49 protein-coding genes and 1 riboswitch (1 of these 50 running past the window's edge) are annotated in these 57,671 nt (G+C 30.2%); of the genes, 17 read left to right on the top strand and 32 right to left on the bottom strand.

Annotated elements, in window-relative coordinates:
* The 12 genes from aroA to AACZ53_RS00640 form a co-directional block, all read right to left on the bottom strand.
* Nucleotides 1-1,091, bottom strand: partial view of a 3-phosphoshikimate 1-carboxyvinyltransferase gene (gene aroA, locus AACZ53_RS00695; RefSeq protein WP_339833528.1) — the 5' portion only. Its footprint begins 157 nt before the window's first position; 1,091 of the gene's 1,248 nt are visible here — the first part of the coding sequence; it begins with the start codon at nucleotides 1,089-1,091; its stop codon lies beyond the left edge, outside the window.
* On the bottom strand, nucleotides 1,092-1,418 hold the full coding sequence (locus AACZ53_RS00690) for a multidrug efflux SMR transporter (protein WP_339833525.1): 327 nt from the start codon (nucleotides 1,416-1,418) through the stop codon (nucleotides 1,092-1,094). It abuts the gene before it with no gap.
* A 1-nt stretch (nucleotide 1,419) separates the two neighbouring features.
* Nucleotides 1,420-1,746, bottom strand: coding sequence for a nucleotide pyrophosphohydrolase (locus AACZ53_RS00685; protein ID WP_339833523.1), 327 nt, complete (start codon nucleotides 1,744-1,746; stop codon nucleotides 1,420-1,422).
* A gap of 3 nt (nucleotides 1,747-1,749) precedes the next feature.
* Entirely contained in the window at nucleotides 1,750-3,690 is a 1,941-nt protein-coding gene (locus tag AACZ53_RS00680) for a DUF3857 domain-containing protein (RefSeq protein WP_339833521.1), read from the bottom strand.
* Between the two features lie 16 nt (nucleotides 3,691-3,706).
* Nucleotides 3,707-5,605, bottom strand: a complete 1,899-nt coding sequence (locus tag AACZ53_RS00675; protein ID WP_339833519.1) for a DUF3857 domain-containing protein — start codon at nucleotides 5,603-5,605, stop codon at nucleotides 3,707-3,709.
* Between the two features lie 47 nt (nucleotides 5,606-5,652).
* Nucleotides 5,653-6,105: a D-aminoacyl-tRNA deacylase gene (gene dtd / locus AACZ53_RS00670; protein WP_339833517.1), complete on the bottom strand. Its 453-nt coding sequence runs from the start codon at nucleotides 6,103-6,105 to the stop codon at nucleotides 5,653-5,655.
* Nucleotides 6,106-6,203: 98 nt separating this feature from the next.
* Nucleotides 6,204-7,187, bottom strand: coding sequence for a ribosome small subunit-dependent GTPase A (rsgA, locus tag AACZ53_RS00665; RefSeq protein WP_339833515.1), 984 nt, complete (start codon nucleotides 7,185-7,187; stop codon nucleotides 6,204-6,206).
* 146 nt (nucleotides 7,188-7,333) lie between these two features.
* Nucleotides 7,334-8,986 (bottom strand): hypothetical protein, encoded by a 1,653-nt coding sequence (locus AACZ53_RS00660; protein ID WP_339833513.1) that lies wholly within the window; start codon nucleotides 8,984-8,986, stop codon nucleotides 7,334-7,336.
* Between the two features lie 42 nt (nucleotides 8,987-9,028).
* Entirely contained in the window at nucleotides 9,029-10,111 is a 1,083-nt protein-coding gene (locus AACZ53_RS00655; RefSeq protein ID WP_339833511.1) for a bifunctional 3-deoxy-7-phosphoheptulonate synthase/chorismate mutase type II, read from the bottom strand.
* Between the two features lie 9 nt (nucleotides 10,112-10,120).
* The gene (locus AACZ53_RS00650; RefSeq protein ID WP_339833509.1) at nucleotides 10,121-10,960 is read right to left on the bottom strand and encodes a prephenate dehydrogenase; all 840 of its coding nucleotides are present in this window, start codon (nucleotides 10,958-10,960) and stop codon (nucleotides 10,121-10,123) included.
* A gap of 41 nt (nucleotides 10,961-11,001) precedes the next feature.
* Nucleotides 11,002-12,147, bottom strand: coding sequence for an aminotransferase class I/II-fold pyridoxal phosphate-dependent enzyme (locus tag AACZ53_RS00645; RefSeq protein WP_339833507.1), 1,146 nt, complete (start codon nucleotides 12,145-12,147; stop codon nucleotides 11,002-11,004).
* Complete coding sequence (locus AACZ53_RS00640; RefSeq protein ID WP_339833504.1) at nucleotides 12,144-12,956, bottom strand: prephenate dehydratase; 813 nt, start codon at nucleotides 12,954-12,956, stop codon at nucleotides 12,144-12,146. The genes AACZ53_RS00645 and AACZ53_RS00640 overlap by 4 nt, the downstream gene beginning before the upstream one ends.
* Nucleotides 12,957-13,346: 390 nt before the next feature.
* Between AACZ53_RS00640 and gldA the strand changes: the two genes are divergently transcribed.
* Nucleotides 13,347-14,246 (top strand): gliding motility-associated ABC transporter ATP-binding subunit GldA, encoded by a 900-nt coding sequence (gene gldA / locus AACZ53_RS00635; protein WP_339833502.1) that lies wholly within the window; start codon nucleotides 13,347-13,349, stop codon nucleotides 14,244-14,246.
* 76 nt (nucleotides 14,247-14,322) lie between these two features.
* On the opposite strand, the gene AACZ53_RS00630 is transcribed toward gldA, so the two are convergent.
* From AACZ53_RS00630 to AACZ53_RS00580, 11 genes are all read right to left on the bottom strand, one after another.
* A complete protein-coding gene (locus AACZ53_RS00630) occupies nucleotides 14,323-15,051 on the bottom strand; it encodes a head GIN domain-containing protein (RefSeq protein ID WP_339833499.1) in 729 nt (242 codons plus the stop codon).
* Complete coding sequence (locus tag AACZ53_RS00625; protein ID WP_339833497.1) at nucleotides 15,048-16,118, bottom strand: acyloxyacyl hydrolase; 1,071 nt, start codon at nucleotides 16,116-16,118, stop codon at nucleotides 15,048-15,050. Before AACZ53_RS00625 ends, AACZ53_RS00630 begins: the two co-directional genes overlap by 4 nt.
* Before the next feature lie 28 nt (nucleotides 16,119-16,146).
* The gene (gene metF, locus AACZ53_RS00620; RefSeq protein WP_339833495.1) at nucleotides 16,147-17,103 is read right to left on the bottom strand and encodes a methylenetetrahydrofolate reductase [NAD(P)H]; all 957 of its coding nucleotides are present in this window, start codon (nucleotides 17,101-17,103) and stop codon (nucleotides 16,147-16,149) included.
* Between the two features lie 79 nt (nucleotides 17,104-17,182).
* Nucleotides 17,183-19,858, bottom strand: a complete 2,676-nt coding sequence (metH, locus tag AACZ53_RS00615) for a methionine synthase (RefSeq protein WP_339833492.1) — start codon at nucleotides 19,856-19,858, stop codon at nucleotides 17,183-17,185.
* Nucleotides 19,859-19,978: 120 nt separating this feature from the next.
* Nucleotides 19,979-20,968 carry a homocysteine S-methyltransferase family protein gene (locus tag AACZ53_RS00610; protein ID WP_339833489.1) on the bottom strand — a complete coding sequence of 330 codons (990 nt, stop codon included), beginning with the start codon at nucleotides 20,966-20,968 and terminating at the stop codon, nucleotides 19,979-19,981.
* A 63-nt stretch (nucleotides 20,969-21,031) separates the two neighbouring features.
* Nucleotides 21,032-21,160: riboswitch (SAM riboswitch) on the bottom strand.
* A 158-nt stretch (nucleotides 21,161-21,318) separates the two neighbouring features.
* A complete protein-coding gene (locus AACZ53_RS00605) occupies nucleotides 21,319-22,419 on the bottom strand; it encodes an aspartate kinase (protein WP_339833487.1) in 1,101 nt (366 codons plus the stop codon).
* The gene (locus AACZ53_RS00600; protein WP_339833485.1) at nucleotides 22,406-23,401 is read right to left on the bottom strand and encodes an alpha/beta fold hydrolase; all 996 of its coding nucleotides are present in this window, start codon (nucleotides 23,399-23,401) and stop codon (nucleotides 22,406-22,408) included. Before AACZ53_RS00600 ends, AACZ53_RS00605 begins: the two co-directional genes overlap by 14 nt.
* An 86-nt stretch (nucleotides 23,402-23,487) precedes the next feature.
* Nucleotides 23,488-24,780 carry a PLP-dependent transferase gene (locus AACZ53_RS00595; protein WP_339833482.1) on the bottom strand — a complete coding sequence of 431 codons (1,293 nt, stop codon included), beginning with the start codon at nucleotides 24,778-24,780 and terminating at the stop codon, nucleotides 23,488-23,490.
* Between the two features lie 569 nt (nucleotides 24,781-25,349).
* Entirely contained in the window at nucleotides 25,350-26,261 is a 912-nt protein-coding gene (gene cysK, locus AACZ53_RS00590) for a cysteine synthase A (protein ID WP_339833479.1), read from the bottom strand.
* Nucleotides 26,262-26,282: 21 nt separating this feature from the next.
* A complete protein-coding gene (gene epsC, locus AACZ53_RS00585; protein ID WP_339833476.1) occupies nucleotides 26,283-27,110 on the bottom strand; it encodes a serine O-acetyltransferase EpsC in 828 nt (275 codons plus the stop codon).
* A gap of 355 nt (nucleotides 27,111-27,465) precedes the next feature.
* The gene (locus AACZ53_RS00580) at nucleotides 27,466-28,365 is read right to left on the bottom strand and encodes a choice-of-anchor J domain-containing protein (protein ID WP_339833473.1); all 900 of its coding nucleotides are present in this window, start codon (nucleotides 28,363-28,365) and stop codon (nucleotides 27,466-27,468) included.
* A gap of 255 nt (nucleotides 28,366-28,620) precedes the next feature.
* On the opposite strand from AACZ53_RS00580, the gene metK reads away from it, so the two are divergent.
* Nucleotides 28,621-29,907: a methionine adenosyltransferase gene (gene metK, locus AACZ53_RS00575; RefSeq protein WP_339833471.1), complete on the top strand. Its 1,287-nt coding sequence runs from the start codon at nucleotides 28,621-28,623 to the stop codon at nucleotides 29,905-29,907.
* Between the two features lie 114 nt (nucleotides 29,908-30,021).
* Here metK and AACZ53_RS00570 read toward each other — a convergent pair whose 3' ends face one another.
* From AACZ53_RS00570 to AACZ53_RS00560, 3 genes are read right to left on the bottom strand one after another with little or no spacing between them, the layout of a single operon-like run.
* Nucleotides 30,022-32,736 carry a carboxypeptidase regulatory-like domain-containing protein gene (locus AACZ53_RS00570; RefSeq protein WP_339833468.1) on the bottom strand — a complete coding sequence of 905 codons (2,715 nt, stop codon included), beginning with the start codon at nucleotides 32,734-32,736 and terminating at the stop codon, nucleotides 30,022-30,024.
* A gap of 32 nt (nucleotides 32,737-32,768) precedes the next feature.
* A complete protein-coding gene (locus AACZ53_RS00565; protein WP_339833465.1) occupies nucleotides 32,769-33,596 on the bottom strand; it encodes a GLPGLI family protein in 828 nt (275 codons plus the stop codon).
* Nucleotides 33,597-33,621: 25 nt separating this feature from the next.
* A complete protein-coding gene (locus AACZ53_RS00560) occupies nucleotides 33,622-34,521 on the bottom strand; it encodes a GLPGLI family protein (RefSeq protein WP_339833462.1) in 900 nt (299 codons plus the stop codon).
* A gap of 180 nt (nucleotides 34,522-34,701) precedes the next feature.
* Here AACZ53_RS00560 and AACZ53_RS00555 point away from each other — a divergent pair, with 180 nt between their 5' ends.
* Genes AACZ53_RS00555 through AACZ53_RS00545 form a run of 3 tightly spaced genes read left to right on the top strand, consistent with a single transcriptional unit; the run spans nucleotide 34,702 to nucleotide 36,761 of the window.
* The gene (locus tag AACZ53_RS00555; RefSeq protein ID WP_339833459.1) at nucleotides 34,702-35,499 is read left to right on the top strand and encodes a hypothetical protein; all 798 of its coding nucleotides are present in this window, start codon (nucleotides 34,702-34,704) and stop codon (nucleotides 35,497-35,499) included.
* Nucleotides 35,499-36,113 carry a deoxynucleoside kinase gene (locus tag AACZ53_RS00550; RefSeq protein WP_339833456.1) on the top strand — a complete coding sequence of 205 codons (615 nt, stop codon included), beginning with the start codon at nucleotides 35,499-35,501 and terminating at the stop codon, nucleotides 36,111-36,113. The genes AACZ53_RS00555 and AACZ53_RS00550 overlap by 1 nt, the downstream gene beginning before the upstream one ends.
* 57 nt (nucleotides 36,114-36,170) lie before the next feature.
* Nucleotides 36,171-36,761 carry a carboxymuconolactone decarboxylase family protein gene (locus AACZ53_RS00545; protein WP_339833453.1) on the top strand — a complete coding sequence of 197 codons (591 nt, stop codon included), beginning with the start codon at nucleotides 36,171-36,173 and terminating at the stop codon, nucleotides 36,759-36,761.
* Between the two features lie 87 nt (nucleotides 36,762-36,848).
* Here AACZ53_RS00545 and AACZ53_RS00540 read toward each other — a convergent pair whose 3' ends face one another.
* The 5 genes from AACZ53_RS00540 to AACZ53_RS00520 form a co-directional block, all read right to left on the bottom strand.
* Nucleotides 36,849-39,323: a sodium-translocating pyrophosphatase gene (locus tag AACZ53_RS00540; RefSeq protein ID WP_339833451.1), complete on the bottom strand. Its 2,475-nt coding sequence runs from the start codon at nucleotides 39,321-39,323 to the stop codon at nucleotides 36,849-36,851.
* Nucleotides 39,324-39,433: 110 nt separating this feature from the next.
* On the bottom strand, nucleotides 39,434-39,964 hold the full coding sequence (locus AACZ53_RS00535; RefSeq protein ID WP_026717341.1) for an inorganic diphosphatase: 531 nt from the start codon (nucleotides 39,962-39,964) through the stop codon (nucleotides 39,434-39,436).
* Nucleotides 39,965-40,073: 109 nt separating this feature from the next.
* Complete coding sequence (locus tag AACZ53_RS00530) at nucleotides 40,074-40,715, bottom strand: DNA-3-methyladenine glycosylase 2 family protein (protein ID WP_339833448.1); 642 nt, start codon at nucleotides 40,713-40,715, stop codon at nucleotides 40,074-40,076.
* A 134-nt stretch (nucleotides 40,716-40,849) separates the two neighbouring features.
* Nucleotides 40,850-43,327, bottom strand: a complete 2,478-nt coding sequence (locus AACZ53_RS00525; RefSeq protein WP_339833446.1) for a DUF5686 family protein — start codon at nucleotides 43,325-43,327, stop codon at nucleotides 40,850-40,852.
* Between the two features lie 70 nt (nucleotides 43,328-43,397).
* Nucleotides 43,398-44,375: a pyruvate dehydrogenase complex E1 component subunit beta gene (locus AACZ53_RS00520; RefSeq protein WP_339833443.1), complete on the bottom strand. Its 978-nt coding sequence runs from the start codon at nucleotides 44,373-44,375 to the stop codon at nucleotides 43,398-43,400.
* A 202-nt stretch (nucleotides 44,376-44,577) separates the two neighbouring features.
* On the opposite strand from AACZ53_RS00520, the gene AACZ53_RS00515 reads away from it, so the two are divergent.
* From AACZ53_RS00515 to AACZ53_RS00470, 10 genes are all read left to right on the top strand, one after another.
* Nucleotides 44,578-45,324, top strand: coding sequence for an electron transfer flavoprotein subunit beta/FixA family protein (locus tag AACZ53_RS00515; RefSeq protein ID WP_339833440.1), 747 nt, complete (start codon nucleotides 44,578-44,580; stop codon nucleotides 45,322-45,324).
* 56 nt (nucleotides 45,325-45,380) lie between these two features.
* Nucleotides 45,381-46,349: an electron transfer flavoprotein subunit alpha/FixB family protein gene (locus AACZ53_RS00510; protein ID WP_339833437.1), complete on the top strand. Its 969-nt coding sequence runs from the start codon at nucleotides 45,381-45,383 to the stop codon at nucleotides 46,347-46,349.
* 233 nt (nucleotides 46,350-46,582) lie between these two features.
* The gene (locus AACZ53_RS00505; protein WP_339833435.1) at nucleotides 46,583-47,209 is read left to right on the top strand and encodes a bifunctional nuclease family protein; all 627 of its coding nucleotides are present in this window, start codon (nucleotides 46,583-46,585) and stop codon (nucleotides 47,207-47,209) included.
* A gap of 18 nt (nucleotides 47,210-47,227) precedes the next feature.
* Entirely contained in the window at nucleotides 47,228-48,886 is a 1,659-nt protein-coding gene (locus AACZ53_RS00500) for a nucleoside transporter C-terminal domain-containing protein (RefSeq protein WP_339833433.1), read from the top strand.
* A 38-nt stretch (nucleotides 48,887-48,924) separates the two neighbouring features.
* Nucleotides 48,925-49,749, top strand: coding sequence for a thymidylate synthase (locus AACZ53_RS00495; protein ID WP_339833431.1), 825 nt, complete (start codon nucleotides 48,925-48,927; stop codon nucleotides 49,747-49,749).
* Between the two features lie 9 nt (nucleotides 49,750-49,758).
* Nucleotides 49,759-50,556, top strand: a complete 798-nt coding sequence (locus AACZ53_RS00490; protein ID WP_339833428.1) for an energy transducer TonB — start codon at nucleotides 49,759-49,761, stop codon at nucleotides 50,554-50,556.
* Between the two features lie 6 nt (nucleotides 50,557-50,562).
* On the top strand, nucleotides 50,563-51,354 hold the full coding sequence (locus AACZ53_RS00485) for an energy transducer TonB (RefSeq protein ID WP_339833425.1): 792 nt from the start codon (nucleotides 50,563-50,565) through the stop codon (nucleotides 51,352-51,354).
* A gap of 18 nt (nucleotides 51,355-51,372) precedes the next feature.
* Nucleotides 51,373-51,858 (top strand): dihydrofolate reductase, encoded by a 486-nt coding sequence (locus tag AACZ53_RS00480; RefSeq protein WP_339833422.1) that lies wholly within the window; start codon nucleotides 51,373-51,375, stop codon nucleotides 51,856-51,858.
* 256 nt (nucleotides 51,859-52,114) lie between these two features.
* Nucleotides 52,115-52,846: a bifunctional demethylmenaquinone methyltransferase/2-methoxy-6-polyprenyl-1,4-benzoquinol methylase UbiE gene (gene ubiE, locus AACZ53_RS00475; protein WP_339833419.1), complete on the top strand. Its 732-nt coding sequence runs from the start codon at nucleotides 52,115-52,117 to the stop codon at nucleotides 52,844-52,846.
* A gap of 9 nt (nucleotides 52,847-52,855) precedes the next feature.
* Nucleotides 52,856-53,545, top strand: a complete 690-nt coding sequence (locus tag AACZ53_RS00470; protein ID WP_339833416.1) for a porin family protein — start codon at nucleotides 52,856-52,858, stop codon at nucleotides 53,543-53,545.
* On the opposite strand, the gene AACZ53_RS00465 is transcribed toward AACZ53_RS00470, so the two are convergent.
* Nucleotides 53,542-54,273, bottom strand: coding sequence for an RNA methyltransferase (locus tag AACZ53_RS00465; RefSeq protein ID WP_339833412.1), 732 nt, complete (start codon nucleotides 54,271-54,273; stop codon nucleotides 53,542-53,544). The genes AACZ53_RS00470 and AACZ53_RS00465 overlap by 4 nt on opposite strands.
* Nucleotides 54,274-54,309: 36 nt before the next feature.
* Between AACZ53_RS00465 and AACZ53_RS00460 the strand changes: the two genes are divergently transcribed.
* Nucleotides 54,310-56,850: a BamA/TamA family outer membrane protein gene (locus AACZ53_RS00460; protein WP_339833409.1), complete on the top strand. Its 2,541-nt coding sequence runs from the start codon at nucleotides 54,310-54,312 to the stop codon at nucleotides 56,848-56,850.
* A gap of 46 nt (nucleotides 56,851-56,896) precedes the next feature.
* On the top strand, nucleotides 56,897-57,671 hold a 775-nt coding region (fbaA, locus tag AACZ53_RS00455), incomplete at its 3' end, for a class II fructose-bisphosphate aldolase (RefSeq protein ID WP_339833405.1).

The raw sequence follows: 57,671 nt of genomic DNA, 5'->3' as shown, positions 1-57,671 counted from the left end.
CTTGATTCGATTATTTGATTGTTCGATTGTACAATTGTAAGAGAATCGTTTGTAACTGAAATAGTAGCTCCAAGTTTTGATAATTCGGTTTTCAGCGCTTCTAATCGGTCGGTTTCTTTGATTTTTAAAGTATGTAACCCTGTTAAATGACATCCAATTCCTAATCCGAAACAGGTTACTGCAATGGTTTGAGCAATGTCTGGTGAGTTGTTTAATTGACAATTGATAATTGATAATTGACAATTAGTTGCTTTGCGTAAAAAGATTGAATTTTCTTGAAAAACTGTTTCTACTCCAAAGTCTTTGTATATTTCTGCTAATGCTGAATCTCCTTGTAAGCTATTTTGTTTGTAGCTTGAAAGAGTGATTTGTGTTCCAATTTCTGAAAGGGCAACAATTGAATAGAAATACGAAGCCGAAGACCAATCTGATTCAATGGTGAATTGTGAATTGTGAATTGTGAATTGTGGGTTTACTTTGATGACATTATTTTTAAAATTGGTTTCAACACCTATTTCATTTAGTAATGCTAATGTCATTTTTATGTATGGAATAGATGTAATTTCTCCTTCGAGTGTTAATTCTAAACCATTTTCTAATTTTGGTGCGATTAATAATAAAGCTGAAATATATTGACTACTAACATCTGCTTTTAAGGACACTTTGTTTTTTGTGATTTTTTGACCTTTGATTCTTATTGGTGGAAAACCTTCATTTTCTTCATACGTAATTTCTGCTCCAAGTTGTTTTAAAGCTTCTACTAGAATCTTTATTGGACGTTCTTTCATTCTTGAAGAACCTGTGAGAACAATTTCTCTATCTTCTTTAATAGCAAAAAAAGCGGTTAGAAATCGCATAGCTGTTCCAGCATGATGAACGTCAATTAATTTTGAATTGTGAGTTGTGAATTGTGAGTTGCATAATGCTTCTACCATCACGTTTGAATCATCTGATTGAGAAATGTTTTTTAATTCAATATTTGGATATAAAGCTTGCAATAATAATAAACGATTGGTTTCTGACTTAGAACCCGTAACATTAATTGAAGATTGAGTTTTATTTATACTTGATTGTTGAAGTACTATATTCATTTAATTAGAAACAAATTTTAATCCTACTAATGATAGAATTAATGTGGTTAAAAAAAATACACGCCAAAAAGTTGCTGGTTCTTTGAAAATAAATATTCCAACTAAAACACTACCAAAAGCTCCAATTCCTGTCCAAACGGCATAAGCTGTTCCGATTGGTAATTCTTTTGTTGCTTTTACCAATAACACCATGCTTATGGTTAGGCAAATTAAAAAACCTGTATACCAATAATAAGATATATTTCCTGAAGTTTCTTTTGCTTTTCCTAAGCAAGTTGCAAAACCTACTTCAAAAAGGCCAGCTATTATTAATAAAATCCAGTTCAATTTATTTTAATTTTTCGTTGTTTTGATGTCTATCGTGGTCGCGTTTGGTTTTCAAATCTAACTTTTTATCAAAAGCGGCTTGAAGGTCAATTCCGGTTTGATTGGCAAGACACAAAACTACAAAAACCACGTCAGCTAATTCTTCGCCAAGGTCTTTATTTTTGTCGCTTTCTTTTTCGGATTGTTCTCCGTAACGTCGGGCTATAATTCGGGCTACTTCTCCTACTTCTTCAGTAAGTTGTGCCATGTTTGTTAATTCGTTAAAATAACGAACACCATGTTCTTTTATCCAAGTATCTACTTCTTGTTGGGAATTTTTTAGGTTCATTTTTTATATTTTTTTTAAAATAATTTTTTCTGCTTGATTATCAATCATCATTTTATAAATCATTTTTAAAGTTGCATAATTATTTGTAGGTATTATTGTTTTATTAATTTCAAAATTTGAATTAATTTGAATATTCCCATTAGCAGAAACTGCATTAAGAGAAAAAGTAACTAAACCATCTTCCATTCCAAATGAAACAGGCTTAGGAAGATACTCAACTTCATATCCTTCAGGTACTTTTAAAATAATATTATAAGAATCTTTGAAAGGATAAGGGTAATTTACAGGATATTTTCTTTTTTCTGATTTAAAAGGGTTTTCTTCTAATTGGTAAAAGAGTAATGGTGATATATACATTTTATTACCAATAAGATCAACTGCATTATTGTGCTTAAATGCATAACTTTCAATTATCTCTTTTTCTAAATCTTTTTTATTTTTTATAGAATACTCAGAGACTTCAATGCCATTTATTTTCTTTTCAAGACTTTCTAAATATGATTCTTCACTTAATTTTCCATTTTTTTCTCTAAAAACAAAAGCATTATAATCATTATATATTGTTCGAATTTTTCCAGACAAATGACCTTGATCATTAATTTCCGCCATTAATGTTGTTACTTCATTAGATATTACTTTTTTGCTTAAATCAATTTGTACAGAAAGATCTGCTCCTTCTTTTCTTATAAGTCTTCCAAACCAATTTATAGTTTTTAAAGGCAAAATATCTATTGTAGCATTCTTATTTGTGGCGTCTAAAAGCATAAAGTTTTTATTTTCTTCAACAGCTGCAATTACATAATTAAAGGCTGTTCTATTAGGAAAAATTGCTATTCCATTTGATTGTGTACTCAGCAAAACAGGATTGGCTTCAAAACCAGCATGCCTCAACATTGCAATTAACATAAGATTTATGTCTGCTACATTACCAATATTTTCTTTATAGGCTCTTTTTACACCCTTTTCTGTGTAAATTCCATGTTTTTCATTCCAATTCATTTTTTTCTGTACATGACTAAAAATCTTATTTATTTTTTCTTTATCAGTCTTACAGTCTTTAATTATCGCGTTAACGTCCTCTTCATAATAAGACTTTAACTTAAGCTCTCTTCCAAATCTATCATCATCGAAAATTGATTTTGTTACTCCTTCCCAATTTAAAGCAACATTCCTAATTTCTTCTCTTGGATAACTTATAGAAGCAAGTTCATATTTTAAAATTGAAGTATAGTCTTTAATATTATTTACATATCGTTCTTCCTTTATGGCAGGCATATTCTGTTTACTGTATATGTATTTTGAACTATAAAAATTATCCACTAATGTAATTTCTTCAATATTTACAACTTCATAACCAGTTATCATTGTACTATACCTAAATGGTATTGGCATAAAAACTGTATATTCTACATTGTCAGTAGGAATATTATATTGAAAATAAAAATCATTTATATTATTAATAAAGGGTGAAACTATCTTATAAGAAAACTCAATAATAGAACCTTCTTTAACCGCAGGAAGTGTTATTTTTTTTATTTTCCAGTTGTTATTTACTTCTTCATCAAACTTACCTTCAGAACTTAACTTTGTTTTTACAATTTCATTACCCTCTAAATTAAACGTATTCGTATCATAAAAAGAAACACTTTCATTGGTTGTTCCACCAACAAAATAAGCTACTTCTTGATTTGCAAGTTCTAAACCTTCTTTTTTGTATATTTTAATTTTCATTTCAACTAAAGTACTCACCGACCATTCACCCATTCTATCTACTTGAAAGGTTGTCTCTCCTCTTTTAAAAAGAATAGATGCAGATGCAGATGAATCAATTGGGTGATATTTTTGCATAAGCTCCTCTTTAGTAACATTTCCTAGTTTTAATTTTTGAGCATAATTATATTGAAATACTAAAAAAAACACTGCTCCTAATATTATTCTTTTCATAAATTATCTATTTTTCTTAATTTGTTTTTAAAACCACTTTAATGTTTTCGTTTTTTGCTACTTGTTCCCTAAAAAGTCTATAACTTTCGTATTTGTCCTTTGAATAGTAACCTTCTTTTATTACGATACTTCTTTTATATGAAATTTCATTTTTATTGTTTGAAAGAAATTCACAATCATATAGTCCAAATTCAGAATTGATATTTATATTTGATGGTAACTCTCCTAAACTATAGTTTTCTGGAAATTTAATCGTAATAATATCTTCATAGGAATATCCTCTTTCTATTTCAAATGGAGTATTCCTATTTCTATATTTTTGAGGGATAAAACTAACCTGATTCATTAAATTTATAGGCAAAATAATAATATTTCCACTCTTCTTTATAAAATCTTTAGCTTCAAAAGAAATGCTTTCGCTAAATTCTATATTTTCTTTGTTGTTGACTATTGTAATATTTGAAAATATTTTATCATTAAAACTACTAAAATAATCTTTATACACTTTTAATAAATCCTCTTTAGATTTTGATTCTATACTAAATTTAGCATCATATAAAATACCCTTAGAAATCATTTTAGTAGAACACTTAACATCATTATTTGTCAATATTTCTATTTCTGTGTTTGAATTCTGAGTATTTGAATTTTGATTAAATTTTTTAGTTTTAACTATTTCAGATTTTTCATTTGATACAATTAATACTTTTCTATCATCAGTAAAATCTCCTTGGAAACCAAATGGTTGGATTTGACTAGTACATTCTAACCATATAATTTCATTTTTATTTGGAATTCCTAATATAACATGATTTCCTTGCATTGAAACAAAATCTTCTTCTAAGCTTCTTTTTTCATCACCACTGTACACAATAGCGTAATAAGAAGGAACATCAAATGCTTTTAAAAGTGACCTTGTATAATTTGTTAATGCTTTGCAATCTCCATATCCTAATCTATCAACGTCTTTTGCTAACATAGGTTTCCAACCACCAATTCCAAGTTGAATACTTACATATCTTGTTCTGTTCTGAACATAACTGTATATGATTTTTGCTTTTTTAATTGGATCCGTTTCTGTTCCAATAAGTTTTTGAATTTTAGAAATAGATTCAACTGGAATTTCTTCAGTGTCTTTTAATAAATTTGTATACATCCATTTGCCAAATGAATTCCAATCTGTACTATTTCCTTTAACACCTTCTAATTTAAATTCTTCTAAACCTATCAAAACATAAGGCAAAAATTTCTGAAAAGATGGTGATAATTGTTCTTTTCTAATCGCTTTTACATTATTGATTGAATATTTTATTTTATTACCTTCAACTGACTTGACAATGTTCTTATCAAAATTAATTTCTTTATATTTTAATTTTACATCGTTTGCAAATTCGATATTAAGTGTAGCATTTTGGATGCTCAAAAAATAATCTTCTATTGGAAACCATGTTGGAATAAAAGCTGTGTTTGAAGTTGAAATTTCACTCTCATAAACCAAAGTAAAAGGATATTGAGTTGGCGTATAATCAAGGTAAACCACTCTATTGTCCGTTATAACAGAACCTTCACTAATAGAATTTTCTTTAAAATCTTTCCTTCTAATCTTTCTTATTTCTTGACCAAATGCATTATAAACTTCGGCTTCCATGTTTTTTATTGTAGATGAGTTATCGTAATATTCATTTGTATCTAAATGTTTTAAACCATATTCATTTAAGATTGTTATTACTCTTCTCTTTTTGATAATCATTCTATCATAGGAAGGAATTGAAATATCAATTATATTCTCTTTAATTATTGCATTTGCGTTTTCTTTTAAACTATCTGGATAAACCGCTAAATACGATTCTCTCTGAGAAAAAGATTTATTAAAAAAAAACAGTATAAGAATAATAAATAATTGAATTTTCTTCATTTGAATAGATTGAATTCAAATATAAAAAAAAACTTATAAAAAAAAACCTATTCTTTATTTTTTGTATCAATAATTATAGTAACTGGTCCATCATTTATTAAAGCTACTTTCATGTCTGCACCAAATTGACCTGTGTGTATTTTCTTGTCTACTTCATTTTCCATTTGAGAAACAAAATTTTCATATAAAGGAATGGCAATTTCTGGTTTTGCAGCTTTTAGGTAAGAAGGACGATTACCTTTTTTTGTTGCTGCATGAAGGGTGAATTGACTAACCACAATAATATCACCATTTATATCTTTTACAGATAAATTCATTACTTCATTTTCATCTGCAAAAATGCGAAGATTAGCAATTTTTGATGTCAACCAATTGATGTCTTCTTGATTATCTGCTTCTTCAATTCCGATTAAAATTAATAATCCCTGATTTATTTGGGCTACAATTTTATTATCGATGGTTACAGATGCTGAAGATACTCTTTGAATTACTGCCTTCATAATTTTTTATTTAGTAATTGCGAGGCACAAAGCAATCTTTTCAACTTTACGTAAAACTTCATGAGATTACTTCGTTACTCGCAATGACTGCCAATTAGTTACTCGCTTTTTCTAGTTTTATCACTTTCTGCTCTGTCTTCTCCATAGATGTCATTTCTATAATTGTCTTCGTCTCCTTCTAACAATTGCAAATAGGATTTGTATCTTGACCATGCAATTTCATCTTTATCTAAAGCGTCTTTAACAGCACATTTTGGTTCGTCTTTATGCAAACAATTGTTGAATTTACACTCCTCTTTTAAAGCAAAAAATTCGGGATAATAATCACCAATTTCTTGTTTATCCATATCTACAATTCCGAAACCACGAATTCCGGGTGTGTCTATTATTTGAGCTCCGAAAGCTAAATCAAACATTTCTGCAAAGGTTGTAGTATGCTTTCCTTGTGAATAGGATGCCGAAATTTGATTGGTTTTTAAATTTAATGAAGGTTCTAAAGTATTCACCAAAGTTGATTTCCCAACACCTGAATGACCTGAAAACATAGAAACTCTATCTTTCATTAAAGCTTTAAGTTCTTCAACTCCAGTTCCGTCTTTTGCTGAAACTCGCAAACACTTATATCCTATATTAGTGTAAATGTGTTGCATGTATAATTGTTCATCTAAAGTAGGCTCATCAAAAGTATCGATTTTATTAAAAACTATGACTGCTTCAATACCATAAGCTTCTGCTGTAACTAAAAACCGATCGATAAAACTAGTTGTAGTTGGTGGATTATTAATCGTTACCAATAAAATAACTATATCAATATTTGATGCAATAATATGCATTTGATGGGATAAGTTAACCGATTTTCTTACAATATAGTTTTTTCGATCATGAATAGTGTGAATCGTTCCAATATTTGCTTCATCCTCGTTATCCACATCAAAGTCTACTACATCTCCAACTGCAATTGGGTTAGTACTCTTAATTCCTTTCATTCGGAATTTACCTTTAATACGACATTCGAAAAACTTATTTTCTTTAGTTTTTACGGTGTACCAACTTCCTGTAGATTTATAAACGATTCCTGTCATTATTAATTTAGAAATTTGAAGTTAGAATTTAGAAATATTCTAACTTTCAACTTATGAGTTACAAAGATAGCATTTCTTGTTTTATTAAATAGAAAAAGGCCATCTAATAGACAGCCTTTTAAAAATTTTCATGTAGTAGAATCTTATTATTGAATAATCATTCTACCTAATTTATCTGCTTTCTTTCTTGAAGCATAAATTAAAAATTCGTTATCGCTTTTTCTGTAATAAACACCAGGTCTAATTACTAATTCGTTTTTAATAACTTCTTCCGGATCAAATCTTGTGATATTTCCTTTAGCATCAAATCTAAATAAAGTTGGAACTGCATTATTATAATTACCTAAACTTTTTATTTCCTCAATATCTGTAATTCCTTTATTTTTTTTGTTATCATTAAAAATAATATTTAATTGACCATCTTTATAAATAGGAATAGCACTTAAATATTCAGGACCTTTACCCATTACTGCTAATGGAATTGAAACGCTCATTCCTACTGAAAAACTTCCACTACTTGAACCTCCAGAAAAACCAACAGATAATACTGAAACTGCTGCTGCTTGATCTTTTGCTACTACATTGCTCCATTCTAAAGAACCGTCAGGCTTTAAACAAGTTACTATTATTTCATTTCTAATAAAAGTGATAGGTTGAATTGCTAAGGGACCTATTCCAGATTTTTGACCTACAATTACTAGTTGATATTCTGACAAAACAATTAAACCACCATCATTTTTTTCAATTATTGTATGAATGTTATATAATGGTTTTACATCTTTTCCTTTTTTAGCTCTTCTTTCTCCTAATAACTTTACTTTAGTCTCATAATCAAACTCATTAAATTTAAGGTTATCATTTACGTTTGTTGCTAAATTAATTGTTGCATTGTATACCCCTTTTAATTCTTTATTTGCTTTTCCATTATCTCTAACACTTGAATAAAAACCGACTAATTGTAACGTTTTTTTATTCGTAGCCATCATTTTACAATTGATAATTTCTTTGTCTTTAAAATTAATATCAATTACTTCTTTTTTGTAAGCATTAGCATTTTTAAATGCAAAAACTTGAAAGTTTTCAACTTTTTCTTTCTTTTTAGAATCTCTATAACTTTCATTAACTACCAAGAAAACGTCGTTAAAAACATTTACATCAAAATCTGACAATACAAATTCATAGTCTTTTTTTGAATCATCGTAAGTAACTTTATCTATGTTTGAGAAAACTGGTTTTAAGCTAGAATCAAATAATTTGATTTCATATTTAAGTGCGTCTTCCTTGTCAAAAATAGCAGTATGCATAATTAGGATACTGTTTTCATCTGGTGAAACTTTAAAATAGAAAGATCCTTTGTCTCTGTTTTTGGCTACTTCAGATTCGAAAAGTGTAACCATATTTTTTTTCAACTTTCCATCTTCACCAAGTTCTAAGCCCACTAAAGTATATATCTTGTCTTTTTTATGGTAAACACTCCCAATAATATATGGTTTACCATCTAACAAAGCTACTTCTTCAAATTCGATCTCTCTATCTTTTAACTCAGGTAAAACGATTAGCTTGTTTGAAAGCATTTTCATTTCACCGGAACTAAAAGTTTTTATGTAATAATCATCCTTCCCTTTTAAAGCTAAGGCATATACAATTCCGTTATTTTCACCAAAAAGCTTTACAATTTTTGCTTTATCATCTGGTAATTCAACACCATATGAAATTTTGATATTTTCAATATCATACTGTGCAAAAACATTTGTACTACAAACTACAAAGAGTACAAGAAAAAAGTAAATTTTATTCATTTTTATAATTTTTTTTGCAATAATAAGAAAAAAAATTAACAATTAATTATTTACAACCTTTTCTTGATGATTTATACTTTCTTGGTGAATAGCTTTAAACAAATGCATTACAAAATCATTACTCAATCCTTTCTCTTCTCCTTCTAAAATCATTTTGCCCAGAATTTCATTCCAACGTTTATTTTGGAGAATTGCTACATTATTCTCTTTTTTCAAGACACCAATTTTATCAGCTATTTTCATTCTGCTTCCTAAAACTTCAAGTATTTTAGCGTCAAGTTCATCAATTTGAGAACGCAAACCGTTCATTTTACTCAAATATTCGCTTCCATCTGCTGTTTCTTTTCTGACTTTTAAGTCTTCAAATATTTGTTTTAATGTTGCTGGCGTTACTTGTTGAGCTGCATCACTCCAAGCGTTATCTGGATCAATATGTGTTTCAATAATTAATCCGTCAAAATTCATATCTAATGCTTGCTGCGACACTTCTTGAATCATGTCTCTTTTTCCTGTAATGTGTGATGGATCACAAATTAAAGGTAAATCTGGAAAACGATTTTGCAAGTCAATCGGAATTTGCCATTCTGGAATATTTCTATATTTTGTTTTTTCATACGTTGAAAATCCTCTATGAATGACTCCTAACTTCTTAATATTGGCTTTATATAATCTTTCAACACCACCAATCCACAACGCTAAATCTGGATTAACTGGATTTTTTACTAAAACAATTTTATCAGTTCCTTCTAAAGCATCTGCAATTTCTTGAACTGCGAATGGATTAACTGTTGTTCTTGCTCCAATCCATAAAACATCAATATCATGCTCTAAAGCTAATTTTACGTGAGCTGCATTTGCTACTTCAGTTGCCATAAGTAAACCTGTTTCCGCTTTTGCTTTTTGCAACCATTTTAATCCAATTGCTCCAACACCTTCAAATCCACCTGGACGCGTTCTTGGTTTCCAAATTCCAGCTCTAAAAATACTTACATCAGAATTTTTTAATTCGTGAGCAATTTTCAAAACTTGTTCTTCTGTTTCTGCACTACATGGTCCAGCAATTACTAGTGGATGATCTAATTTAAAATCATCTAACCATGTTCTCATTTCTTTCTTATTTTCCATAACTTTTAACTATTTTAATATTTCTTTAATTCTATTTGTATTTTGCATTTCATTGAAAACCTCATCATATTTATCATTTTGAAGTAACTCTTTGAATTGGGTTAAATTTAATATGTATTCGTCTAATGTTTCAATAATATTATCTCTATTTTGTTTGAAGATAGGTGTCCACATCGCTGGTGAACTTTTTGCTAAACGTACAGTACTTTCAAATCCACTTCCAGCCATATCAAAAATATCTCTCTCGTTTTTTTCTTTTTCAATTACTGTTTTTCCTAACATAAAAGAACTTATGTGCGACAAATGTGAAACATAAGCAATGTGTTTATCATGAGATTTTGCATCCATATATCGAATTCGCATTCCTAATTTCTGAAACAAATCTAAAGCCATTTCTTGTTGCTTGTAAGCTGTTTTTTCTACTTCACAAATAATGTTTGTCTTTCCGTGAAACAACTCTTTTATTGCCGCTTTTGGTCCTGAAAACTCTGTTCCAGCAATTGGATGAGTTGCTAAAAAATTACGTCTTCTTTGATGATTTACAACAACTTCACATATTGGAAACTTGGTTGAACCAACATCAATAACAAGTGTATTTTGATTGATTTTATCTAATATTTGAGGCAAAATTACTAAACCAACATCAACTGGAACAGAAACAATTACAACATCTGCATTTTTTAAATCGTCATAATTTGCTTTTTCCTGAATTATTCCTAACTCCAAAGCTTCGTTCAAATGGTTTTCATTGGTATCAATTCCGAAAAAAGTTGCTTCTTTCAAATGAGTCTTTAAATCCAATGCCATTGAACCTCCTATTAAACCTATTCCTATTACATATATTTTCATAAAAATTCCAATATTTTAAAATTCCAAATCCCAACTTTTAGTTAAAATCTAGTAATTGCTTCTTTAATTTTTTCTTCAGTGACACATAATGAAAAACGAATATAACCGTTTCCGTTGCTTCCAAAAATGGTTCCTGGTGTGATGAAAATGTGTTTTTCTATTAATATTTTATCAATAAATTCTTCAGAAGATTCTATATCACTTGGTAATTTTGCCCAAACGAATAATCCAACTGAATTTTTTGCAACTTCACATCCTAATTTTTCGGCTAATTGAATTACTAATTCTTTTCGCTTTTTATAAATCTTATTTTGTGATTCAAACCAAGATTTATCTAATTTTAAAGCTTCGATTGCTCCTTTTTGAATGCCATAAAACATTCCAGAATCCATGTTGCTTTTTACTTTTAAAATGGCTTCAATAAATTTTGAATTTCCTAAAACCATTCCAACTCTCCAACCTGACATGTTATAAGTTTTACTTAATGAATTTAACTCAATTGCAATGTCTTTTGCTCCTTCAACTTGTAAAATTGATATCGGATTGTCATTCAGAACAAAACTGTAAGGATTGTCATTTATGATTAAAATTTTATGTTTTTTCCCAAAGGCAATTAGCTTTTCAAATAATGCTAATGAACCATTAACTCCTGTTGGCATGTGCGGATAACTCACCCACATGATTTTAACTTTTGATAAATCTTGTTGCTCTAATTTTTCGAAATCAGGTTGCCAATTCGTTTCATCCGTTAAATCATAACAAACAGCTTTGGCTTGAACTAATTCGGTAACAGCTGCATATGTTGGATAACCTGGATTTGGAATTAAAACTTCATCACCTTCATTTAAAAAAGCCATTGAAATATGCATGATTCCTTCTTTGGAACCCATCAAGGGCAAAATTTCTGAATTAAAATCCAACCCAACATTAAAATACGATTGATAAAAGTTGGCCATTTCTTTTCTCAATTCTGGCAATCCTTGATAGCTTTGATATTCATGTGCTTTTTCATCGTGCATAGCTTTTTGAAGGGCTTCAATAACTAATGGTGAAGGCAATAAATCTGGACTTCCAATTCCCATATTGATAATTGGTTTTCCATCAGTGATTAGTTGACGAACTTCTTTCAACTTTTTGGAAAAGTAGTATTCTTGTATTGTATTTAGTCTGTTGGCTGTTGCTATCATAATTTGGCATTTTTGTATTCACCCAAAACTTTAAAATGAGTCGTCATTATTTCTAAAATTTGCTTTCCTTTTTCATAATCTTTATAATCATCAAATGTAATGTCAACAAAAAAGGCATATTGAAAAGGAGTTTCAATTTTGGGTAAGGATTGAATCTTTGTTAAATTCAATTTGCAATCACTCATCACATTTAAAACTGTTGCTAAGCTTCCTCTTTTGTGTTCTAATTCAAATTTTAATGAGGCTTTGTTGATTTCATAGGTGCTTTTATCTTGATTGTTTCCAATAATTACAAATCTGGTTTGATTGTTATTTATGGTTTGAATTTCTGATGCTAATATTTCTAAATTATATAATTCAGCTGCAGTTTTGCTTGCAATTGCTCCTATTCCTTTTAATTGATTATCGTGAATTCTTTTGGCTGTTTCAGCTGTGTCTTTATCTTCAACTAACTTTATATGTGGATAATTCTTAAAAAACTCTTTGCATTGCAAAATTGCCATTGGATGCGAATGTACTTCTGTAATATCTTCAACTTTTTGTCCTTTTAAACTCATGAAATTATGATGCACCGAAAGATAATATTCACCTATAACCTTTAGATTATTTTTATCAATTAAAGCATAATTTGGAATAATTGAACCTGCAATTGAATTTTCAATAGCCATAACAGCATGACTCGATTTGTTCGTCAAAAAACTATCGAATGACATACATTCATCAATAGCCAAAATTCCATCAAAATAGTCTAATGCTACTTGATGGTGAAATGAACCTTTTATGCCTTGAATGGCTATTATCTTTTCCATTAATATTCGTTTTATTCAAAAGATTCTGAACTACTGAACTAAATTCAGCACAAGTAAATTCAGAATAAAAAAAAATCCCGATTTGCATCGGGATTATATATTGTGAGTTTAATTTATTAAAAATTTAGCATACGATATAACAATCCCTTTCTGTTCTCCAGAAGAAATAAGAAAAATTGTTATAATAAAATGTGTTGCTCATCTTTTGTTTTTTATTCTATTGGCTAAAGTAGAAAATAATTTCTATAAAAAAACTTAATTTAATAAAAAAATCCACTTAAACGTTTTCGTGAAATCATAAAAAAGAGATTACAACGTTTAAATACCTATCTATTAATAATGATAGATTTAATTCTATTAAATTATTACATTTGCTATAAATATCACAACATGTCAATAGAAGTTAAAAATATAACCAAAAATTACGGTGCTCAAAAAGCATTAGATAATGTTTCGTTTTCTGTTAAAAACGGAGAAATCGTTGGATTTCTAGGCCCAAATGGTGCTGGAAAATCAACTTTAATGAAGATTTTGACTACTTATATTTCTTCTGATGAAGGAAGCGCTTCTGTAAATGGAAATGATGTTGTGACTTCTCAAAAATCTGTTCAAAAATCTGTGGGTTATTTGCCAGAGCATAATCCGTTGTATTTAGATTTGTATGTACGTGAATATTTAGCTTTTAATGCTGATGTTTATAAAGTTGATAAATCTCGAATTGAAGAAGTAATTCAATTGACTGGTTTAACTCCAGAAGCAAATAAAAAAATCGGACAATTATCTAAAGGTTATAGGCAACGTGTTGGCTTGGCAACGGCTTTATTACATAATCCAGATGTATTAATTTTAGATGAACCTACAACTGGTCTAGATCCAAATCAATTGGTGGAAATTCGTGAATTGATTAAAAACATTGGAAAAGACAAGACGGTTTTTCTTTCAACGCACATTATGCAAGAAGTTGAAGCGATTTGTGATAGAGTAATTATCATCAATAATGGAAAAATTGTTACCGATAAAAAACTAAATACTTTAGTAAAAGAACAACAAGAACAAACTATTGAAGTGGAATTTGACAAAGTAGTTGATGAAACTATTTTAAAAACAATTCCGAATATAAAAACTACTAAAAATTCTCATGACTTTATTTGGGAATTGACTTTTGAAACCGAAAGTGACATGAGGCCAATCGTTTTTGATTTCGCTCACGATAATGGTTTGAAAATTTTACAATTGAATTTGAAGAATAAAAATTTAGAACAGATTTTTAGAGAACAAACGAAGAAGTAGTGTTCAGTGTTCAGTGCTCAGTAATTGGTTTTGAAAGTTTCAAATTGTTTCAGTTGTTTCAGTTGTTTCGGTTTAACTAATAAAAAATCAATTGTCCTTGATATAAAACTTGTACTTCAACAATTGGTGGATTATTCATTAAAATTACATTTCCTGTGCTGTAAATAGTTCCTGATATTTTTTGTTGCGGATTTATTATGATATCATTGGAACTTCTTTGGAAAACATAAACTTCTTGAGTGATTAGATTCGTTCCATCAAAACGTTCATCACCATTGTAAAAAGCTACTGACAAATAGTTTGTGTTTCCAGAAATGTTGTAAAAACTTGCTCTATTGTCTTCTACAAATAAACTATTACAATTTATTTCTAAGTGAAATTCTCCTGAGGCAGTGTCTTCAAGCAAACCTGATTGCAAATGAAAATTGTTGAAATTTAAGATATTATCTGAATATACATTAAATTGAGAAGAAGAATAAACTGTATCTAAATCATCAATTGAAATATAAATTTTTATAGGTTCATAACTTTGAAAAGTTTTTGTTGTATTTTTTGCATCAATAAAAAGTTGGTTATTAAGTACAGAAAAAGTGACTTTGTCAATGATATTTTCTCCTGCAATAATTTCAACTTTAGTTATTGTTTCATCTGTTATGTGTAATTCAATTCCTTCCGAAATATTTATTTTGTCGAAAAATTCAACTAAAATTTCTTTTGAAACTACAGAACCCGAAGATTCTAGTAGCTGATTTTCATCACAACCAAAGACTAAGAAAAGACTAAATAAAACAACTAATTTTCTCATAACTTCACTCCTATTCCAAATTCTAAAGCTTCAGCTTTTGCAGCATGTGTTTTTAGGGAAACACTACTAAAGACGGTTTTGTTCCAATGATATTTTGCTCCTAATCGTTGATAAATTGGACCTAAAAAATTAAAAGGCTCATAAACATAATATCCAACTTGTGCTTCCAATGACATTCTATTAATTGCTAATTCGTAACCTGCAAAAAGTCCAGCTCGTTTAAAATCTGTGTCTGCCTTTATATTTTCATTTGGATAAGCTACTGACTTATATTTGATGTATTCTTTCAAATAATACATGGCAAAAACATCAACTCCTAACTGCACTTTACTCTTTTCAGTAAATTGTTTATCTGCATAAAAACTCAACTCATAAAAAGGTTTTTGACCACTTCCAATGATGTCACTTTCATTGATTCCTGTTCGAAAAACAATGTTATATTTTAATGGATAAATCGTTTTTAAAGTGTCTTTTGAAAATTTATATGTTGTAGTTTCATCTTCAAAAACGTAATTCAAACCAAGTTGGAATGACAAAGTATTTGTACTTGCATTTGGTGATTTTATATTAGCATTGGAATGATGAAAAAAGGTAAAACCCGTTTGAAAACCTAAATTACCAATGATTTTTTCCTTTCTATAATTTAATAAAAAATAAGTTGAAGGCATCAATTTTGTACTATAAGCCAAGTTTCTAAAATTCTCGTTTTTATCGAATGGATTGGTATTGTAAGCTATTCCTTGTCCAATGCGAAAAACTAAATTTCGATTTAAAAAGTAAAAATTATAATGACCATAAACTCCATATAAATCTCCTAAAACATCATTTTTATTAGCTTGATGATGCAATGAAAATCCGTAATCGGGAAAATTGAAATTGGATTGCCATTCTTCTTCCCCAAAAGTTTTTTTATTAAAACTCAACAAAACTCCTTCTGGATGTTTAGTAATTAAATGTTTAATAGTTTGATTATGAGGTAAAATCTTTCCGTATAAATAATCTGCATCAACAGAAAATTGTGCTTTTGCCGTTGAAAAAATTAGTAAGAAAAATAAAATTTGCTTCATATTGAGGGCAAATATAACAGAAAGTTTATCAAAAAACTTCTTTCGCAATAGCTTTTATATTTTCTGCTCTTCCCATGGAATAATAATGCAAACATGGAATTCCAGCTGCAACTAATTCTTTACTTTGTTGCAAGCACCATTCAATTCCAACTTGTTTTACAGCTTCGTTATCTTTTGCTTTTACAACAGCCATAATTAAATCGTCTGGCAAATCAACACTAAAGCGATGGGGAATTAAATTCAATTGTTTCTTGGTTGCAATCGGTTTCAATCCTGGAATAATTGGAACTGTAATTCCAGATTTTCTACATTTTTCTACAAATTCAAAGAATTTTTGATTGTCAAAAAACATTTGGGTTACAATATAATCAGCTCCATTTTTAATTTTTTGCTTTAAGAAATGAATATCACTATCCATACTTGGTGCTTCCATATGTTTTTCTGGATACCCTGAAACACCAATGCAAAAATTGGTACACGATGAATTCTGCAAATCTTCATCTAAGTAAATTCCGCTATTCAAATTCGAAATTTGTTTTACTAAATCTGATGCAAATTCATTGCCTTCTTTTTCTGGTTTGAAATAGGTTTCGTTTTTCAAAGCATCACCACGAAGTGCTACGACATTATTAATTCCCAAAAAATCTAAATCAATTAGTAAATTTTCTGTGTCTTCTTGTGTAAATCCACCACACAAAATATGAGGAATAGCATCCACATCATATTTATTTTGAATTCCAGCACAAATTCCAACGGTTCCTGGTCGTTTTTTTACAATCTTTTTTTGCAACAAACCGTTTGGTAGTTCTTTGAATTCGTACTCTTCACGATGATAAGTAACATCAATAAAAGGTGGCTTAAATTCCATTAAAGGATCAATACTATCAAAAATAGATTGGATATTTTGTCCTTTTAAAGGTGGCAATATTTCGAAGGAGAACAAAGGTTTTCCTTTTGCGTTTTCTATATGTTGGGTTACTTTCATTTTGTTGGTTGTTGGTTGTTGGTTGTTGGTTGTTAGTAAAATTTTCCATCAGCTAACAACTATAAACCATCAACTATTATTAATCTGCTTTGTTTGGTGATAACCATTTTGTGGCAACTTCTGTTGAAATTCCTCTACGTTTAGCATAGTCTATTACTTGATCTTCTTTTATTTTTCCCAGTCCAAAATATTTACTTGCTGGATTGGCAAAATAATACCCTGAAACCGATGAAGCTGGCCACATTGCCATACTTTCCGTTAAGGTTACTCCGATTTCTTCGGCTACATTTAATAATTTCCAAATGGTTGGCTTTTCTAAATGATCTGGACAAGCTGGATAACCTGGTGCTGGACGAATTCCTTTGTATTCTTCTTTGATTAGTTCTAAATTGTCTAAGTTTTCATCCGAAGCATAACCCCAAATTTCTTTTCGAACTTTTAAATGTAAATATTCGGCAAAAGCTTCAGCTAATCTATCGGCTAATGCTTTTAACATGATTGAATTATAATCGTCTAAATCTTTTTCATATTCTTTAGCTTTTTCTTCTACTCCAAATCCGGTTGTGACACAAAAACATCCTATATAGTCTTGAATTCCTGAATCTTTTGGTGCTATAAAATCCGCTAAAGCAATATTTGGTGCTCCTTCAGTTTTTTGAGATTGTTGTCTAAGAGTTAAAAAAGTTGTTGGTTGTTGGTTGTTAGTTGTTAGTTGTATGTCGTCGTCGTTTATTTGATTTGCTGGAAAAATTCCCAGAATTCCCTTGGCAGTGAACCATTTTTCTGCAACAATTTTGTCTAACAAGAATAATGCATCGTTGTATAAATTGGTTGCTTCTGTTCCAACTAAATCATCTACTAATATTTTTGGAAATTTTCCAAATAATTGCCACGATTGAAAAAAGGGTGTCCAATCGATAAACGGAACTAATTCAGAAAGTTCAACATCAATAGGTTTTGTTCCAATAAAATTAGGTTTTGAAGGTTGAAAATTATTCCAATCTAACTGCAATTTATTTTTTCGAGCTTGTTCAATGGTTAGATAATTTTTGTCGCGGCTTCTATTCAAATATCCTTCACGAAGGTTGTCATATTCATCACGAATGGCTTTTACGTAATTTTCTTTAGTTTCCTTTTGTAATAAGTTGCTCGCAACTGTTACAGCTCTTGAAGCATCATTCACATGGACTACAGTTTCTTTATATTCAGGTGCAATTTTCACTGCTGTGTGCGCTCTTGAAGTTGTTGCACCACCAATCATAATTGGAATTTTAATGTTTAGTTTATCCATTTCTTTAGCTAGATAAACCATTTCATCCAATGATGGTGTGATTAATCCACTCAAACCTATAATGTCAACATTCTCACGAACAGCAGCTTCAATGATTTTTTCTGGTGGAACCATAACACCTAAATCGATAATTTCAAAATTATTACATCCTAAAACTACAGCAACTATATTTTTTCCAATATCGTGAACATCACCTTTTACAGTAGCCATTAATACTTTTCCAGCACTTGAAGACTTCCCTGTTTTTTCTGCTTCTATAAATGGTAATAAGTAAGCAACTGCTTTTTTCATTACACGAGCTGATTTTACTACTTGAGGCAAAAACATTTTTCCGCTTCCAAATAAATCGCCAACTACGTTCATTCCTGCCATTAGATTTACTTCGATAACTTCAATGGCTTTTTGTGAATTTGCTCTAGCTTCTTCAACATCAATTTCTATGAATTCATCAATTCCTTTGACTAAAGAATGGGTTAATCGCTCTTGAATGGAACCATTTCTCCATTCTGCAATAGCTTTTTCATTTACTTTATAATCTCCTTTAAAGCTTTCAGCTAGATCTAAAAGTCGTTCAGTCGCATCTTCTCTTCTATTCAATAAAACATCTTCTACATGTTCTAAAAGAATTGGATCAATTTCATCATAAATCTCTAACATTTCTGGATTCACAATTCCCATAGTCATTCCGTTTTGAATGGCGTGATATAGAAAGGCAGAATGCATTGCTTCACGCACTTTATCATTTCCTCTGAATGAGAATGAAACATTACTTACACCGCCAGAAACATTCGCAAAAGGAAGATTTTCACGAATCCATTTCGTGGCTCTAAAAAAATCTAATGCGTTTAATTTATGTTCGTCCATTCCAGTGGCAACTGGAAAAATATTTGGGTCGAAAATTATGTCTTCAGCTGGAAATCCAACTTTATCTACTAAAATATCATAGCTTCTTTTACAAATTTCGATTCTTCTTTTGTAATTATCGGCTTGACCATTTTCATCAAAAGCCATTACAATTACTGCAGCACCATATTTTTTTATCAATTTGGCATGATGAATAAAAACTTCTTCTCCTTCTTTTAAGGAAATAGAATTCACCACACTTTTCCCTTGAACTACTTTTAATCCAGCTTCGATAATTTCCCATTTAGAACTATCAATCATAACTGGAACACGAGCAATATCTGGTTCGGCAGCAATTAGATTTAGGAATTTTGTCATGGCATAAACTCCGTCTAACATTCCTTCATCCATATTTACATCGATAATTTGTGCTCCACCTTCTACTTGGGTTCTGGCAACATCAAGAGCTTCATCATATTTTTCTTCTTTAATTAATCGAAGAAATTTACGCGAACCTGTCACATTAGTACGTTCTCCAACATTTACAAAATTGGTTTCTGGAGTAATGATTAAAGGTTCTAATCCTGATAATTGAAGGTATTTATTGGTTTTATAGCTCATCGTTTATTCTCTTGTAATGCTTGTTGACTTCTTTATAAAACAATTTAAAATCTGCTTTATAATTTTGCCATTTATTTTGTAATCCTTTTTTTGTTTCTACTATTTTATTTTTCATTGTAATCAGACTTCTACGGTTATTCCTCTTGGTTTAAATTCATGTGCGACTTCGGCAATTAGTTTGATGTGTTCTGGAGTTGTACCACAACAACCACCAATGATATTTACTAAATTATCTTGTAAATATTCCCGAATTAAAACCTGCATTTCCTCTGGAGTTTGATCATATTGTCCGAAAGCATTCGGCAAACCAGCATTTGGATGAGCTGAAATATTCAATTGTGTATTATGAGCTAAACGTTTTAAATAAGGTTTTAATTGGTCAGCACCTAAAGCACAATTAAATCCGATACTTAATAATGGAATGTGTGAAATTGAAATCAAGAAAGCTTCGACTGTTTGACCAGATAATGTTCTTCCAGAAGCATCTGTAATTGTCCCTGAAACCATAATTGGAATATCGATATTTCTTTCTTCTTTGACTTCTTCAATAGCAAAAAGAGCTGCTTTTGCATTTAATGTATCGAATATTGTTTCTACTAATAAAACATCACATCCACCATCAATTAGAGCTTCAACTTGTTGTTTGTACGCAACTCTTAAATCATCAAAAGTTACAGCTCTAAAGCCTGGATCATTTACATCTGGAGACATTGATGCTGTTCTGTTTGTTGGTCCAATTGAACCTGCTACGAATCTTGGTCTATCTGTGAATTCATCTGCAACTTCTCTTGCAATTTTAGCTGATTCATAATTTAATTCATAAACTATGTCTTCTAAATGATAATCAGCCATTCCGATAGTTGTGCCTGAAAATGTATTGGTTTCAACAATATCAGCACCAGCTTGAAAATACAAACGGTGGACTTGCTTTACAGCTTCGGGTTGTGTTATGGAAAGTAAATCGTTATTCCCTTTTAAAGGATGTGGAAAATCTTTGAAACGTGACCCGCGAAAATCTTCTTCTGAAAAATTATTGCGTTGTAACATCGTTCCCATTGCTCCATCAAGGACTAGGATTCTTTCTTTTATAGCTTCTTGTATTTTTGACATATCGTATTACTTATAAATTGTCATCAAGAAACTGGAAAGAATTTCGTTGAGTTATCTGCTTTTTACTATCTGATTTAACAGATACTGAAATAAATTCAGCATAAAAATAGAATGTAGCACCTTTCTCATTAAAGGAATAAGAGGTTGCCAAGCTTTCATTGAGTCTAATCTCTCCAGCTTTCGTGATAACAATCATTATGTTTATGAACAAGGCAAAGATAGAACTAAATTCCAACTTATGAAATATTTTCTAAATTAACCTTTTTAAAAATTTAAATTTAGATAAAAATTCTATTTAATTGATTTAAATTAGATTATTATATACCAAAAACAGCATAAGCAAGATTCTTTTAGTTCAAAATAAATTCTTTACTTTTTATTTTTTCAGCAATTTTTAATACATCATTCAAAACACCTCTTGCAGTAACTTCTTTTCCTGCTCCAGCACCTTGAATAACGATTGGGATTTCTCCATACGATTTGGAATAAATCTCGATTAAATTATCCGCACCTTTTAACTGTCCTAAAGCCGAACTTTCAGGAACAGAGACTAATTTCACTTCTAACTTTTTTGATTTTACATCAAATTCACCAACATAACGAAGTACATGATTTTTGGCTTGGGCTATTTTAGCTACTTCAAAAGGTTTATCAAAGAATGATTTATTGATAGCATAATCTCCTTTTGAATGTTTCTCATTTAAATTAGGCAATAATAATGATGTAATTTGAATGTCGGAAAATTCAAAATCAAATCCTATTTCTCTGGCTAAAACCAATAATTTTCTTGCTACATCATTTCCTGATAAATCTTCTCTAGAATCAGGTTCGGTGTAACCTTTGTTTTCTGCTTCTGCTAAAACTTTAGAAAAAGAGATTTCTTCTGCTGAAAATCTATTAAAAATATAACTCAATGAACCTGAAAAAACACCTCTAATTTTGGTTATTTCTTCACCCGAAAAATATAAATCACTTACCGTTTGAACCACAGGCAAACCTGCACCAACATTAGTTTCATATAAAAATGTTTTATCAAAAATAGCTAGATTTTCCCTTAACTCTTTATAAAAATCATAGGCTAAAGTGTTGGCTTTTTTATTGGCAGCAACAATATTAAATCCGTTTTGGACTAAAGGAATATAGTTTTTAATAATTTCTAAACTTGCCGTAGCATCAATAGCGATTAAATTTTCTAATTGTTGTTCTTGAACATATTCAATAATATCTTCTACTTTGAAAGGAATTGCAGTTTGTTCAAAATTAGCTTCCCATTCATTTGTTAAACCTTCTTTTTCAAAAAAAGCTAGAGTTGAATTGGTAATAATTGGAAACCTCAACTCTATATTTCGTTTGTCGAGAAAGAATTTTTGACTCTCAATTACTTGGTTTACTAATGTGCTTCCTACATTTCCAATTCCAAAAAGAATTACATTTATTTTAAGCGTTGACATATTTTTGTTGTTTTTGTTTGTTAAAAATGGGTTTTAAAATAGCATTCAATTGTTCAAATTCAATTAAAAATGCATCGTGACCGTGAATCGATTTTATTTCGTGATAAAAAATATTTGATTTTACACCTTTTAATTCCTCGTAAGTTTCTCTATTTTCTTTTGCTATAAAAAACAAATCCGTATCCACAGAAACTATATGAATGGAAGCCGAAATCCTATTTATTACTTTAGTAAAGTCACCTGTATCTTTATTGATATCAATTGTTTTTAGCAAATGATTCATCAATTTATAGGAAGATAATTTGAATCTGTTTTTTAATTTTTCTCCATGATTGGTTAACCAGTTTTCGATTTGAAATAAATCTGAATCCAACTTTTTCTCTCTTTTGAATTTATGCTTTAACGATTCGGGTGTTCTGTATAAAAGCATCGCATGAATTCGTGCATCAGCAATTGGATTGTCTGAATTATTTAAAAGTTTGTCTTGCACTAAAATATTTGCAATCACCCAATCCGTAGCTTTCCAATCGGTTGCAATTGGAATTAGATTTTGAATTTTATTGGGTTGTAAATTGGCCATTTCCCATGCAATTCCACCACCAAGACTTCCTCCAATTAATGCGAAAATTTCATTTATTTGAAGGTAAAAAAGTCCTTCCAAAAAAATTCTAGCGATGTCTTTTGCTGTAAAATCTTGATAGTTTTCAATTAAATTTTCAGGATTTTCATCAAAACCATTTCCTGGAATATTGAATGCAACAACCGTATAGAAATTAGTATCTATTGTTTTATTTTTGCCAATTAAATCATTCCACCAACCCTCTTTTCCAGTCACATTTGAGTTTCCTGTCAAAGCATGATTTATCACAACTATTGGAGCAGAACCTATAGTTTGCCCAAATGTTTGATAGAATAACGAAATGTGTTTTTTATGTTTTCCATTCTCCAAATTAAAATCGAAAACATCTATTTTTTCTAGCATTTTATTTTTATTTTTATTTTTATAAGAAAATCATTTATCATAAAGCTGTCTAAGTAACCATTAAACAAAGACAGCTTTTTTAAAAATTAAACTAATTTTTCTACTGGAAGTGAAACAAAAACCGCTTTTAAATCGGCTTTTAAATCTTCAATATCTTCTAATCCTACTGACAAACGAATTAAGTCTTTTGTAACACCTGTTGATTCTTGTTCTGCATCAGATAATTGTTGGTGTGTTGTACTTGCAGGATGAATGATAAGTGATTTTGTATCACCAATATTGGCTAATAATGAAAATAGTTTGGTTTCATCTGCTACTTTTTTGGCTGCTTCAAATCCACCTTTTAATCCAAATGTTACGATACCGCTTTTCCCTTCCGGTAAATATTTGTCGGCTAAAGTTTTATATTTTGAAGATTCTAATCCAGGATAATTTACCCAAGTGACTTGCTCTTGACTTTCTAACCATTTAGCTAAAGCCAATGCGTTTTCTGAATGTTTTTTGATTCGAATTTCCAATGTTTCTAATCCTTGAATCGTTTGAAAAGCATTGAATGGGCTTAATGCTGCTCCAAAATCACGAAGTCCTTCAACGCGAACTTTTGCAATAAATGAGGCCGCTCCAAGTGCTTCATAATATTTTAATCCGTGATAACCAGCTGAAGGTTCAGTAAATTCAGGAAACTTTCCGTTACTCCAATCAAAATTTCCTGCATCTATAATTACACCTCCAAGTGAAGTTCCATTTCCTGTAATATATTTGGTAAGTGAATGAATTACGATATCAGCTCCATATTGAATAGGATTTAATAAATAAGGTGTAGCTACTGTATTATCAACAATAAAAGGAACTTTGAAAGCTTTTGCTTCTTTTGAAATAGCTCCCAAATCAAGTACGTCTAATTTTGGATTTCCTAAACTCTCTACAAAGAAGGCTCTTGTGTTTTCTTGTGCTGCATTGGTGAAATTCTCTGGATTAGACGGATCTACAAATGTGGTTGTAATTCCCAATCTTGGCAAAGTTACTTTCAATAAATTATAAGTTCCTCCATACAAACTATTTGAGGCTACTATATGATCTCCAGCTTTTAATAGAACTAACAATGTTGTTGCAATTGCAGCTGTTCCAGAAGCTGTTACTACTGCTCCAATTCCTCCTTCTAAAGCTGCTAATCGTTGCTCTAAAATGTCATTTGTTGGATTATTTAGTCTTGTGTAAATAAATCCAGCTTCTGCTAAACCAAATAAATTAGCTGCGTGGTCTGAATTGTTAAACACATAAGATGTTGTTTGATAAATAGGAACAGCTCTAGTTCCTGCATTTTTAGTTACGTCATGTCCTGCGTGTAATGCGTTTGTTGCAAATTTTTGTGTACTCATTTTTTTTAGTATTAAGATATTAGTATTAAGTATTAAGATTTTTAAATAGAAAAAGTCCCTTTAGTTAATTACCAAAGGGACTTTATAATAGAAATAGATTCTTTTTATGTTGTTCGTTTATGGTAATAGCTTGGTGTTGCGCACATGCACATCATACAACAAATCATCATCATTTTATTAGCTATTACTTTCATTTTATTATTATTTTTAGTTATTATTAATTATTGTTTTTGAAAAGATTCTGAAATAGTGATATAAAATCAGCACAAGCAAATTCAGAATAAAAAAAAACCTCTGCTGTTTGCAGAGGTTTCATTGGATATATTTTAAAATTTAAAATTATGCAATAGAAGTGCTCTGCGGAAGTTTCCACATCATACAACACATATTACACATTATTCTTTTCATCTTGTTATTATTACTTTGCAAACCTAAATTATTTTTCTGTAACTAAAAAACAAAATAGTTTATTTTTCTGTTTTAATTTTATTATTTGTTATTTTTTAGAAAAAAAATCTACAAAAAGAAACATATTTATAATAAAAAACTAAAATAGCTGTTTTTATTAATTAATATAATCCTTCAACAGATAAATAACGTTCACCAGTATCATAGTTAAAAGTTAAAATAATAGCATCTTCAGGTAACGATTCTAACTTTTTTGCTACAGCTGCTAAGGAAGCACCTGTAGAAATACCAACAAAGACGCCTTCTTGTAAAGCAATTTGTTTTGCAAACTCAAAAGCATCTTCTTTTGTAACAGTTATAACTTCGTCAATTAGTTTAGCATGATAATTTTCCGGCACAAAACCTGCACCAATTCCTTGTAATGGATGTGGACCAGGAACTCCTCCACTTAAAACAGGAGACAATTCTGGTTCAACTGCAATAATTTTTACGTTAGGAAATTTCTTTTTTACAATTTCGGCAACTCCAGTAATATGTCCACCCGTTCCAACTCCAGTAATAATATAATCTATCCCTTCTGGAAAGTCTTCTATAATTTCAACTGCTGTAGTTTTTTTGTGAACTTCAATATTTGCAGGATTTTCAAATTGTGAAGGAGACCAAGCGTTTGGAATTTCTTGCACTAATTCAGCTGCTTTTTCGATTGCCCCTTTCATTCCTTTTTCACGAGGAGTTAATTCGAATTTAGCTCCATAAACTTCCATTAATTTTCTTCTTTCTATACTCATTGATTCTGGCATTACCAAAATCACTTTATAGCCTTTTACAGCAGCAACTAAAGCTAAGCCAATTCCAGTATTTCCAGAAGTTGGCTCAATAATTACACTGTCTTTATTCAAAATTCCTTTTGCTTCAGCATCTTCTATCATACTTAAAGCAATACGATCTTTGATACTCCCTCCTGGATTTGCTTTTTCTAATTTAATCCAAACATTTTTATTTGAACCAAACAGTTTATTAATCTTTACTACTGGAGTTTTTCCAATTGTTTTTAAAATATTTTCTACTTTCATAACTATATTATTTTTAATTTATTATATGCTAAAATTGATAGGTTCAGGAAAATTATTCTTTGATTTTACACTAATTTCACTTTTGTGATACACCAAAGTTTGCTTTTGAATGGAATCCGTTATCCAGACATTTCCTCCAATTATTGAATCTCTTCCTATGACTGTATTTCCACCTAAAATTGTTGCATTTGCATAAATGATTACATTGTCTTCTATTGTAGGATGTCTTTTTACTTCTGCTTTATCTTTACTTACACTTAAAGCACCTAAAGTTACTCCTTGATAAATTTTAACTTCATTACCTATTATAGCAGTTTCCCCAATTACAATTCCGGTTCCGTGATCAATAAAAAAACGTTTTCCAATACTCGCACCTGGATGAATATCGATACCTGTTTTACCATGAGCGTATTCTGAAATTACCCTTGGTAAAACCTTTACTTTTTTATTCCAAAGATTATTCGCCATTCTATAAATCGCAATTGCAAAAAAACCCGGATAAGCTAACAAAACCTCATCTTTTGATTTTGCCGCTGGGTCAAATTCAAGGATTGCGTCTAAATCAGCCAATAAATCTTGATGAATGTTTAATAAATCTTCAAAAAATGAATCAGCCAACTCAATTTCATTTAAAAAACCAACTTGAGAAAAAAATAAACGTAAATCTAGATTCAATTCATTTTCTTTTATTCTAAATACTTCAACAGTTTCACATTGACCGTGTCCATAAAATAACCAAGCAAATAAATCCTCTACCCAGTTTTCAATTTTCTTTTTAATTATTGGGGGTGTTTTTTCAGCGTTATTTTTATCAAACAACACTTGACTTATATTATTTTTACTTTCCATATTAATCGATTTAATCAACTTATTTTTAAAACAAAAAACCCCTACAATAGCAGAGGTTTCATTTGATATATTTTAAAGATTTAAAATGATGCAATAGAAATCCTCTGCGGAAATTTCCACATCTTATAACAAATATTACAAACAATTAAATTCATTTTTTAATTTTAATACTACAAAGGTATTACCTAATCCTTAATAAAGAATTATTTTCTAAAAATTTAACTTTATTTTCTCATTTCAGAAATTTTAACTTCTTTTTACTTATTAAATAGTTTTATTATCTATTTAGAGACTTAAGTCAAATAAAAAAGGTTAGAACTTAATCTGACCTTACTTTAAAAGTATATAAAAATTATTAGTTCTTAATAAACTTAGATGTTGCTATACCTTCATCCGTTTTAACGTTTAACATGTAAACTCCAGAAGTTAAATCTGAAACATTTATTTCCATTTCAGAATCTAATGAGTTAGTAATTGTTTTGACAGTTCTTCCATTAATATCTACCACAGTAATTTCGTTTACAGCTAAACCATTTTTAACTGATAAATTTAAAACGTTGTTTGTTGGATTTGGGTAAATAGAAAAATTATTTGCAAAGAATGATTGAGTACTTGCTACTGGTCTGTCTACAGAAAAAGTGTCGATTGCAATAATATCTGAATTATTTCCAGAAGGACCTCCACTAGTAACAAAGTATCTAAATCCAATTTTACAAGCTACTACGCCAGTTAACCCAGAAACAGTGTAAGAGTATTGTGTCCATGTAAAAGGATAATCTGTAGTCGTTAAGTTAGGATTTATTGAAACTGCAACTGTTGTAAAAGCACCTACTCCTGTTGCTCCTGAGGGATTACCTCCAACAGTAGTATCGGTAGAGTTTAATCTCATTTCTAATCTATCTGCATAAATAGTTCCCGTTCCATCTCCACCTTTTCTGGAATAAAAAGTAACTAAATCACCATTTTGCAAATTTAAAACTGGTGTAATTAACCAATTACTAATAGTACCTGCACCAGTAGTACTATTGTAATTACACAAAGCAAAGGAAGTAGTTCCACCTGCTTGCCCACCAGTTGAAAATGCGGTTCCACCACCTTGAGCCCATGTTGAAGCACCAAGTGGAGAACTCTGATTAGTTGCAAGCCATCCTGCAGTAGATAAGTTCGTATAGTTATCAAACCCTTCAGTAACTAGGTTTTGAGCATTTGAAAGCCCTGTTAACAACAGGGCTAGATAAAGTAATTTTTTTTTCATAATTATTGGTTTAGATTGATTAATAAGATAATAAAAGTAATAAATTTCTAGCAGAAAATACTTTTTAAACCTTTTTTAACAATTAATTTGCTCAGTTACACAAAACATTTATATCTTTGCATTATCAAAAAAAAGAGGAAAAATTTGACTGATTGCAACCTCGTTAAAAAAATGCTAAAGCAGAAACTCTCCTTTAGTATTACCTACGAATATATCTTTCTTATTTTTCCATATTAATATAAAATAATTTATAATATGGCATATTTATTTACGTCTGAATCTGTTAGTGAAGGACATCCAGACAAAGTAGCAGATCAAATTAGTGATGCATTAATTGATAATTTTTTAGCATTTGATCCAGAATCGAAAGTAGCTTGTGAAACTTTGGTAACTACAGGTCAAGTAATTTTGGCTGGTGAAGTAAAATCGAACACTTACCTTGATGTTCAACAAATTGCAAGAGAAGTAATCCGAAAAATTGGATATACAAAAAGTGAATACATGTTTGAAGCTGACTCTTGTGGTGTGCTTTCTGCTATTCACGAACAATCTTCTGATATTAACCAAGGTGTTGACAGAGCTAATAAAGAAGAACAAGGTGCTGGTGACCAAGGAATGATGTTTGGTTACGCAACTAATGAAACGGAGAACTACATGCCTTTAGCATTAGATTTATCTCATGCTTTATTAATTGAGTTGGCTAATTTAAGAAGAGAAAATTCTGAGATTACTTATTTACGACCAGATGCAAAATCTCAAGTTACTTTGGAATATTCGGATGACAACAAACCTGTTAGAATTGATGCTATCGTTATCTCTACACAACATGATGACTTTGTTAAACCAAAATCTAGTTCAAGAGCAGATAAAGATGCTGCCAATGATGAAATGTTGGTTAAAATTAAAAGTGATTTAGTTTCAATTTTGATTCCTAGAATTAAAGCTAAATATCCTCAATACGCTCATTTATTTAATGATGATATTACGTATCACATTAACCCAACTGGAGTTTTTGTAATTGGTGGACCTCATGGTGACACTGGCTTAACAGGAAGAAAAATTATCGTTGATACTTATGGTGGAAAAGGAGCTCATGGTGGTGGTGCTTTTTCTGGAAAAGATCCAAGTAAAGTTGACCGTTCTGCTGCTTATGCAACAAGACATATTGCTAAAAATTTAGTTGCCGCTGGTTTATGTGAAGAAATTTTAGTTCAGGTGTCTTATGCAATTGGTGTTGCAAAACCAACATCAATAAATGTTAATACATACGGAACTTCAAAAGTTGATATGACTGATGGAGCAATTAGCAAAATTGTGGAATCTATTTTTGATATGCGTCCTTACTTTATTGAACAACGTTTAAAATTAAGAAATCCAATATATAGCGAAACAGCTGCTTATGGCCATATGGGAAGAACTCCTGAAACTGTAACCAAAACCTTTAGCTTGCCAAATGGTGAACCAAAAACTGTTACAGTTGAATTGTTTACTTGGGAGAAATTAGATTTCGTTGATCAAGTTAAAGCTGCATTTGGATTGTAAGAAAGATACAAGACCGCTTCGCTGAAAGATGCAAGATAATAGACTTATAGATTTCATAAAAAAAGCCTGATTCAAAATAGAATCAGGCTTTTTTTATGAATTAAATATTAATTTTTATAAATTATACTTCAAACTTAATATAATATATCTTGGTTGCACAAAATAGCTCGAAAAATTACTAATTCCTCCTAATTGACCAAAACTATTGGTATTTAAAGATTCTGTGTTTAAAATATTTGTTCCCGCTAATTTATATTCCCATTTGCTGTCTTTCTTTTGATAAATTAAACTTGCACTTAAAAAATCATATTCGTTATCAACTGTTTTTGATTTATTTGTATTGTGATTAAACGTGTAATCTGAAACGAAAGAAAATGCATCTAAAAAGAAATATTCTAACCCAAGTGTTGGACTATCTGTATAAAAAACATCTGATGAATTATCATTTATAGTGTAAGCATAACCTAAAGATAAATTTGGAAGCGTTTTATAATTAGTAGAAAACTTAATATTATAACTTTGTGTGAATGCTTCTGTTGACTGAATTCTTTCTGTGTTTGAATCAAAAATTCTAATATTATTGTTTTTACTCCAATTCATGCTAAATCCTGCTGAAGCCTTGTAATACTTTGCAAAAGAACGTCCATAATTAAATGCTCCAGAAATTGTTTCATCTGCAAAGTTTGAAGGTATGTTAACAGAAGTTGATGTTTGAAATATTCCGTTTAATAAGGCTTTACTTTTTATAGCATCTACTTGTTTGGTATACGTTAAGAAGCCGAAAATATTTTCGAAATTAAACATGTTATATTTAAAGTAACGCAAACTATGTGATTGAGAAAGTGAATTTTCCAAATTGCGATTTCCACTAAATAAACTGTTATAATTAGAAAAAACATAACCTTCTGCAAGCCTTGTAATATCAGTAAAATTATTTTGTAATTTAAACTCATATGTTAATGTTTCCGATTTTTTAATTTGATACATCGCATAGACATCTGGCAGAAATCTATTAAAATTCATTGAGTTTGAGGACCCTAATTGTGTATCTTTTGTAAGATAGTTGTGAACGCTAAATCCTGGAGTAAATGTGAATTTTCCTGTAATAAATTTATAATGCAAGCCAACAAAAGTGTCATTAAATGCAAAATTTACATCGTTTTTTGTGTCAATACTTGTAGATGTATTTATATCTTCTTTTACAGATTGGTTATCTAATATTTGTAAAATCTCTGAATTAAAGTTTTGATAAGAATACGTGTTTCCAATAGTTACATTAATGTTACTTTTTGGTGTAAGCATATAATAATAATCACCTTTTATATCAATTTTATTAGTTTTTATAAATCTGTTTTGATTGATGTTATAAGGCGAAGTTGTTGTTTGTGTATCAAAGGCAATAACAGGAAAAGGATTATTAGCTAAAATAGCATTGTAAAAAGGATCTTCTTCTTGATATAAATGCTGCGTTTCAAAAGCTAAAACGTTTTTACTATCTAAGGTATAATAATAATTGAAATTCTGATTTAATGAAACTGGATTTTGTTTTTTATTAGTATCAATATTTCCAATTACATTAGAATTAGAATTTTGATTTTCAACTTGGTCTGAAAATTTTATCAAAGCATCATAGTCTATATGCAATTTATCTGAAGGAACATAACTTGTACTTAGTTTCAATAAAGTTTGGGTTGTAGTTTGATTAGACAAATCTGTTCTAGTTTCATCTTCTAAACCATTTTCATTTGGTCTATCTGTTATTGATAAATTTTTAGTAGCTGTTTTATTTCCTAAAACAATTCCGAAACCACTAAATGTTAGAGCTTTTGAAGGATTATAGCTAAAATTAGCGGCTCCAAATTTTGTATCAATATTTAAAGCTTGGTTGTTGTTTAAGTTTCCAATTCCTAAATCATTTGAAGAAATGTTAAAATTTGAACCCCCTTTTCGCATCATGTTTTTAAATCCACCAGTAAATTTGAAATAATCTCTGGTTGTTAAAGGCAGTTCTCCAATGTTATTGAAATTACTAATTATGTTGACACTAAATTTAGGATTATAATAAAATAATTTTGGATTTATTAAATACCTCTCTTCTGTATCCCAAGCACCTGCTCCAGCGGTTATATCACCAAACCAAAAGTTCTTTTTACCTTCTTTTAATTTGATATTTATGGCTACGTTTTCTTCGTTATTTTCTAACCCTTTTAGATTAGTAACTTCGTTATAATTTCTTAAAACTTGAATTTTATCTAAAGCATTTGCTGGAATGTTTTTAGTAGCAATTTTTGTATCACCATCAAAAAAGTCTTTTCCTTCTACCATTATCTTTTGAACAGATTTACCTTCAACAGTTATATTTCCATCTGCATCAACTTCTACTCCTGGTAACTTTTTCAAAACATCTTCAAGCTTACGTTCAGTACCATTCGTAAAAGAATCTGAATTATATATAATTGTATCTCCAGAAATCGAAACTGGCATTACATAGACTAATTCTACTTCTTTTAGCATGTTTCCTTCTTTTAAGACTATGTTGTAATTCATAGTTTTATCAGTAGTTGTTACTTGCTTTTCTTGTGAATTATAACCAATATAACTAATCTTTAAAGTATATGGCGTGTTGGCATTAAGGTTAAGTTGGTATTTTCCAGCATCATTAGTAATTGCATAGGCATCCATAGCTTTTGTAGTATTGTTAATTGCCATAACATTAGCCATTTCTAAAGCAACCCCAGTAGTATCTTTAACAGTACCCTCAAATCGAATGTTTTGAGAAATGGCACTCATTGAAAGTGCCATTGTCAAAATGAAAAGTATTTTTTTCATCAAATTTATTTTAGTTTGTTTTGTTTGTTTGATTAATTCATCTTTATTTCAATAGCGCCATTTTCATTCATCATACTATTCATTTTGTCTTCTTGAATTTTATTAAATTCATTTTTAGTTACTTTTTTACCGTTTTTTGGAGCTTTTATTTCTATTATCTCTTTGGGATTTATTACAATTTTAGAACATAAAAGCGTTGTATTTCCATCGTGTAATTCTAAAATTAATCCTGGTAAACCCCAAAATTCTCTCGGCCCATTTGATACTGGAATTTCCATTGTGTACCAAGCTTCGATTATTTCGTCTTTTGGTTCACTAATAGTCATAAAACTGGTTTTATTCCCTTCTTGTTTTTTCTTAAATTCTTCGTATTCCTCAATATCTTCTTTTGTAACTGGAATTATAATTTGAGCTTTATTGCAAGTATAATTTCCAATTTTCTTTTGCTCATCTGTAATTTTCCAATCAAATTTCTCTAATGAATCTGTTATTAAAAATTCTTTTCCAAAAATATCATTGCTGTTAATGAATTGTTTGTTTTTAAAATTTTTATAATATTTTGAATTATTTCCTCCCGAAAAACCCATTGAAATTCTATTACCTGAAGGATTTGGCGCATCTAATTTTTCTTCTTCAGCATAAACAGATTCAGAATTTGTAAAGGTTAGAATGTAATTTTTCTCAAATGCTTTTTTCATTTTCTCCATCATTTTTTCTTTAATGTCTGGAGTAATTCCTTCACCACTAATGTTAAAATCTTTCATTTGGGTTTGTGAAGAATAATAAGCAATTCCTTGAAAATTCTGTGACAAAGCATTAGTGATAATAAAAGAAAAAAGTACAATTAATAAGTTTTTCATTTGATAGATTTATTAATTTTATTTGTTAAAATCCTCTTCCTCTTCCACCACCTTGTCCACGGTACATTTCTCGCATTTCTTCCATTTTTTTGGTTACAGTCTCGTCATATTCTTTTTGCGTAACCACTTTTCCTGTTTTTGGAGCTTTTATGTCTGCTTTCTCTTTTACGTTTAAAGCAATTTTTGAGCACAATAAAATTGTAGTTCCGTCATTAACTTCTAGAATTAATCCAGGTAAACCCCAGTATTTATCAGGTCCTTGGTTAATAGGTATTTCTGGTGCATACCAAGCTACTATAGTTTTCTCTTTAATTTGCTCAATATCTTCCATAAAGTTGGTTTTCTTATTTGTATCTGTAGAATCCTTTGCTTTAGCTGCTTTTTCTTTTTCTTCTTTCGCTTTATCATCTCCGCGCATTCTAAAGTTTCTAAAATCTGTAGCATCTGTAGCTATAACCGCAGTTGCTTTATAACATGTATACTCACCAATTTTTTTAGTTTCAGCAGTCATTTGCCATTTATAACTTGGCAAACTATCTTTAATAAGAAATTCTTTTCCAAAAAACTCTTTGTCAACCGAATACATTTTCTCTTTAACATTTTTATATTGAGTTCCGCCTCCACCCATCATGGAAGACATCATTCTTCCACCACCACCATTTTGCCCTGGTGCATCTAATTTTTCTTCTTCTTTATAGATTGAAGCCGATTTGTCAAAGTTTAATACAAATGTTTTTTCAAACATTTTTTTCATTCTTTCTTCAATATTTGCTTTCATGTCTGGAGTAATTTCTCTGTTACCTCCAAAATTTTTCATCATTTCTGCTGTACTTGTTTTTGACTCATAAACAGCCAAACCCTGAAATTCTTGCGCTTGCATGAAAGTTGTTACTAAAAACAACGCAGTTAAAATTGTATTTTTCATTTTTATATAGTTTTCTATTAATTAGACTTATAAAAGGAAATATTCTTGTGCTAAATTTATTTTTTAAATAATTTCCTATAGTTTAGACTTCTAAATGCGAATTTTGTTACATCTAAAAATCAAAATGTTCTGTTAAAAACCTATCTTTAGACTTTAAATTTTCAAAAAGGTTTAATTGAAATGAAAAAAATAAAAAAAGTTGTATTTTTGATTATACTATTTTCATGTATTCCTATGTGGACGCAAGAAGTAATCAAAACAATACTAATAGATTCCTTAGAAGTAAAAACTGATAATTATATTGGAAAAGACAATTTAAAAAATGATTATTTTTCTTTTAAGAACGTTATTAAAAAAAGAAATAGTAGTCAAGAATATGAATATCAAAACTTGTCTTTGGGAAAAATAAAAGGTATTTGCATTACCAATCCTTTACAAGTTGTCGTTTTTTATGAAGATTTTAATTCACTAGTTTTATTGGACAATCAATTAAATGAAACCCAGCAAATCAATGCAAATAGGTTTGAAACTCCTATTAAAATTGAAGCCTTTGGCTTAGCTAGTCAAAATCAGGTTTGGCTATATGATGGTTTTTTACAAAAGATTAATTTGTATAATTTCAAAACCAATACAATTAAAATAATTTCAACACCAATTACTGAAAAAATAAAAGATTACTCAAGCGATTATAATTTTTTTTATTGGATAGATGAGTCCAACACTTTTTATAGTATTTCTATTTTTGGTAAGATAAAAAATTTAGGCATAATTCCAACTTATGATAGTATTCAAGTTATAGACGAAACCAAGTATATAATCAAAAAAAATAATGAATTACTTTACTTCAATAGTAACAAGCCTTTAGAGCAAAAAATTGATTTAAATAAAAAAAGCTTTACCAATTTTTTCTATACCATCGGAATTTTATCTATTTTTACAGACAATCAAATTATTAATTATAAAATAGATTTACCATAATGCATGTAGCTATAGCAGGAAATATTGGAGCAGGTAAAACAACTTTAACCAAGTTATTAGCCAAGCAATTTAAGTGGGAACCTCATTATGAAGATGTTGTTGACAATCCGTATTTAGATGATTTTTATCATCAAATGGAGCGTTGGAGCTTTAATTTGCAAATTTACTTCTTAAATAGTCGTTTTCGTCAAGTTTTACAAATTAGAGAAAGCGGAAAAAAAATCATTCAGGATAGAACCATTTATGAAGATGCACATATTTTTGCACCCAATCTTCATGCAATGGGATTAATGACTAATAGAGATTTTAATAATTATGGCTCTCTTTTTGATTTAATGGAAGGATTAGTTGGACCACCAGATTTATTAATTTATTTGAGAAGCTCAATTCCTAATTTAGTAAATCAAATACACAAAAGAGGAAGAGAATATGAAAACACAATCTCTATTGATTATTTAAGTCGATTAAATGAACGATATGAAGCTTGGATTCATAAATACGACAAAGGAAAATTATTAATTATTGATGTTGACAACATGGATTATGTAAACAATCCTGAAGATTTAGGAGAAATCGTCAACAGAATTAATGCAGAAATAAACGGATTATTTTAGCCCAAACGAAACCTCTTAATTGAGGTTTTTTTATAGTATAAATTTAAAAAAATAAATATGCCATTAATAACACCTCTTTCACCAGATTACGATAAAGAAACACAAGAATTAGCTGCTTTTTTTAATGAAACACTTGGTTTTTGTCCTAATTCGGTTTTAACAATGCAACATAGGCCCGCAATTTCTAAAGCATTCATAAACTTGAATAAAGCTGTTATGGAAAATCAAGGTCGTGTGACCTCTGCTTTAAAGCGAATGATTGGTTGGGTGACAAGTAATGCTGCTGGATGTAGATATTGTCAAGCACATACTATTAGAGCTGCTGAACGCTATGGTGCAAATCAAGAACAACTTGATAATATTTGGGAATATAAAACACATCCTGCTTTTTCTGATGCTGAAAGAGCTGCTTTAAATTTTGCATTAGCTTCTTCTTTAATTCCTAATGCTGTTGACGAAACAATCAAAAAAGAATTATACAAACATTGGAACGAAGGTGAAATAGTTGAAATGCTTGGAGTTATTTCCCTTTTTGGATATTTAAACCGTTGGAATGACTCAATGGGAACAACTATTGAAGATGGTGCTGTTGAAAGTGCCGAACAATATCTTGGAAAAACAGGTTGGAAAAAAGGAAAACATGTTTAGAAATTAGATTTTCTGACTTTAGATTTTCAGCATAAAAAAATGCCTTTCAATAAATTGAAAGGCATTTTTATTTTATTGAAGAACCATTTATTTTATGGCTCTGATTTCTTTATCTACTTCTGCTTCGTTTCCTTCAAAGTTAAATTCTTCTAAAGTTTCATTTCCGTCTACTGTCGAAATCACTTTTACATTTGCTTGAACGTTTTCATCATTAATCTTAGTTTTTTCAACAATTACTCTTTTAGAAACTTCTTGATTCATATCTTGATTCATGAATTTACAAGTTTTACTTGTACATCCTTTCTCCAAACATTCTTCTTTTGACATTGATGAACATATACCCATATCAGCACAACAAGACATTGCAGCTTTATTTGTTACAGTATGCGCCTCTCCTCCTAAAATTGGAGCAATTACTAAACCAATTAAACACGTTAATTTAATTAAGATGTTCATTGATGGTCCAGAAGTATCTTTAAATGGATCACCAACAGTGTCTCCAGTCACAGCTGCTTTGTGAGCGTCTGAACCTTTAAATGTCATTTCACCGTTAATTTCTACACCAGCTTCAAAAGATTTTTTTGCATTATCCCAAGCTCCACCTGCATTATTTTGAAACACAGCCCAAAGAACACCAGAAACGGTTACTCCAGCCATATAACCACCTAACATTTCAGCTACTAATTGATTATTCTCTGGATAAATTAACACTCCTATTAATACAATTGCTATTGGAAAACCTATCGTTAAAATTCCTGGCAACATCATTTCGCGTAAAGCTGCTTTTGTAGAAATTTCAACACATTTCCCGTATTCTGGTTTTCCAGTTCCTTCCATAATTCCTGGAATTTCTTTGAACTGACGACGAACTTCATACACCATGTCCATAGCTGCTTTTCCAACTGAATTCATTGCTAATGCAGAGAAAACTACAGGAATCATTCCACCAACAAACAACATAGCTAATACTGGAGCTTTGAAGATATTAATACCGTCAATTCCAGTAAAAGTTACATACGCAGCAAATAAGGCTAAAGAAGTTAAGGCTGCCGAAGCGATTGCGAAACCTTTTCCTGTTGCTGCTGTAGTATTTCCTACTGAATCTAAAATATCTGTTCTTGTTCTTACTTCTTTAGGTAATTCACTCATTTCAGCGATTCCACCAGCATTATCTGCTATTGGTCCAAAGGCATCAATTGCTAATTGCATTGCTGTAGTTGCCATCATTGCTGAAGCTGCTAAAGCAACACCATAAAATCCTGCTAAAGCATAAGTTGACCAAATGGCAGCTGCAAATAATAAAACAGTTGGGAAAGTAGAAATCATTCCTGTTGCTAAACCTGCAATTACATTTGTTCCTGCACCCGTTGACGATTTTTGTACAATTGCCATAACTGGTTTTGTACCTAATCCTGTGTAATATTCTGTTACTGATGAAATAGCTCCACCAACAAATAAACCAATTAATGAAGCATAGAAAACTCTCATTGAAGAAATTTCTTTTAATCCTTCCCCGAAGAAGTTCATATCCATAGTTTCTGGTAACATATATTTCACCAAAATAAAACATGAAATAGCAGTTAAAGCAATAGAAACCCAGTTTCCTATATTTAATGCTTTTTGAACTTGAGGTTCTTTTGCATTGTCATTATTAATTTTTACTAATAAAGTACCAATGATAGAAAATAAGATTCCAAAACCTGCAATTGCCATTGGCAATAAGATTGGACCAATTCCACCGAAAACATCATCGATGCTTCCACCCATATCTTTAATTACGTAGTTTCCTAAAACCATTGCTGCTAAAACTGTTGCTACATAAGAACCAAATAAATCGGCACCCATTCCGGCAACGTCACCAACATTATCTCCAACATTATCAGCAATTGTAGCAGGGTTTCTTGGATCATCTTCTGGAATTCCAGCTTCAACTTTACCTACTAAATCTGCTCCAACATCGGCAGCTTTAGTATAAATACCACCACCAACACGTGCAAATAAAGCGATTGATTCTGCTCCAAGAGAGAATCCAGCTAATGTTTCTAAAACGATAGTCATTTGTTCAGTTGATGTCCAAACACCACCCATAAAATAGTGAAAGAAAAATATAAAGAACGCTGTTAAACCAAGAACTGCTAGACCAGCAACTCCTAATCCCATAACTGTTCCACCACCAAAAGAAACTTTTAATGCTTGTGGTAAACTTGTACGAGCAGCTTGTGTTGTACGAACGTTTGTTTTTGTAGCAATTTTCATTCCCATATTTCCGGCAAAGGCAGAAAATATAGCTCCAAAAATAAATGCTATAATAATAAGGTAACTTGTTGTTGGTACAAAATACGCAACTACAGCTAAAACAATACTTGCTCCAATTACAAAGAAAGTTAATAGTCTATATTCTGCTTTTAAGAAAGCTAAAGCACCTTCATAAATGTAATCTGAAATTTCTTTCATTTTACCATCTCCTGCATCTTGTTTTAAAACCCAAGCTCTTTTATACATCATAAAAAGCAACCCAATTATAGCCATGATTATTGGCACATAAATCATTATTGAATCCATAAAATTTTAGTTAATTTTTTATACATTATTATTTCCAAAGTCAAACAAAAATAAACAAAAAAGGCAATATTACTACTAATATTGCCTTTTTTATAAAATTATGTTAAAATTTAACCTATACTAAATAGACCTTCTGGTTTGTTTTCGATTTCATTAAATCTTTGTTTGCATTTAATATAAATTTCTTTTGCCTCAGTAACATCTCCCCAACCTTCTACATCTACTTGTTTGTTTTCCAAATCTTTATAAACTTGAAAGAAATGTTCTATTTCTTTTATTAAGTGTGGATTTACATCACTTAAATCATTTAATTGATTCCAAATTGGGTCAGAAACAGGCACGCAGATTACTTTTTCATCTGGTCCTTTTTCATCTGCCATGTGAAAAACTCCAATTGGCTTAACTTCCATTACACAACCTGGAAAAGTTGGTTCAGTTACTAAAACTAAAACATCTAATGGATCACCATCTAATGCTAACGTTTCTGGAATAAATCCGTAATCTGCAGGATACATCATTGAAGAAAATAACATTCTATCAAAACGCATTCTTTTTAAATCAAAATCGTATTCGTATTTATTTCTACTTCCTCTTGGAATTTCTATCAACACATCAAATGTAGTAACTTTATCTACTGTCATTTCTTTTTATTTTTTGGACTGCAAAAATACAAATTCTAACATTTTTAAAAGAAAAAAAATACTTTTATTTTACTCTAAATTGCAAAATAAATATACATTATCTAGTTTATCAGTAAATTAGATGCTCTCTATTTCTTTTCTTTAAGTAATAATGCCAAAAAAAATAGGTCGCTAAAGATCGATTTGGCTTCCAATTTTCTGACAAGATCATCATTTCGTCTTTTGTGCTAATAGGAAACAATTCTTTTAATGTATTTTGAAGTGCAATATCACCAATAGGGAAAACATCTTCTTTTTGAAGACAAAACAGGATATAAACCTCAGCAGTCCAATTGCCAATTCCTTTGATAGCTGTTAATTCTAATTTTATCTCTTCTTCTGACTTTTGTGAAAGTGATTCTAAATCTAACGTCTTATTTATAATTGCTTTAGAAAGTTCTTTTAAATAAATTGTTTTTTGTTTGGAAACAGCGTTATTTCTTAACTCTTCATTGGAAGTATTTATAATGTTTTGTGGCGTTACTTCTCCTAAAAAAGATTCCATTTTTAAATAACAGGCTTTGGCTGAAGCTAACGAAACTTGTTGTTCGATAATTAATTTACAAAGTGATTCGAAACCTTGTGGTCTTGTAGAAATTGTTGGTGTGCCGTATAAATCAACTATTTGTTGAAATACTTTATCTTTTTTTAATAAATATGGAATTGATTTTATCAAGTTTAAGATGGTTTGTGTTAGTGGTTGGAACGGCATCCTTTTTTGTTTTTACTTCGACAAACTCAGCATGACATCAACAAAAAAGATATAGTGGAAGACACGACCTGAAAGGGAACACCCAAATTAAAGAAATTCCAACAGTTAAAATTCCAAATTCCAAAAAAAAACGATTAGAAATAAAATCCGAATGAACCTTTTACTGTAAATTTATTTGCACCAGGAAGGTCAAAATAATTTCCTCTCCAAGCGAAATCTAAACGGAATACTTTGAAAATATTTCCGATTCCAGCGTGGTATTCCCAATACACTTTATCGGGTGCTTGATATGCTAATCCGGATGCGTTTATTTGTCGGTTTTCGTTTGAAACTGTTCCGTAAACTGTTTTTATTCCCACGATTTCTCTCCAATTTAATTTTTGCAAAAGAGGAATTCTTGAAAACAATCTTCCGTTAAAATGGTGTTCAAAATGTAATGAAGCATATTCATCTGCCACAAAATCATAGTAATTTAATAGATTATAAGTATTGTCGATTACAAAATAAGATTGATTTCCTGGCACAACACCCATTAATCCTAAAGGTACTTGTCCGAAAGTTTTTCCTAATTCTAAAGTCGTAAATAACCTTCCAAATCCTCCTACTAAAACAGGTTGTCTATAGTAAAACTGAACTTTTTCGTAATTAAAATCACTATCTAATACACCTTTAAATCCATGGCTAAAACTTAAAAATAATCGAGCATAATTATCATCTACATCTTGTCTTTCAACACCGTAGCCAATGGTTCTCCTTTTTGGCGTATATTCTCCAACTATATTGATTTCGGATTGTTTTACAGTTCCTTTTGTTGTTGTAAACGTATTGTCTGTGAAATAATCTAAACTAAAATCGTTTGAAGCAGATTCAAGGGTTCGATAAGAAAAATTTGTCTGTAAAACTAGATTTTTAACTGGCTCAAATGCAATTCCTACATTTGTTAAATTAACATTTGTTAGCTTATTGTTTGTTCCACTTGAGAAGAATGATGATGAGGCAAAACTTCGTCCTAAAACATCATTTGAAGTAGTTAAACTCACACCTATTTGCTCTACATCTCTTCTATTTCCTGCAGAAAGAATTAATCTATTTCTTTTGTTTACTAACCATTTTCCTGATACACCATATTTAAATTTATTATCTTTAAATCCGTAGGCTGTGTAGGCTTGAATTCGCCAAGGATCATTTGTTCCAAAGTAAGTTCTTCCCCCAAAACGCAAACGTTGTCCTTCTACATCATTATATCCAAAAGTAGAAAATATTGGTCCGATATCGATGTTTCCAACTTGTACATAACCACTTCCTAAAATAGTTACTAAATCATAAACTCTTTTAAACTTAGGAACTGTCATTAAAGTGTCCAGTAAATTATATATTCCAGATTCATTATCATTTAATTCTTCAAACCTGTTTTCTGCCCAAAATTCATCGGTTTGATTAAACGCTTTTTTATCATAGTAATTTACTTCTTCTTTATAAAAATCATTTTCTTTTGTAATATTAAATTTATGATTTTTATAAAGAGTTGTTCGTTTACCGTAAACACCTTTAGATTCTTCTTTCTTTGAAAAACTAAAATCTGACATCATATGATCTCTTTTCAACAAGAAAACGGAGTCGTTTAACACATCAAATTCTTGTTCAATATAAATTTCTTTTACCCAATTTATATTGGCACTTTTATTCGCTTCTAGGTTTATCTTTTTGATTGCCCATGTTGTATCGTTTACCCAAAAATCACCTTTAAAAGTTAATTCGCCTTTTCTTCTTGGATAATATACAATGTTGTAACACCATTTGTTATCTATAAAAGTACTATCACTTAAAACATAATTATAAACATTAATTCCAGTTCTAGAAAGTGGACTAACAAAATCTTTGTCGAAGAATTTTAAGTAGTTGTTATAGATGTCATAATTTGCATATAAATCTTTGATAAAAGCATTTACACCATTACTACTTCCTAAACCTGAATTTTTATTAGCTTTAAGAACTTCTTTTTTTCTATTGTTTACATTATCACCATAGACTTCACTTAGCTCCTCATTAATAAAAATAGGCAAAAATGCTTTTCCGGTGATTCGAGAAGTATCCATTTGCTCAAAAACAAACTCTAACCCTTTGAACACTTTGTTGGCCATAAAAGTACTGTCAATAGAATTCATGTCAAATTCTACTTTTTCATATTTGTCATATTGATATTGATCAAACATTTGAAGTCCATTCTTTCTTCTACGCTCCCAAATTTTCCTTAAAATATCAATAGCTGGATTATCTTTCTTTGAAGTTTTTCCTGAATAAACCACTACATCCCTTAATGTTACTCCTGCTTTTAAAACGGCTTTAATATTGCTAGTTAATCCTGATTTTAATGGAATTTCAACCGATTCATACCCAATAAAAGAAATAATTAAAGTGGCGTAATTTTCTTTTGATTCAAAATAAAAATTACCATTTTCATCCGTAATAACTCCTTCTTTAGAATTTTTAAAAATAACATTAGCAAAAGCTACAGGTTCATTAAATTCATCTAAAACTTTTCCACCCACTTTTGTTTGAGAAAAAAGAGCAGATGTTATAAATAACAATAGATATACTAGTTTATATTTCATTTGGAACGCATTTAAACAAAAAACTTCATCAGTTTATCCTGATGAAGTTTCAAATATATAAAGATTATTTTTATTTATATGTAACTTTCTTTACAGCTTTAATTACATCTTCAGCATTTGGCAACCATTCTTTTAACAAAGTTGGCGAATATGGTGCTGGTGTATCTGCTGTAGTAATTCTTTGAATAGGAGCATCTAAATAATCGAAAGCTCTTTCTTGCACCATGTATGTAATTTCTGAAGCTACACTAGCAAATGGCCAAGCTTCTTCTAAAACTACTAATCTATTTGTTTTCTTAACGGAATTAATGATTGCATCATAATCCATTGGACGAACTGTTCTTAAGTCAATGATTTCACATGAAATTCCTTCTTTTGCTAATTCATCCGCAGCAATAAATGCTTCTTTGATAATTTTTCCAAAAGTAACTATTGTAACATCGGTTCCTTCTCTTTTTATATCAGCAACTCCTATTGGAATAGTATAATCTCCTTCTGGAACTTCTCCTTTATCTCCATACATTTGTTCTGATTCCATGAAAATAACTGGGTCGTTATCACGGATAGCAGCTTTTAACAAACCTTTTGCATCATAAACATTTGAAGGCACTACAACTTTTAAACCAGGAGTATTTGCAAACCAGTTTTCAAAAGCTTGTGAGTGAGTTGCTCCTAATTGTCCTGCAGAAGCAGTTGGTCCTCTAAAAACCATTGGCATAGGGAATTGTCCTGCTGACATTTGACGCATTTTTGCTGCATTATTAATAATTTGATCAATACCAACTAACGAGAAGTTAAACGTCATATATTCAACAATAGGACGACAACCGTTCATTGCAGAACCAACAGCTATACCTGCAAAACCTAGCTCAGCAATTGGAGTATCTATTATACGTTTAGCTCCAAACTCTTCTAGCATACCTTTTGAAGCTTTATAAGCTCCGTTATATTCAGCTACTTCTTCACCCATTAAGTAAACAGATTCGTCTCTACGCATTTCTTCACTCATTGCTTCAGCAATAGCTTCTCTAAATTGTATTGTTCTCATATATTAAATTCTTAAAATCATATTGAAGGGCAAAAATAGTAAAAAAATATTCCATAATTATAATTCAAATTCAAATAAAAAGATGTTTTACCAACTATAACCTTTTCGTAAAATAAAATTTTAACAAAATTTATTATGCGCGCATAGTATTTTTAAAACATTTTTTTGTAATTTCGTCACATAAATATTCAAATTAGATAAGATGAAAATATTAGTTTGCATCAGCAATGTGCCTGATACTACTTCGAAAATTAATTTCACAAATGGCGATACTGAATTTGACACAAATGGAGTTCAGTTTGTAATTAATCCAAATGATGAGTTTGGTTTAACTAGAGCCGTTTGGTTTAAAGAACAACAAAGCGCAACTGTAACGGTTGTTAGTGTTGGATTAGCTGATTCTGAAGCTACCCTAAGAAAAGCGTTAGCCATTGGTGCAGATGATGCCATTCGTATAAATGCAAACCCAACAGATGGAACATTTGTTGCAAAACAATTAGCTGAAATTGCAAATCAAGGGAATTATGACCTAATTATTGCCGGAAAAGAATCTTTAGATTACAATGGAGGAATGGTTCCTGGTATGTTATCTGCTTCATTAGGTTATAATTTTATAAACTCTTGCATTAGCCTAACGATTGATGGAAATAACGCAACAGCTCAAAGAGAAATTGATGGTGGTAAAGAAACACTTTCTGCTACATTACCTTTAGTAGTTGGTGGTCAAAAAGGTTTAGTGGAAGAAAAAGATCTTCGTATTCCAAACATGAGAGGAATTATGCAAGCTAGAACCAAAGTTATCACAGTTGTAGAACCTACTAATAATGATACAGCAACAAAAGCTGTTAAATTTGAAAAACCAGTAGCAAAATCGGCTGTTAAATTAGTTAGTGCAGACAACTTAGACGAATTAGTAAACTTACTACATAACGAAGCAAAAGTTATTTAATAACAAATTTCGAAATCTTTAAATTATTAAATTTTTCAATCTTTAAATCAAAAATTATGTCATTATTAATATACGCAGAATCTGCAGATGGAAAATTCAAAAAAGTTGCTTTTGAATTAGCTTCATACGCAAAAAAAGTTGCAGATTCATTAGGAACAACCGTTACTGCTGTAACAATCAACGCTAGTTCAACGGCTGAATTAGCAAATTACGGAGTAGATAAAGTATTAAAAGTAAACAATGATTCTTTATCAAAATTTAATGCAAAAGCTTACGCTGATGTAGTAAAACAAGCTGCTGAAAAAGAAGGAAGCAAAGTAATTGTTCTTTCTTCAACAACCGATAGTTTATATCTTGCTCCATTGGTTGCAACTTATTTAGACGCTGGATTTGCTTCTAACGTAGTTGCTTTACCAATTAGCACAAGTCCCTTTCAAGTAAAACGTACTGCTTTTTCAAACAAAGCTTTCAATTTTACGGAAATCTCGACAGATGTTAAAGTATTAGCTCTAGCTAAAAACTCCTTCGGTTTAGTTGAAACTAGTTCCTCTCCTACTGAAGAAGATTTTACCCCATCGTTAAAAGATGCAGATTTCTCTGTAAAAGTTGAATCTGTTGAAAAAGTTACTGGAAAAGTAACAATCGCTGATGCTGAAATTGTTGTTTCTGCTGGTCGTGGACTAAAAGGTCCAGAAAACTGGGGAATGATTGAAGAGTTAGCTTCTGTTCTTGGAGCTGCAACAGCTTGTTCTAAGCCCGTTTCTGATATTGGCTGGAGACCTCACAGCGAACACGTTGGACAAACAGGAAAACCTGTAGCCGCAAATTTATACATCGCAATCGGAATTTCTGGTGCTATTCAACATATAGCTGGTATTAATTCCTCTAAAGTAAAAGTTGTGATCAATACAGATGCAGATGCTCCTTTCTTTAAAGTAGCTGATTATGGTATTGTTGGCGATGCTTTTGAAGTAGTTCCAAAGTTGATCGAAAAACTAAAAGCTTTCAAAGCTGCGAACGCTTAAAAATTAGTGTTCAAAAATAAATTATATTAAAATTAGAGTTATCTTTGTTTAGATGGCTCTTTTTTTTATTTTTGGAGCAAATGGTTAGGGCTTTTTTTACTTACCATTTTCCTGCTTTTCACTATATCTTTTTTTTTAAAAAGGATTCCGCTGCAATCAGGGCTATTAGAAAATTGTATTGATTATTTATTAATGTAAGATTGACTAAAATCAACTCTTAACTTACACAAAGAATGAGCTTAGTAAAATTAACTATAAAAGGAATATCCTACAGCCAAACTCAAAATGGAGCTTATGCTTTAATTTTAAATGAAGTAGATGGCGAACGCAAATTGCCAATCGTAATTGGAGCTTTTGAAGCACAATCCATCGCAATCGCTCTCGAAAAAGAAATAAAACCACCAAGACCTTTAACACATGATTTATTTAAAAGTTTTGCTGACAGATTTGATATTGTAGTCAAACAAGTCATCATCCATAAATTAGTAGATGGTGTTTTTTATTCAAGTATCATTTGTGAAAGAGACAAAATCGAAGAAATTATTGATGCCAGAACTTCAGATGCAATTGCATTAGCCTTACGTTTTCAAGCTCCAATTTTCACATACAAAAACATACTAGATAAAGCAGGAATATATCTAAACACAAATCCATTAGATCAAGAAATTGATGATGTAGATAATGATGGTGTACTTTCAACACCTGAAACTTTTGCCAATGAAGAGAAAGCTCCAAAAGCAGATAGTTATAGCCAATTTACAGTAAAAGAATTATACGACAAGCTTGAAGAGGCAGTTCAAAATGAAGATTACGAAAAAGCGGCTCGCATTCGTGATGAAATTTCAAAAAAAGAATCTTAACAAAACTAACCAAACAAAATGTTTAAAAAAATAGTTTTATTGTTAGCTGTGGCTTTCAGCTTAAATAGTTTAAATGCTCAAGAAATTGAAAAAAAATGGCAATTATCAACTTCTGAAAATGATTATTTAGAACTTCAAAAAGGCTCTTACACACTGCAAATTGCTAACGATAGCATCAATCAAAAAGGAGATTATTTAGTGCAAGAAAATTTTATCTTTTTGTTCGAAAACGGTTCTGATTCTCCAACAAAGAGATTCGTTATCGAAGCAAAAACAGATTCAACTTTAGTCATCAAAAACAAAGGAAAAGCGTATTCATTTTTTGCATCAAACAAAAAAACACAAAAAAACACAAATGCTCAACTCATTGAAAGTGAAGGAATGACTTTTACTAGCATTTGGAGAGGAATTTTAGGCATGTTATCGCTTTTAGGCATAGCATATTTATTCAGTAGCAACAAAAAAGCCATCAATTGGAAAACAGTTGGTTTAGGAATTGCAGCTCAATTAATTTTAGCAATTGGCGTTTTAAAAATTCCTTTTGTAAAAGCTGGCTTTGAATTTGTTGGAAATTTATTCGTTTTAGTTCTTGACTTTACAAGAGCAGGAAGTGAATTCCTTTTAGGTGGAATGATGAATATCGAGAGTTTCGGATTCATATTCTTATTTCAAGTATTACCAACAATTATATTTTTCTCTGCTTTAACTTCTTTATTGTTTTATTTAGGAATAATTCAAATCGTGGTTAAAGGTTTAGCTAAAGTATTAACCAAATTATTATCTATATCTGGTGCAGAAAGCTTATCAGTGGCTGGGAATATATTTTTAGGTCAAACGGAAGCTCCCCTGTTAATTAAGGCTTATTTAGAAAAAATGAACAAGTCAGAAATGCTTCTTGTTATGATTGGTGGAATGGCAACAGTTGCAGGTGGGGTTTTAGCCGCATACATAGGCTTCCTTGGTGGAAATGATCCCGTTTTAAGATTAGAATTTGCTAAGCACTTATTAGCTGCATCTGTTATGGCTGCACCAGGAGCAATCGTAATTTCAAAAATGTTATGCCCACAAACTGAAGAAATAAATACAAATGTTGAAGTTACTAAAGAAAAAATTGGTTCAAATGTATTAGATGCAATTTCAACAGGTACTACTGAAGGTTTAAAATTGGCAGCAAACGTAGCAGCAATGCTTTTGGTTTTTATTGCTTTTATTGCTATGATTAATTACACTTTAGGATGGATTGGTGGCTGGACTGGATTAAATGACGTAATTGCCGACAATACACCCTATAAAGCTTTTTCACTAGAAACAATTTTAGGAATTATTTTTTCTCCATTAATGTGGTTAATTGGTGTAGCCCAAGAAGATATGATGCTAATGGGACAATTATTAGGTGTAAAATTAGCCGCTTCAGAATTTGTTGGATATATCCAATTAGCCGAATTAAAAAACATGGCAAGCAATATACATTTCACTTATGATAAATCAGTAATTATGGCAACATACATGTTATGCGGGTTTGCCAACTTTGCTTCCATCGGAATTCAAATTGGAGGAATAGGCTCATTAGCGCCAAATCAACGTAAAACATTATCAGAATTTGGATTAAAAGCGGTAATTGGTGGAAGTTTAGCTTCATTATTATCAGCTACGATTGCTGGAATGATTATTGGATAAACTTCTAAATTCAGAATTCTAATTTCTAAATTAAAAAAATGCAACAATACCACGACTTAGTAAAACATGTTTTAGAGCACGGAAATCAAAAAGGAGATCGAACTGGAACAGGAACAAAAAGCGTTTTTGGCTACCAAATGCGTTTTGATTTGGCTGAAGGTTTTCCAATGGTAACTACTAAAAAACTGCATTTAAAATCAATTATATATGAATTGCTTTGGTTTTTAAAAGGAGACACAAACATTGATTATTTAAAAGAGAATGGCGTTAAAATTTGGGATGATTGGGCAGATGAAAATGGAGATTTGGGTCCGGTTTATGGGTATCAATGGAGAAATTGGAATGGTGAAGAAATTGACCAAATCACGGAATTAATTGACACTTTAAAAAATAATCCAAACAGTAGAAGAATGTTAGTTTCAGCTTGGAATCCAAGTGTTTTACCTGATACTTCTAAATCTTTTGCTGAAAACGTTGCTAACCATAAAGCTGCATTACCACCTTGTCACGCTTTTTTTCAATTTTATGTGGCTGATGGAAAATTGAGTTGTCAATTGTATCAAAGAAGTGCTGATATCTTTTTAGGAGTACCTTTTAATATTGCTTCTTATGCATTGTTTACAATGATGGTTGCGCAAGTTTGTGATTTGCAAGTAGGTGATTTTGTGCACACTTTTGGGGATGCTCATATTTACAACAATCACATGGAACAATTGGAATTACAACTTTCAAGAGAATGCAGACCATTGCCAAAAATGATATTAAATCCAGAAGTTAAAAACATCTTTGATTTCACTTTTGATGACTTTACTTTAGAAGGTTATGATCCTCATCCACATATTAAAGGAGCTGTTGCTGTTTAAACTTTTATTATGAAAAATCTGTTTTTACTTTCGTTTTTATTTATTGTTTCTATTTCTTTTTCACAAGTTGAAAATTATGAAAATGCTTTTTTTCATAATGATACTATGAAAAAATATTCTAAATATGAATATTCTAAAACTATTAAACAGATAATAAAAAATGAGTTTGTAAAAGAATTCAAATCAAATTATAAACTTAAAGAATTTGACAATTCCCCATTTAGTATTGTTATAGTAGTAGATACAACTGGAACAATCAGTCTTTTAGAAGCAAGCAATAGTGGGGTCTTTTCTTTTATTGAAAAAATATTTATAAAATTACCTAAAATTAAACCATTTGTTAATCAACATAATATTAAAAACTGGTTTTCTATAGTTATGGTCTTTAAACTAGATTCAAAGTTTGAATTACCTATTGAAAAAGACACTGTAAAAGATCTTGACAAGTTTAAAATATTAGAAAAAATTCCCCGTTTCAAAAATTGTAATCCTATTTTAAGCAATGAATCAATGAAAAATTGCTTCATGGAAAAAATGAATAATCACATCAAAGATAACTTTTCTTATCCAAAACAAGCAATCAATGATAATATTCAAGGAAGAACTATTGCACTATTCACTATTGAAAAAGACGGAACTATTGAAGAAATTACTATTGTAGAAGGACATCCAATTATCCAAAGTAGCACTTTAGATTTAATATTAAAATTACCTCCGTTTATTCCAGGTGAATTAAATGGTGAAAAAACAAAAGTTTCTTATTCACAACCTATATTTTATAAATTAGAAAATAAAAAAAGAAAATAATTAGTTATGAAAAATGTATTTTTAATAACCCTTCTATTTATTACTTCAATATCTTTTTCTCAAAAAGACACAATCTATAAAAATGTTTTTTTTCATAATGATACTATGAAAAAATATTCAAAAGCAAGTTATTCATCAACTATCAAAGAAGTAATAAAAAATGAATTTGCCAAAGAATATAAAACAAATGAAGGATATATAAAATTCAACAATTCATCTATCACTTTTACAATAATAATTACGGCTGAAGGTAAAGTAGAAATTTACGAAGTTGACAAAGAATCTGTATTCATAACGAATCTTCTTGAAAAAACTTTTAACAAACTACCTCAAATTAAACCATATGTTAACAATAATGGCTATATAGAAAATTACATAGCAACAATGACTTTTAAGCTTTATTCCGAATATGTTATGGTTGAAAAATCAAATGAGCCAAAAGAAAAAACAAAAATTAATATAATTGAAAAAATTCCATCTTTTAAAAACTGCAAAGTAAAAGAAGATAATGAGTTAATGAAAAAGTGCTTTATGGAAAAAATGAATAACCACATAAAAAAACATTTCGCTTATCCAACATTAGCCAGAGAAAACAACATTCAAGGAAGAATACAAATTTTCTTTATTATTGAAAAAGACGGAACGATTGAAGATATAACGGTCTTTGATGGTCATCCACTTCTACATAAAAGTGGTTTGGATATTATTCAGAAAATGCCAACGCTAAATCCGGGAGAACAAAATGGTAAAAAAATTAGAGTATCTTATCTTCAACCAATTCTATATAAAATATTTTAAAAATATAATACAATCAAAATGCTAACACTAATCGCAGCCGCTTCAGAAAACAATGCCCTTGGAAAAGATAATGATTTAGTTTGGCATTTGCCAGATGATTTCAAACGTTTTAAAGCTTTAACTTCTGGTCATTATATAGTGATGGGAAGAAAAACATTTGAAAGTTTTCCAAAACCTTTACCAAATAGAACTCACGTAATCATTACAAGGCAAAAAAATTATGAAGTCCCAGAAGGTTGTATTGTGGTAAATAGTTTAACAAAAGCTATTGAAATTTCTCCAGAAAACGAAGAAATTTTTATAATTGGTGGTGGACAAATTTACAAGCAATCTATTGAAATAGCTGATAAAATTGAATTAACAAGAGTTCATACAACTGTTGAAGCTGATACCTTTTTTCCTAAAATTGATGAAGATGTTTGGGAAGTCATTGAATCTGAACATCATCCAAAAGATGAAAAACATCAATATGATTTTACTTATTTAACGTTTGTTAAAAGATAGCACTTCGACAAGCTCAGTATGACATTTTATTAAACAATTGACTAATCGTAAATATGAAAATTAGCCATAATCATTTAATTAGTAACAATTGAAACACGAAGTATCAGTCTAAGCCTGTCAAAGATTTTTATAAAAATCTACCCAGATTTAATTTGTACTAGTTCTTGAAATTTGTATCTTTTTTATAACTTGTTTGATAGGTAATTCGTGTCTTTTTTAATTATAAATCGTACTTTTGCAGTCCAATAAAAACAAAATGGCAGAAAATATAAAACCATACAAAGATTCTGAATTAGGTAAAAAAGAGCAAGTTGCCCAAATGTTTGACAACATTTCGGGAAATTATGATGGCTTAAATCGCGTAATTTCATTTGGAATTGATGTAAAATGGCGAAAAAAAGTATTGCAATTAGTTTCCGCTAGAAACCCAAAAACAGTTTTAGATATTGCAACTGGAACTGGTGATTTAGCCATCTTAATGACTAACACTTCTGCCGAAGAAATTATTGGTTTGGATATTTCTGCCGGAATGCTAGAAGTAGGTATAAAGAAAATTGCAGAAAAAAAACTAGATTCAAAAATTCAAATGGTTTTGGGTGATAGTGAAAATATTCCTTATCCTGATAATTATTTTGATGCCATAACGGTTGCTTTTGGTGTTAGAAATTTTGAAACGCTAGAAAAAGGATTATCCGAAATTCTTCGTGTCTTAAAGCCAAACGGCATTTTTGTAATTTTAGAAACTTCTGTTCCAATAAAATTCCCTTACAAACAAGGGTATGCTTTTCATTCAAAATATATTTTACCTTTGGTCGGAAAATTGTTTTCTAAAGACAAAGCTGCTTATAGTTATTTGTCAGATTCTGCAAATGAATTTCCTTTTGGTGAAGCTTTAAACAATATTTTACGAAAAATTGGGTTTATAGATGTACAGCATCTTCCTCAAACTTTTGGAGTTGCAACAATTTATCATGCATCAAAGAAGTAATTGCTAAAAATGAAAAAACTTTTTATAATCTGTTTTGCGTTATTTACGCTCTCTAGCCAGGCACAATTTGGAAAAGATCCTATAATTAATTTAGAGAATTTTCAAAAAAGCAGAGTGCATTGGGGGTTTTATCTAGGTTTTAATTTCTATGACTTTCAATTTGACTACAAAACCATTACGAAAGATTTAGAAGTACAAAACACTACAGGTTTTAATGTAGGTTTAATCGGGAATTTAAGACTTCACGAAAATATCGACTTGCGTTTTGAACCTGGTTTATATTATACGCAAAGAAATTTAATTTATCCTGATATTGTTGACCCAGTAGATCGTTTTAGAGAAGTTACATCTACTTACATCCATTTCCCTGTATTATTGAAATTTTCTTCTAAACGATTTGGAAATGTTAGACCTTATCTTGTTGGTGGTGTTTCTAGAAGTTTAAACTTGAGTAGTTATGAAGATTCTCCAGATGATAATGAATCTGCTGTTTTTAGAATGAAAAAATGGACAAACAATTATGAATTAGGTTTTGGAGTAGATTTATACTTGGAATATTTCATCTTTTCACCTTCAATTAGAGGTGTTTTTAGCATGAATGATGAATTAGTTAGAGACAAAAACCCAAATAGTCAATGGACATCTAATATTGATGCTATGCGAACAAGAGGTGTTTTCTTAAACTTTGCTTTCCACTAAGAATTTCTACAAAACTCACTTAACACAACTGCAGTTGCTGTTGCTACATTTAGACTTTCTGTTTGTTGTAAGGTTCCAAAACGTGGAATAGTGATTTTATGAGTAATTAATCTTTGAATTTCTGGACTAATTCCGTTAGATTCATTTCCTAAAACAATAATACTTGGTTGTATTAATTTTTCAGCATAAATATTTTTTCCTTCTAAAAGGGTTCCATAAACCGGAACTTTTGCAGAAAGCAATTCTTTTTTCAAATCGCAATACATCACATTTACTCTAGCAATTGATCCCATTGTAGACTGAATAACTTTTGGATTAAAAACATCAACTGTTGCTTCACTACAGATTATATTCTGGACACCAAACCAATCGGCTAATCTAATAATCGTTCCCATATTTCCCGGATCGCGAATATCATCTAAAGCTATTTGTAAGGTATTTGAATAGTCAACTTGAACTTTTTCTGGAATAATAAAAACCGCTAAACATTCGTTTGGAGTAACAAGAGCGCTAATACTTTTTAAGTCAGTTTCCGAAATGAAATTTAATTTAGTTTTTTCAACATTTGGGAATAATTCTTGTATTGTAAATAATTCAACCAATTCATAATTGGAATTGAGTAATTCTTGAATTACTTTTACACCTTCAGCAATGAATAATTGATACAGTTTTCTGTATTTTTTTTGTTGAAGACTCTTTATTAATTTAATTTGATTTTTACTAATCATAAAAAGAAGTATTTTTGAACCAATATATACTGAAAGTTGAAATATAATTCATCAAAAATAACACTATTAATTGTAATAACTGCAATTATATATTCTTGTTCTCCTTTAAAAAGAGTACCTGATGACGAAATGTTATTGGTAAAAAATGAAATCATAATTGATAGTCAAAAAATTACTAATGATAGTATTCAAGTTTTGCTATATCAAAAACCAAATTCGAGTTTTTTTAAAATTCCAATTCGTCTTTATTTATATCATTTAAGTAAAAAGGATGTAGATTCATCCTATGTTGCTTGGTTAAATAAAAAACCAAACCGAAAAGAAAATCTAATTAAACTTCTTTCAGAAAAACAGGTCAACCGTTTAGGAGAATCATTTCTTGTAAAAGGCTATAGTAATTTTTTCAAAAAAGTAGGTGAAGCTCCAGTCATTATTGATGAAAATAAAATCGAAAAATCGAAAAAAAGATTAAACGGTTATTATAAAAACATTGGTTATTTCGACAATGAAGTTAAAGCAGAAATTGATTCAGTTGGAAAAAAACAGGGGAAAATAATTTATACTTTAGTAAAAAACGAACCTTATATTATCGATTCAATCGCTTCAATTATTGAAACAAAAGTAATTGATAGCATGTATCAATCCATTAAAAACAAATCATATTTAAAATTAAATAAAAAATATATCGTTACAGATTTTGAAAATGAACGAAAAAGAATAACTACTCATTTTAGAAATAATGGTGCTTATTATTTTCAAGAAAACGATATAAATTACGATGTTTATCAAGACACAATAACAAAAAAACTAGCCGTAGATTTAAAAATAAATGATCGAGACATAACGGTTGCTGAAGAAAACTATAATATCCCACATAAAATTTATAAAATTGAAAAAGTAAATGTCTATTTAGATAATGATGCTATCAAAAACAAATCAAAAATAACGGATAGTATTACCTATAAAAATTACACTCTTTATGGTTCTAAAAAAATAAAATACAGGCCAAAAGCAATAACAAATGCTATTTTTGTCAATAAAGGTGATTATTATAGTGATATATCTCGTTTTCAAACGGCACGTTCATTAAGCAGCTTAAACACATTCAATTATCCAAATATTGATTACAAAGAAAACAAAGACAGTACAGCATTAGTAACAAGTATCAATTTATCTCCTGTTAAAAAATATAATTTTAATGCTAGTGGTGATTTTATCCATTCTAACATTCAAGATTTTGGAATTGCAGGGAATTTATCTGTAACCTTTAGAAATGTTTTTAGAGGTGCTGAGTTATTACAAGTTTCAACAAGAGGAAACATCGGTTCATCAAAAGATTTAGCAAATCCAAATGGCGTGTTTTTTAACTTATCTGAATATGGAGCAGATGCCAAATTAACTTTTCCAAGAATATTTTTCTTATTTCCAACTTCAAAGCTTATTAGAAAAGAAATGTTGCCTACAACAAATCTTTCAGTCGGTTTATTTAGACAAACTAACATTGGTTTAGATAAAGAAAATTTTTCAGGAATCATAGACTATAATTGGATCAGGAAAGTAAAGAATGTTTCTAAATTTGAGTTATTGAACCTTCAATATGTTAGAAACTTAAATATTGGAAATTACTTCACGGTATATGGATCATCTTATGACGATTTAAATGAAATTGCTCAAACCTATAACACTAACCCGGAAAACATTGTAGATGGGAATTTAACACCCATAGGAGCTGTTTCTTTTATTGATGATGTAATTAATGGAAACACTTCTTTAACTTCAAATAATGATGCTTTTCAAACCGTAAGAAGTATTGGAGAAAGAAGACAACGTTTAATTGAAAATTATCTTATAGCAGCATCAAGTTTTACTTTTTCTACAACAAACAAAAGCGATATTTATGATTATAATTTTTATAATTTAAAGGTAAAATTAGAGTCAGCAGGTAATGTGCTTTCTCTTTTATCAAATGTAGTTGACCAGCCTTATAGTGATAACGGAAATAAAACCATGTTTGGTGTTGAATATGCTCAATATATCAAAGGAGATTTTGAATATATCAAACACTGGGATTTAGGAAGAAAAAGAAGTTATGCCATGAGAGGTTTTTTGGGTTTAGCCATTCCATATGGAAATTCTAATTCTATACCATTCTCAAAAAGTTACTTTTCTGGAGGTTCAAACGACAATAGAGGCTGGCAACCTTATGCCCTTGGGCCAGGTTCAAGTGGTGGAATAAATGATTTTAATGAAGCTAACTTTAAAATGGCTTTTAATGCTGAATATCGTTTTCCGTTTTTTGGACAATTATATGGTGCCTTTTTTGCTGATGCCGGAAATATTTGGAATGTCTTTGACAATGTAGAAGACAAATCTTACACCTTTAACGGAATCTCTTCTTTAAAAGACATTGCACTAGGAACAGGAATAGGATTTCGCTACGATTTTAGCTTTTTTGTATTCCGTTTAGATTTTGGGTATAAAACCTACAATCCAGGAAGAATAGAGAATGAAAGATGGTTTAGAGACCTTAACTTTAGTAAAACTGTTCTAAATTTTGGAATAAATTACCCATTCTAATTTTTAAAATACTTATTTTTGTCAAACTAATTAAAACAATAAAACTATGGCTCACAATATTAAACCTGGTGTTGCAACAGGCGATGAAGTACAAAATATTTTTAATTACGCAAAAGAAAAAGGCTTCGCTTTACCTGCGGTAAACGTTGTAAGCTCAAGTACAGTTAACGCTGTTATGGAAACTGCTGCTAAATTAAACGCCCCAGTTATTATTCAATTTTCAAATGGTGGTGCACAGTTTAATGCTGGAAAAGGGCTTTCAAATGCAAATGAAAAAGCTGCTATTTTAGGTGGAATCGCTGGCGCAAAACACATTCATACATTAGCTGAAGCTTATGGTGCAACTGTAATTCTTCATACGGATCATTGTGCAAAAAAATTATTACCTTGGATTGATGGTTTACTAGATGCTTCTGAAAAACATTTTGCAGAAACAGGAAAACCTCTATATAGTTCTCATATGATAGACTTATCAGAAGAACCAATTGAAGAAAACATTGAAATTTGTAAAACATACTTAGCTCGTATGAGTAAAATGGGTATGACTTTAGAAATTGAGTTAGGTATCACAGGTGGAGAAGAAGACGGTGTTGATAACTCAGATGTTGACAGCTCAAAATTATACACACAGCCAGAAGAAGTAGCTTATGCTTACGAAGAATTATTAAAAATTAGTCCTCGTTTTACTATTGCAGCAGCTTTTGGAAATGTTCATGGTGTTTACAAACCAGGAAATGTAAAGTTAACTCCAAAAATCTTGAAAAACTCTCAAGAATACATTGAAAAGAATTATAACACAGGTTCAAACCCTATTGACTTTG

It is taken from the genome of uncultured Flavobacterium sp. (genome assembly GCF_963975005.1).
In the GTDB taxonomy this organism is placed as follows: domain Bacteria; phylum Bacteroidota; class Bacteroidia; order Flavobacteriales; family Flavobacteriaceae; genus Flavobacterium.
This window is presented reverse-complemented; position numbering and strand designations above follow the sequence as displayed.

Coding starts and splice junctions, on each gene's coding strand:
- AACZ53_RS00480 (WP_339833422.1), top strand. CDS start 51,373: ATGCTAACACTAATCGCAGCCGCTTCAGAAAACAATGCCCTTGGAAAA.
- metH (WP_339833492.1), bottom strand. CDS start 19,858: ATGAGCTATAAAACCAATAAATACCTTCAATTATCAGGATTAGAACCT.
- AACZ53_RS00570 (WP_339833468.1), bottom strand. CDS start 32,736: ATGAAAAAAATACTTTTCATTTTGACAATGGCACTTTCAATGAGTGCC.
- AACZ53_RS00560 (WP_339833462.1), bottom strand. CDS start 34,521: ATGAAAAATACAATTTTAACTGCGTTGTTTTTAGTAACAACTTTCATG.
- AACZ53_RS00685 (WP_339833523.1), bottom strand. CDS start 1,746: ATGAACCTAAAAAATTCCCAACAAGAAGTAGATACTTGGATAAAAGAA.
- AACZ53_RS00565 (WP_339833465.1), bottom strand. CDS start 33,596: ATGAAAAACTTATTAATTGTACTTTTTTCTTTTATTATCACTAATGCT.
- metK (WP_339833471.1), top strand. CDS start 28,621: ATGGCATATTTATTTACGTCTGAATCTGTTAGTGAAGGACATCCAGAC.
- AACZ53_RS00650 (WP_339833509.1), bottom strand. CDS start 10,960: ATGAAAATATATGTAATAGGAATAGGTTTAATAGGAGGTTCAATGGCA.
- AACZ53_RS00630 (WP_339833499.1), bottom strand. CDS start 15,051: ATGAGAAAATTAGTTGTTTTATTTAGTCTTTTCTTAGTCTTTGGTTGT.
- AACZ53_RS00520 (WP_339833443.1), bottom strand. CDS start 44,375: ATGAGAACAATACAATTTAGAGAAGCTATTGCTGAAGCAATGAGTGAA.
- AACZ53_RS00495 (WP_339833431.1), top strand. CDS start 48,925: ATGCAACAATACCACGACTTAGTAAAACATGTTTTAGAGCACGGAAAT.
- AACZ53_RS00610 (WP_339833489.1), bottom strand. CDS start 20,968: ATGTCAAAAATACAAGAAGCTATAAAAGAAAGAATCCTAGTCCTTGAT.
- AACZ53_RS00555 (WP_339833459.1), top strand. CDS start 34,702: ATGAAAAAAATAAAAAAAGTTGTATTTTTGATTATACTATTTTCATGT.
- AACZ53_RS00580 (WP_339833473.1), bottom strand. CDS start 28,365: ATGAAAAAAAAATTACTTTATCTAGCCCTGTTGTTAACAGGGCTTTCA.
- AACZ53_RS00465 (WP_339833412.1), bottom strand. CDS start 54,273: ATGATTAGTAAAAATCAAATTAAATTAATAAAGAGTCTTCAACAAAAA.
- AACZ53_RS00680 (WP_339833521.1), bottom strand. CDS start 3,690: ATGAAAAGAATAATATTAGGAGCAGTGTTTTTTTTAGTATTTCAATAT.
- AACZ53_RS00490 (WP_339833428.1), top strand. CDS start 49,759: ATGAAAAATCTGTTTTTACTTTCGTTTTTATTTATTGTTTCTATTTCT.
- AACZ53_RS00550 (WP_339833456.1), top strand. CDS start 35,499: ATGCATGTAGCTATAGCAGGAAATATTGGAGCAGGTAAAACAACTTTA.
- AACZ53_RS00600 (WP_339833485.1), bottom strand. CDS start 23,401: ATGCTAGAAAAAATAGATGTTTTCGATTTTAATTTGGAGAATGGAAAA.
- AACZ53_RS00625 (WP_339833497.1), bottom strand. CDS start 16,118: ATGAAGCAAATTTTATTTTTCTTACTAATTTTTTCAACGGCAAAAGCA.
- AACZ53_RS00640 (WP_339833504.1), bottom strand. CDS start 12,956: ATGGAAAAGATAATAGCCATTCAAGGCATAAAAGGTTCATTTCACCAT.
- AACZ53_RS00470 (WP_339833416.1), top strand. CDS start 52,856: ATGAAAAAACTTTTTATAATCTGTTTTGCGTTATTTACGCTCTCTAGC.
- AACZ53_RS00605 (WP_339833487.1), bottom strand. CDS start 22,419: ATGTCAACGCTTAAAATAAATGTAATTCTTTTTGGAATTGGAAATGTA.
- AACZ53_RS00645 (WP_339833507.1), bottom strand. CDS start 12,147: ATGATAGCAACAGCCAACAGACTAAATACAATACAAGAATACTACTTT.
- cysK (WP_339833479.1), bottom strand. CDS start 26,261: ATGAAAGTAGAAAATATTTTAAAAACAATTGGAAAAACTCCAGTAGTA.
- AACZ53_RS00655 (WP_339833511.1), bottom strand. CDS start 10,111: ATGGAAAATAAGAAAGAAATGAGAACATGGTTAGATGATTTTAAATTA.
- AACZ53_RS00510 (WP_339833437.1), top strand. CDS start 45,381: ATGTCATTATTAATATACGCAGAATCTGCAGATGGAAAATTCAAAAAA.
- AACZ53_RS00485 (WP_339833425.1), top strand. CDS start 50,563: ATGAAAAATGTATTTTTAATAACCCTTCTATTTATTACTTCAATATCT.
- AACZ53_RS00505 (WP_339833435.1), top strand. CDS start 46,583: ATGAGCTTAGTAAAATTAACTATAAAAGGAATATCCTACAGCCAAACT.
- gldA (WP_339833502.1), top strand. CDS start 13,347: ATGTCAATAGAAGTTAAAAATATAACCAAAAATTACGGTGCTCAAAAA.
- AACZ53_RS00530 (WP_339833448.1), bottom strand. CDS start 40,715: ATGCCGTTCCAACCACTAACACAAACCATCTTAAACTTGATAAAATCA.
- rsgA (WP_339833515.1), bottom strand. CDS start 7,187: ATGACAGGAATCGTTTATAAATCTACAGGAAGTTGGTACACCGTAAAA.
- AACZ53_RS00540 (WP_339833451.1), bottom strand. CDS start 39,323: ATGGATTCAATAATGATTTATGTGCCAATAATCATGGCTATAATTGGG.
- epsC (WP_339833476.1), bottom strand. CDS start 27,110: ATGGAAAGTAAAAATAATATAAGTCAAGTGTTGTTTGATAAAAATAAC.
- AACZ53_RS00525 (WP_339833446.1), bottom strand. CDS start 43,327: ATGAAATATAAACTAGTATATCTATTGTTATTTATAACATCTGCTCTT.
- AACZ53_RS00675 (WP_339833519.1), bottom strand. CDS start 5,605: ATGAAGAAAATTCAATTATTTATTATTCTTATACTGTTTTTTTTTAAT.
- metF (WP_339833495.1), bottom strand. CDS start 17,103: ATGAAAGTAACCCAACATATAGAAAACGCAAAAGGAAAACCTTTGTTC.
- AACZ53_RS00535 (WP_026717341.1), bottom strand. CDS start 39,964: ATGACAGTAGATAAAGTTACTACATTTGATGTGTTGATAGAAATTCCA.
- AACZ53_RS00545 (WP_339833453.1), top strand. CDS start 36,171: ATGCCATTAATAACACCTCTTTCACCAGATTACGATAAAGAAACACAA.
- AACZ53_RS00660 (WP_339833513.1), bottom strand. CDS start 8,986: ATGAATAAAATTTACTTTTTTCTTGTACTCTTTGTAGTTTGTAGTACA.
- dtd (WP_339833517.1), bottom strand. CDS start 6,105: ATGAAGGCAGTAATTCAAAGAGTATCTTCAGCATCTGTAACCATCGAT.
- AACZ53_RS00595 (WP_339833482.1), bottom strand. CDS start 24,780: ATGAGTACACAAAAATTTGCAACAAACGCATTACACGCAGGACATGAC.
- AACZ53_RS00515 (WP_339833440.1), top strand. CDS start 44,578: ATGAAAATATTAGTTTGCATCAGCAATGTGCCTGATACTACTTCGAAA.
- AACZ53_RS00500 (WP_339833433.1), top strand. CDS start 47,228: ATGTTTAAAAAAATAGTTTTATTGTTAGCTGTGGCTTTCAGCTTAAAT.
- ubiE (WP_339833419.1), top strand. CDS start 52,115: ATGGCAGAAAATATAAAACCATACAAAGATTCTGAATTAGGTAAAAAA.